We start from the raw sequence: 55,812 nt of genomic DNA, 5'->3' as shown, positions 1-55,812 counted from the left end.
TGCGGTTGATGATGAGGTGATGCGTCGTGATGGAGCCGGCGAGGTTCGCCTTTGCCGACTTGATATAGTTCACGCCGTCGGACGTGGTCACATGTTCCATCGTGACCTTCAGTTCCGGCAGTCGCTGCCGCAACGGGTCGAGCACGGTTTCGATGAACACGGCCTCGCGATCGAAAATATCCACCTCCGGCGTCGTCACCTCGCCATGGACGCAGAGCGGCAGGCCGATCTTCGCCATACGCTCCAGCACGGGCATGGCGTTGTCGAGATTGCGCACGCCGCCATGCGAGTTCGTCGTCGCACCCGCCGGATAGAGCTTCACGGCGGTGATCAGGCCGCTTTTCCTGCCTTCCTCGACATCGTCGGGGCTGGTGTGCTCGGTGAGATAGAGCGTCATCAGCGGCTGGAAGCGGTCGCCGGATGGCAGTGCCTTCAGGATACGCTCGCGATAGGCAGTCGCGTCGGCGGTGGTCACGACCGGCGGCACGAGATTGGGCATGATGATGGCGCGGGCGAAATGCCTGGAGGTGTCGCCGATCACGCCTTCCAGCATGGCTCCGTCGCGCAGATGCAGATGCCAATCGTCGGGACGGCGGATGGTGAGCTTTTGCATGGGCGCGACCTCTGGAAATATGAGCGCGATCTTGCGCGAAAGCCGGCTTAGGCCCTTCGGCATCGTGCTCTTTCGATATCGCGCGTCGATAGCACCAACCGCCCCCGCAAAACAATCCGCGACGGCGGTTAAATCATCAAGATGCTCAGTCTTGAACGATATCGATGGTGACGTCGGCGCGGCGGCGGTTTTCCAGGATCAACCGTCCGTTGGGCAGATCGTTGCCATAGACCTTGGCGCGGGAGGCTTCGTCATCCAGATCGTAGCCCTTCCAGCGTGCCCACAGCCGCTCCTCCAGCACCTCCATCGGCGGGGCGAGCATGACCGAATAATCGAACATGCCTTCCAGCTCCGCCCATTTGCCCTGGCTGAACAGCAGGTAGTTCCCCTCGACCACGATGAAGCGGTGATCGGGCGACACGATGCGGGCGGATGCAATGGCAATCTCGCGCGAGCGGTCGAAGACCGGCACCAGCACCTCCTGGTCGGCGGCACGGACGGCCCTGACGATATCGAGAAAGGCGCGAACGTCGAAACTCTCAGGCACGCCCTTCCGCTTCAGGAGCCCCTTCTCGATCAGGACGGCATTATCCATGTGGAAGCCATCCATCGGCAGGACTTCGGCGCTCTCGCCCCTGGCCTTCAACGCCTTGGCGACATTATCAGCCAGTGTCGACTTGCCGGCGCCGGGTGGCCCGGCGATCGCAACCAGAAACCGCTTCGCATCGCCGGCGCGTGCGACGATCTCGCCGGCAATTTCCTCGAGAGATACGCTCATGCGGCGACGTTCTCCACCGGCGGAGCCTTGGCGCCGGTCATGAAGGCAACGGCATCGGACATCGAATGTTCCTTGGGATTGATGACGGTCAGACGGCGTCCGAGGCGATGGATGTGGATGCGGTCCGCCACCTCGAAGACGTGCGGCATATTGTGCGAAATCAACACGATCGGCAAGCCACGGGCACGCACGTCGAGGATGAGTTCGAGGACCTTGCGGCTTTCCTTGACGCCGAGCGCCGCCGTCGGCTCGTCCATGATGACGACCTTGGAACCGAAGGCTGCCGCGCGCGCCACCGCCACGCCCTGGCGCTGACCGCCGGAGAGCGTTTCCACCGCCTGGTTGATGTTCTGGATCGTCATCAGGCCGAGCTCGGTCAGTTTGTCGCGGGCACGCTTTTCCATCGCCGGCCGGTCGAGCATACGGAACACGGAGCCGAGAATGCCCGGTTTGCGCACCTCGCGGCCGAGGAACATGTTGTCGGCGATCGACAGCGCCGGCGAGAGGGCCAGGTTCTGATAGACCGTCTCGATACCGGCTTCGCGCGCTTCCATCGGCGAGCGGAACTGGACGGTTTTTCCCTCCAGCTTGATCTCGCCCTCATCGGGAATGACTGCGCCGGAAATCGCCTTGATCAGCGAGGATTTTCCGGCGCCGTTGTCGCCGATCACGGCAAGGATCTCGCCGGGATAAAGGTCGAAATCGGCATTGTCGAGCGCGGTGACGCGTCCATAGCGCTTGACGAGGCCGCGGGCGGTGAGAATGGGTTCGCCGGTCGGGGTCATGCCGATACCTTTCTGATCCATTGATCGATCGCGACGGCGCCGATGATGAGAACGCCGGTCAGAAGCACCTTCCACTGCGGATCGGCTCCGAGCATGTTGAGGCCCATGGAGACGACGCCGACGATCATGGCGCCGAAGAGCGTGCCGAGGATCGAGCCGCGGCCGCCAAAGAGCGAGATGCCGCCGATCACCGTCGCGGTGATTGCCTGAAGATTGAAGTCAGTGACTGCGGAGGATGGCGAAACCGAGCCGTTGCGGCCGATGGAGACCCATGCTGCGAGGCCCGCGATCAGTCCCGAAACGCCGTAGACGGCAAGGAGCACTTTCTTGGTCTGGATACCGGCAAGCTTCGCCGCCTCCGGATCGTCGCCCACGGCATAGACATGGCGGCCCCAGGCGGTGTGGTTGAGCACGTACCAGAGGACGATGACCAGAAGCACCATGGCGATGACGCCAAGGGTCAGCACGGCGCCGCCGAGGCGGAAGCTGATAGCGAAGAAATGCAGCAGCGGCGCCTGTTCGTCGACATCGGTATCGCGAATGGTCTCGTTGGCCGAATAGATGAAATTCGTCGCCATGACGATGTTCCAGGTGCCGAGCGTCACGATAAACGGCGGCAGCTTCATATTGGCGACAAGGAAGCCGTTGAGCAGGCCGCAAAGGCCGCCCGCAACCATGCCGGCCAGAATGGCGATCGGCGTCGGCAGCCCGTATGTCACGGCGACATTGCCCATGACGACGGAGGAAATGACCATGATGACACCGATCGACAGATCGATGCCGGCGGTCAGGATGACCAGCGTCTGGGCCGCGCCGAGAATACCGACGATCGCGATCTGCTGCAGGATCAGCGTCAGCGTATAGGCGGAGAAGAACCGGCCGCCGATGGCGATGCCGAAGATCACAATCGCCAGCACCAGCACGATCAGCGGCACAGCCGCCGGGGTCGAATGCAGAAAGTGCTGCACGCGCTTGAGAAGAGAGACATCTTGATGCTCGAACGAGGCGACTTTCTTGTCGCTGCCGTCGAGAACACGTTCGAATTCCTGTGCTCCGGACATATTATTCCTCCGCCACCGCGCCGCATGTACGGGAACCGCCGGCTGTTGGGGGCCAGCCAGGAGATGAACCCGGCCGACGTGACTGTTGCGATTGTCTGCTCCCTATAAGAAGAGCCGCGCCAGCAGGCGCATGACGCGGCTCCTCAAGGGACTATATCACATCCGTGAGGGGCTTAGCCCCAGCACTTGTTGAGGCCTTCCTTGGTGTCGATGGACTTGACGCCGGAAACCGGCTTGTCCGTCACCAGGGAGACGCCCGTGTCGAAGAAGGACTTGCCTTCCGTCGGCTTTGGCTTTTCGCCGGAGTCGGCGAACTTCTTGATGGCCTCGACGCCGAGGGACGCCATCATCAGCGGGTACTGCTGAGCGGTCGCGCCGATCACGCCTTCGGTGACCGACTTCACGCCCGGGCAACCGCCGTCGATGGAGACGATCAGGACCTGCTTTTCGAGGCCGACGGCCTTCAGGGCCTGGTAGGCGCCGACGGCAGCCGGTTCGTTGATGGTGTGGATGACGTTGATGCTGGAGTCCTTCTGCAGAAGGTTTTCCATGGCCTTGCGGCCGCCTTCCTCGTTGCCGTTGGTGACGTCATGGCCGACGATGCGGGAATCGGTTTCGTCGCCGATCTTGTTCGGATCCTTGGTGTCGATGCCGAAGCCCATCATGAAGCCCTGGTCGCGCAGGACGTCGACGGACGGCTGCGACGGCGTCAGGTCGAGGAAGCCGATTTTGGCATCCTTTGCCTTGTCGCCCAGGGTTTCCTTCGCCCACTGGCCGACGAGCTTGCCGGCAAGCAGGTTGTCCGTCGCGAAGGTCGCGTCAGCGGAATCAGCCGGCTCCAGCGGCGTATCGAGCGCGATAACAAGCAGACCGGCATCCCGCGCCTTCTTGACCGTGGGAACGATACCCTTGGTATCGGAAGCGGCGATCAGGATACCCTTGGCGCCATCGGCGATGCAGCTTTCGATTGCGGCAACCTGGCTTTCGCTGTCGCCGTCGATCTTGCCGGCATAGGACTTCAGCGTCACACCGAGTTCCTTGGCCTTGGCGGTCGCGCCTTCCTTCATCTTGACGAAGAAGGGATTGGTATCGGTCTTGGTGATGAGGCAGGCGGATACGTCGGCAGCCTTGGCCGGCGCGGCAAAGGCGACGCCGATGGCCAGCGCGGCGAACGCGGTGGAAATAACAGATTTCTTCATTCAATCCTCCCGATGTTTGAAAGGCCGGACCTTCCGGCAACCCCCGGGCCAAAACCCGGCGTAGAGATACGCAATGCCTCTCGGATTGTTTCCGGCGGACCTCCTCCAAGGCCATATATGCATCCCCGACGGTCCATATCTGAGCCTAAAGATTTCCAGCTGTCAATAAATAAATCGGATTGAATTATTAATTGGATGTGGCATTCTGCCAAAAAATAGGGCATGGCCATGGTGGAAGGAGCAGGCTCATGTCTCTTGTGCACGACCCTGAGGACACACCCACAACGCCAGCGATTCTCGACCCCAGCGGGGGCGCAAATCAGCTCGGCGTGCGCGCCCATAACGAACGGCTCGTCCTGTCGCTCGTGCGCCGTCACAGCGCCCTGTCCAAGGCCGATATCGCCCGGCGCAGCGGCCTTTCGGCGCAAACCGTTTCCGTCATCATGCGGGAGCTGGAAAAGGACGGCCTGCTGTCGCGCGATGCGCCGGTGCGTGGCCGCGTCGGGCAGCCATCCATTCCCATGCGGCTCAACCCGGACGCGGTGCTCTCCTTCGGTGTCAAGATCGGCCGGCGCAGCGCCGATCTCGTGCTGATGGATTTCATCGGCGGCATCAGGATGCAGCTCCATCAGACCTATCCCTACCCGCTGCCGCAGGACATCATCGCCTTCGTCACGGCCGGGATCCGGGAACTGGAGGGCCGCCTCAGCGAAGAGGAGCGCCGCAAGCTCGCCGGCATCGGCGTCGCCGCGCCGTTCGAGCTATGGAACTGGGCCGAGCAGGTGGGCGCGCCGCCCGGAGCGATGGATGTCTGGCGCGGGTTCGACCTTCGCGCCGAGATCGCCTCGCGCGTGGCCTATCCCGTCTTCCTGCAGAACGACGCCACCAGTGCCTGCGGCGCGGAGCTGGTCTTCGGCGTCGGCTCGCACTATCCGGATTTCGTCTATTTCTTCATCGGCTCCTTCCTCGGCGGCGGCATCGTTCTCAATTCGTCGATCTTCGTCGGCCGGACCGGCACGGCCGGCGCTCTCGGTCCCCTGCCCGTGCGCGGCCGCAATGGCGAGAATCGCCAGCTTCTGGAAATCGCCTCGATCTTCGTGCTCGAAAATCTCTTGAGGGATCACGGCTTCGACCCGCGCCCCCTCTGGTACTCGGCCGACAACTGGATCGATTTCGGTGAGCCGCTGGAAATCTGGATCCAGGATACGGCCAAGGCCCTGGCGCAGGCGATCGTCGCCTCTGCCTCGGTCATCGATTTCAGCGCCGCGGTCATCGACGGCGGCTTCCCCGACTGGGTGCGGGAACGGGTGGTGCGCGCCACCATCAAGGCCGCCGCCGAACTGGATCTGCAGGGTGTCGTCATGCCCGAGATCGTCGAAGGCGCCGTGGGACCGCAGGCGCGGGCCATCGGTGGCGCCAGCCTGCCGATCTTCGCGCGCTACCTGATCGACCAGAATGTACTTTTCAAGGAGATAGAGCATGTTGAAGGGCATTGACCCGCTGTTGAGCCCGGAGTTGCTGGCGACGCTGCGCGCCATGGGCCACGGCGACGAAATCGCCCTTGTCGATGGAAATTATCCCGGCCTCGAACATGCACGCCGCCTCATCCGTCTCGACGGCCACGGCGTCATCCCCGTGCTCGATGCCGTGCTGAGCGTGCTGCCGATCGACGATTTCGTGCCGCAGGCGATTTTCCGGGCAACCGTCCGTCAGGACCGCGACGCCGTCGATCCCGTTCATGCCGAAATGATCGAGTGCTGCGCGCGGCACGTTCCGGACATCAGGGTCGTTCCCCTGCTGCCAGCGGAGTTCTATGAGCGGGTGAAGCAAACCCATGCGCTGGTCCAGACCAGCGAGCCGCGGCTCTACGGCAATATCATCCTGCGCAAGGGTGTGATTTATCCCAAGGGATAGGAAAGTGCCCCTCATCCGGCCTTCGGCCACCTTCTCCCCGCTTGCGGGGCGAAGGAGATGGGGGCACCCACAGCCTTCTTTCCAGCCAATTGCTCAGACGATACTGAGAGGTAGTCCCCTCTCCCCGCCTGCGGGGAGAGGGTTAGGGTGAGGGGCTGAACTCTCCGCCCGACCTAGAACAATCGAGCCTTCACCCGCCCTCAAATCTCCCCCGCCGAAGGCCCCCAGACGTCCGTCATCGCGAAGCCTTCCGCCATCGGGTCGAAAGGATCGAGCGCCACCTGACTGAGGCCGAAGGTGAAGCCTCGGCCGGTGATGGTGGGGATGATGGCCGGCTTGCCGGCAACCTCGGTCACCGCCTGCAGACCGACCTCGAACTCCGAACCGATGATCGAGCGTGACTTGAAGACATCGCCGACCTTGGCCTTGCCGCGCGCGTGCAGCGTCGCCAGGTTGGCGGAATTTCCGGTGCCGCAGGGCGAGCGGTCGGCGCGGCCGGGCCACATGGTCGTGCAGGTGCGGATGGCGCCATCGCTATCGATATCGCGGAACATGACGTAGGCGACGCCGGAGATCGCCGGGATTTCCGGGTGAACCACGGACATCGTCCGGTTGATCGCATCCTTGAGAATCATCCCGGCCTGGACGAGCGCTGCCGCATTGCCCTTTTCGATCGTCAGGCCGATCTGGCCGACATCGACGAGCCCATAGAAGATGCCGCCATAGCACAGGTCGAGCTTGATCCTGCCCCATTGCGGCGTGTCGAGCTCGACATCCAGCTCATGCACGAAGGACGGCACCATGGTCAGCCGCACCTTCTCGCAGCGGCCATCGCGGCAGGTCGCCGTGGCGCGGACGAGGCCTGCCGCCGTATCGAGGGTAACGACCGTTTCCGGCTCCTTCATCTCGACGATACCGGATTCGAGCAATGCCGTGGTCACGCAGATGGAATTGGAGCCTGAGCTTGCATGGGCCTGGTCCGGCTGCAGGATGATGAAGCCGGCATCGGCCTCGGGATGTTTGGCCGGCAGCAGCAGGTTGACAGAGCCGATCGGCGCGCCGCGCGGCTCCAGCACGAGGAAGCGGCGCAGCTCCTGGCCCTTCGGATCGGTGTTCAGCCAATGCAGCTGCTCGGCAATGCTGTTGCCGGGGATCTTCGGTACGCCGCCGATGGCGACCTTGCCGATTTCCCCTTCGCAATGAACGTCCAGCAGCTGGATCGTGCGCTTCCATCTCATCTCATGTACTCCAATCAGACGTGTCGCGTAATGCCGCCATCGACGCGGATATTCTGGCCGGTGATGTAGCCGGCGCCATCCGACAACAGGAACGCTGCAGTCTTGGCGATCTCGCTCATCAGGCCGATGCGCTTCATCGGCACCTTCTCGGCGGTTTCCGGCTTGTGGTTCAGGCTATCGATGTAGCCGGGCAGGATGCAGTTCATGCGGATGTTGTCGGCCGCATAGCGATCGGAATAGAGCTTGGTGAAGGCGCCGGCGGCAGCGCGATAGGTGCAGGAGACCGGGAAGACCAGCGACGGCTCGTAGGCGGCAAAGGTGGTGATGTTGACGAAGGCGCCCTTGCCCTGCTTCAGCATGACCGGCGTCACCAGCCGCGCCATGCGCACGAGCGACAGGATCATCATGTCGGAACCAAGCGTCCAGCTTTCGTCCGAGATATCGAGCAGATCGCCCTTCGGCGGATGGCCGGTGTGATTGACCACGGCGTCGATGCGGCCATAGCTCTTCATCGTCAGGTCGAAGATCGCCTGGATATCCTCGGCCTTCTCCGCCACGCCGCGCGAGGCAACACCGCCGAGCTCGGCGGCCAGCGTCTCGCAGCTTTCCGATGGCGACATCAGCGCCAGCCGATAGCCGTTGGCGGCCAGTTCGCGGGCGATCGCTTCGCCCATGCCACGGCCACCACCGGTAATCAGTGCAACGGGCTTTTCGGTATCGGACATGGTTTTCCTCCTGGTAGCGGTTGATGCGAACGGCGTCATGTGAACGGACGCTTCATGCCGGTCATCATATCGGCCGCCAGCCGGGCTGTCGCCGCCGATGTCCGAAGCCATCCGCAAATATGCCACGCGCCGACAGGCGCGATCCTCTGATATATCAGATTGAGCGACATGGCTATGGCGTTTTACAGCGGCGATGAGGGCCGCCGCCGCAAATCAGATCGGGAATGGCTTATTGACCCAGGGCTTCGCCGACATTGCTGCCGGTTGCCTCCACGCTATCGCCAAGCGAACCGACGGTATTGCCGGCGGAAGCACCGACACGGCGCAATTGTTCGCCGTAGTTCTGACGCGTGCGGGGATCGAAGATGGCAATCGGGGCACTGACGGCCGCTCCCGCCACGCTGCCGACCGTCTGGGCGGCGCCGAGCGCCACCGCGCCGACCGCGTCGCCGATGCCGACATCGGAATCGGTGATGGTCTGGCCTTCGATGAGCCGTGCGCCGATCAACCTCACCACTTCCGGGCTCTCGGCGAACTTGCCGTGATTGAGGCCATCGCCGGTCTTGAGCTTGGTGAGATCCAGCACGGTGATGCCCTGCTTTTCCAGCGCGCTGCGATAGGGTTCGGCTGCGGGATCGATCTGGCCAAGGCGGTCGATATTGCCGGAAATGCGCCGCGACAGGGAAAGAGCCCGGTCATCGCGCGAGACGAACAGCGTGAAGTGCGGCTTCTCCTTGCCGAGGGCGGCAAACTGCCGCGCGAAGACATCGACGTCCAGATCGGGCGAGGCCAGGATGACGTTCTTGATCTTCGGCGCGACGCGGCCGTTGCGGATCGCCATTTGCCGGAGCGATTCGACTGCGAGCCAGCTGCCCATCGAATGCGCCATGACGGTGATGTCGCCGACGGAAGGATCCGCCGCGACGCGCCGCAGCAGTTCCTCGAGCGAATCGCGGGAATAGTTGGTGCTTTCCTTGTCGTAGGCGTAGTCGAAAATGCTGGCGCGCGACGGCCAGGTGAACACGATCGGCGCGACATCGGCATGCGAATCGTGAACGATCTGCGCGAAGCGATAGACCGCATCCTCATAGCGATTGTTGAAACCGTGCACGAAGATCAGCACCCGCTTGTTCTTCGGCAATTCCGCATGCAGCCAGCCACGCCCGTCCGCTTCGGTCGGCAACGGCTTGACGGCCAGCGTAACGAAATTCTTCAACGGGTTGCCCGGCAGCCGGCTCGGCCACTGAACCTGGCCAACCTTGCGATTGGCCTCCGGCGGGATGGAGATGCTGACGGCATCTATCTTCAGCCCCGGTCCGCGCTCGCCCGAAAACAGGATCGCCGGATCCTTATCCGGCAGGCGCGTGGTGGCAACGAGGAGATCGACCTTCGACGTGCCGGGAACGTTTTCGTCCACCGGCTGCATGACGCCGACCGGGCGACCGCAGGCCGCAAGCGACAACGTCGCAACCACGGCAACAGTTCGGAAGAATACTCTGCCCCATCGGCCCGAACCCGCCATGCGCTGCATCATGCAACCTTTCCTTACCGTCGGAATGCTGCGCCACTCTACGCATGGGCGCCTGTGACGCAAGCCACTGCAGCGGTCTCCGGCCACATGATGCGCTACTAATTCGCAGCGGCATTGCAAAGGCGCAACGCCTTCGTGTGTCCGGGAAGTGATAGAGGATGGTGGAATAAAAAAGAGCCCGATGCGGGAGGAGGATGCATCGGGCTCTTGATCCGGATTGGCAACTGGGAGGAGGAGTGTTGCCAATCATTGAAGGAGCGCTGGGAGGAGGAGGTGCGCTGCCTTCGAGGGATTAGATATAACGCCGAGGGGTGCATGAACAGACCGGCTTTCGCAATGCAGCAATGCATCAGACGCAATGCTCTCATTGTCATATGCCGAGATTCCCGCATAAAGCCGCCGATCCTGGCTCTTCACCGCCTATTTTGCAGTCGATATCCGCTGAAATCCTGGGATTCACATGATCGTGATCGGCGTTTTTGCATTGGCACTGCCGTTCGCTGACATTCCCGGCCGATGAGCCACCTCACCGGCCGGGAGATTCCGGGCTCAAGCCGCCTTGAACGCCTTCTTGCCCTCGGCATCCAGCGCCGCAAACTCCTCGTCGGAAAGGACGATATCGACCGCCGCTGTGTTTTCCTCGAGATGCTTGACCTTGCTGGTGCCGGGAATCGGCAGCATAACCGGACTGCGCTTCAGCACCCAGGCGAGCGCGATCTGGCTCGGAGCGGCATTGTGCTTCTTCGCGATGCTATCGAGCAACGAGCCTTCCTTGGCGAGATCGCCGGCAGCAAGCGGGAACCAGGGAATGAAGCCGATGCCATGCTTTTCGCAATAGTCGAGCACGTCCTCGCTGGTGCGATCGACCAGATTGTAGCGGTTCTGCACCGTCGCCACCTTGAAATGCTTCGATGCGGCTTCGATGTCGGCAACCGACACCTCGCTCAGGCCGGCATGGCGGGCGATGCCGTCATCCAGCAGCGACTTCACGGCATCGAACTGTTCGGCCGCCGGCACCTTGGGATCGATGCGGTGCAGCTGCCAGAGGTCGATGCGGTCGACGCCGAGATTGCGTAGGCTCTTGTGGGCCTGCTGGATCAGGTATTCAGGGCGACCCACCGGCACCCAGACATTCGGACCGGTCCGGGTAAGCCCGCCCTTGGTTGCGATGACGAGACCGGCGCCATACGGGTGGAGCGCCTCCTTGATCAGACGTTCGGAAACATCCGGGCCATAGGAATCGGCCGTATCGATGAAATTGATGCCGAGCTCCGGCAGGCGCCTCAAGGTGCGGACGGCTTCGTCATGGTCGTCGGGCTCGCCCCATATGCCGGCACCGGTAATGCGCATGGCGCCGAAACCGAGACGATGAACGGGGAGATCGCCGCCGATCTTGAACTGACCGGACTTGGCTGCGTCGAATTCTGACATGGTTGTAGTCCCTTTTTGCTGATCTGAAATCTATCTGTCGTTTTCGGCATCCGGGGAGGAGCCGGGATTTGTCGTGCAAATCGAGCGTTTCGCGAGGAGGGAATTGAAGTCGCGACCCAATACTAGATGGGTTTGCACGACGACATATGCAATGCGCCGATGCTTGACATATCGGGTCGCAGCACTCCCGGCGAAGCTGCTACTATGGCCGCGATCCGTGACGGCTCGTGTCGGCCGAGATCACCGCCCCGGTTTGCCTTGCCCTATCAGCTCGCCAAGATCGGCAAGCGCTGCCCAAAGCTCATCGAACATGGCCCGGGCGAATTCCTCCAGCGAAATATCCCGTGGGGATTCCATCCAGCGCTCGCCGCCGATGCGCAGCATCGTGCCGACGGCGGCGGCAAGCACGCTCAGACGGAACCGTTCGGCATCTCCACCCCCGCTGCGGGCATGCAGCGCATCGGCGAGCTTCCGCTCCAGCTTGGCGTATTTCAACTGATCGCGGGCGCAGAGCGCCGGCGTATTGCGGATCAACGCCGCCAATGCGAGCCGCTGCGGATCGGCGATGGTGGCGCGAAGGGCGACATCGACCGCCGCCTCGATGACCGCGACAAGGCTGGCATCGCGCGGCTGCGCCGCGACAGCGTCGATCAGCTCGCCGGCGAAACCGTCCTGCCAGGCGGCGACCACCTCCTCCTTGCTGGGGAAGTAGTCGAAGAAGCTGCGCTTGGAGACGTCCGCCGCTTCGGTGATATCCTCGATCGTGGTGGCATCGAAGCCGCGCTCAAGGAAAAGCTTCAGGGCGGCGGATTCGATACGCTCGCGGGTCTGGCGGCGCTTGCGCTCGCGCCGGCCTTCCTTCACCGCGATATCGCCATCCGGCTTCTTCTCCATCCGCTATCCCTGCTCGGCACTCGCTTGGGCCGCCCCATATCAGCCTTGCCGCCTCCGGCGCCTATGCGCTGATTCCGGCACTGTCTCCGGTGCTACGATATTTGGCGCCGGTGATCGAGAGTTCCAACGGATTTTGTCGCGATATCCTGTAGACGCCGGCCGGCGGAATATTGCGGACGGTGCTACCGATGCGTGTTCCCTTCAGCCCGAGACTTGCGAGGATCGGCTTCTGCACCGGGCATCGCGGACCGTAGGTGAACTGATAGAAGGCGCCACCCGGTTTCATCGTTTCGAAGGCGCCGCCGACAATGGCTGCAACCTTCGAGGGCGGCATGGACAGCAGCGGCAGGCCGCTGACGACGGCGCCGAAAGGCGCGTCGTCGAAAAGGCCGCACTCGCCGAGCCGCGCCGCATCCATATGCACGACCCGCGCCTCGGGAAAGCGCAGGCGCAGGCGCGCGGCGAATTCCTCGCCGAATTCCACGAGCGTCAGCGCGTGTTCCGGGATACCGCGCGCCAGCAACGCGCGGGTGAACACGCCTGTTCCCGGACCGAGTTCGAGGATCGGTCCATCGAGCGGCTCGATCTCCTGCGTCATCAGCCTGGCCAGCCGCTCGCCCGACGGCGCGACGGCGGCAACCCGCATGGGATCGCTCACCCAGGAGCGGAAAAACTGCATAAAATCAGAGCATGAAGTCTTTGTCGTCATTCCGCGAATCCAATCTTCGGCCATGTGACGCGATGAGGACCGAGCAGCGTGGCAATTCGAAGGCATGTCGCGCCATCAGGCCGTCGAAAATCATTGATACGCAAGGCAAGTCTATCCGAAGGCGTTATTTTCATTTATTGCAAACTTGCATTTAGTGTAAAAATTACCAGATACAATGGGCAACGCCAAACCTCTTCACAGGAGCCCGCAATGCCAGACTGGACAGTGAAAGACATTCCGCCGCAGACAGGTCGCATCGCAGTCATCACCGGCGCCAACAGCGGTATCGGCTACGAAGCCGCCAAGGCTCTGGCCGGCGCAGGCGCAAAAGTCATCATTGCCTCGCGCAACGAGGCGAAAGGCAACGAGGCGCTCGCCAAGATCCGCGCCGCGACGCCCGGGGCGGACGTGACATTCGAGGCGCTCGACCTTGCAAGCCTTGCTTCCGTCGCCCGCGCCGCCGACCGCATCGCCGGTACGCTGCCGCATATCGACCTGCTCATCAACAATGCCGGCGTGATGGCCATCCCTGACCGGCACGAGACCGAAGACGGTTTCGAGATGCAGATGGGCGCCAACTATATCGGCCATTTCGCCTGGACGATGCGGTTGCTGCCGAAGGTCTCGGCGGCGGAAAATCCACGCGTGGTCACGGTCAGCAGCCTCGCGCACCGCAGCGGCAGGATCAATTTCGACGATCTGCAGTGGCGCAGGCGCTATCGGGCCTGGCCTGCCTATTGCCAGTCGAAGCTTGCAACGCTGCTGTTCAGCCTGGAGCTTGACCGGATAGCACGCGCCGAAGGCTGGACGCTGAAGAGCGTTGCCGCCCATCCCGGCTACGCCGTCACCGGATTGCAGACCACAGGCCCTCGCATGGGCCGCGACGCACCGGGCAGCTTCGAGTTTCTGATGAAATTGCTGGAGCCGTTTCTATCGCAATCGGCGGCGGCCGGCGCCCTGCCGACACTCTTTGCCGCCACCTCGCCCACGGCCGAGGGCGGCGCCATGTATGGCCCAAGCGGCTTCTACGAACTCAAAGGCCCGCCGGTGCAGGCGAAAATCGCTGCGCACGCCCGCGATCAAGCCATCTGGCGGCGGCTTTGGGATGTCTCGGAGCAGTTGACGGAATTGTAGACAGCGCTATCCGCAGCGGCTTGAAAAGCAAATCCCTCCCCGCAGACCGGAGAGGGATTTTCAATGCGCTTCACATTACGGACCGACGCACTGGCGGCGCGGACCGTTGGTCGGCTGATAGGTGTTGTCGGAGGCACGATAGGTCTTGTAGCGGCTGGCGCACCAACGAACATGGGCGCTGCCGCGCGGGGGCTGAGCGACGGCACCGCCGATGATCGCGCCGGCGCTGAAGGCCGCCAGCGGATACCACCAGCCATCGTTATAGCGGCGATAGCCGGGGCGAGCGTAGCGATAGCCGCGATGGCCATGCCAGTAGCCCGGCCGGTTATGCGGGCGGTAGTGCGGTCGATAATGCGGCCGGTTGTGGGGGCGATAGTGCCGGTTGTGATGGCGATACTGCACTTCGGTCACGCCGGCCGGCGGGCTACCCGCCTGCTGGATCGCCGGCTGAATCAAAGGCTGGATCGGCGCAGCGGCGGCCGGGTCGAAAGAAGTAACGGCAAGCAGGGCACTCAGGGCGGTCACTGTTACGGTTGTCAGGAAACGTTTCACAGCTCTTCTCCTCCTCGCGAGTCGCAATATCGGTTGATAACGCGCCATGATTGAAAATGTTTCACAATATTATCGCTTGCGCAAGTACATGCGGCACGATACCTATATAGATAGGAAGCCTACCTATCTACTTGCGAGCGAACCCCTGTGAGCAAAGCCGACCACCATCGTTTGACCGAAGATGCCTATGCGCTCGCCGAAGCGCTACGCCCCGCCCTCCACCGCCTGTACCGGCAATTGCGCCGCGAGAGCGACGATGCCGGGCTGTCGCCGCTGCACGGCCTGCTGCTCGCCGCCATCATCCGCCAACCGGGCATCGGCGTCGCTGAGCTGGCGCGGATGGAGAAGCTGCGCGGACCGACGATATCAGGGCATGTGAAGGCGATGGAGCGGGATGGGCTTATCGCCCGCTCGGAGCCAGATCCGAACGATCGCCGGCGCAACGGCCTTGTTGCCACCGAGAAAGGCCAGGAGATCATCAGCGGCCTGAAACAGCGCAGAACCGACTGGCTCGCCGCCGAACTCGTCAAACTGTCACCCCAGCAGCGCGACGCCATCCGCGCCGCGATAGAACCGCTCATGGAGATCGGACAATGAACGCCGAAGGTCCAACTGCCGCTTCTCCATCCGCTCCGGCGGCAGGCGATCCGCCCGATCGACGCGAGATCCGGGCGGTCATACTCGGCCTGATGATCGTTCTTGGCCTCGGCGCCATCGACCAGAGCATCGTCGCGACCGCGCTGCCGCGTATCGTCAGCGATCTCGGCGGCCTGACGCATCTCTCCTGGGTCGTCAGCGCCTATGTGCTCGCCTCGACCAGCACCATGCCGCTCTACGGCAAACTCAGCGACCAGTACGGCCGCAAGCCGATGATCTACGCGGCGATCCTCATCTTCCTTCTGGGCTCGGTGCTGAGCGGCATGGCGCAGACGCTGCTGCAGCTCATCATCTTCCGGGCAATCCAGGGCATCGGCGCCGGCGGATTGCTGCCGCTGGCGCAGATCATCATCGGCGACATCGTGCCGCCGGCCCGGCGCGGCCGCAACCAGGGCTCGATCGCCGCCGTCTTCGCGGTCTGCAGCGTCATCGGGCCGATTGCCGGCGGCATCATCACCGATATGCTGTCCTGGCACTGGATCTTCTACGTCAATCTGCCGATCGGCGCCGTCGCCCTCGTCATGATCGGGCGCGCGCTCAAGCGGCCACACCATGCCCACAGCCGCCGCATCGATTATCTCGGCGCGGTTCTGCTGACGAGCTGCACGACCAGCTTCCTGCTGGTGCTCGCACTCGGGGGCAACGAATGGGCCTGGAACTCGCCGCAGATCTTCGGCCTGTCCGCCGTCGCGCTCGTCCTGTTCGTGCTTTTCATCCTTCACATCCGCCGCGAACCCGAGCCCGTGCTGCCGCCCGATCTCTTCCGCAACCGGCTGTTCGTCGTCGCCTGCATCGTGCTGGCGCTGACCTTCATGGGCATGCTCGGGGCGAGCCTGTTCTTTCCGCTGTTCTTCCAGATGGTCATGGGTGTCAGCGCTTCGCATTCCGGCCTGCTGACCGGCCCTTTGATGATCGGCGTCGTCATTTCGTCCATGGTCAACGGGCGCGTGCTGCTGCACCGTTTCGGGCGCTACAAGCCGGCGCAGCTCTGCGGCCTCGGTCTTGCGACCGCTGCCTTCGCGACGCTCGCCTGGGCTGCCGCCACCAGCCAGGGCTTCTGGATCATCGAGCCGACCGTCTTCGCCCTCGGCCTCGGCCTCGGGCTGGTCATGCCCACCATGACGATCGCCGTGCAGAATGCCCTGCCGCTTGCCCATCGCGGCGTCGGAACGGCCACGCTCGCCTTCTTCCGCTCGCTCGGCGGCCTGATCGGCGTCACAGGCTCGGGCGCAATACTGGCCTATCGCGTGCAGAATGCCGGCGGTTTGCTGGATGGGGTGCATGTGTCGTCACTGACGGAGGCGGGAATGAAGCAGCTTGCCACCTCCTCTCCCGAAGCCCACGCCGCCGCGATAGCGCTCTACCGCCACGCAATCGCCATGACCTTCGCAACGGGAACGGCCATCGTGGCAGTCGCGCTGATCGCGCTGCTCTTCCTGCCGGAATTGCCGCTGGCAGCGGATCATGGGCAGGGAACGACGCGCTCGGGCTGAATGGAAAATCTCAGGTCAGTCGGATCATAGTCTATCGGCCTAGCCCGCGAATGATCAGATCGACCAAACGATCGGCGCGTGCCTCTCCTTGGGAGCCTGCGGGAACACGCCACAGGAAGCCGAGCACGAGAAGAACGTCTTCCGCGTCGGCGCCCGGCAGAAAATCTCCCGACGCTTCGCAGGCGCGCAGCAGACGATTGATCGCGCCCACCATTGGAAGATAGCCTTCCTGCATATCTCCAGCCGTCATCGCAGCGTGCAGGACATCGGCCAGGGCATGTTTCATCCGCCCATAATGGGCAAGCCGATCACACCAAAGGCGGAACGCCTGCATGGGCGGGTGAGCAGCCATCAACTCAGGTGCCAGCGCCACCAGCGCGTCGATCTCCTTGCGGTAGACCGCCGCCACCAACGCCTCCCGCGTGGGGAAATGGCGGTAAAGCGTGCCAGGGCCGACGCCCGCCCTTTTGGCAATCGAATTGAGTGACGCATCCGACGCGGCTGTGAGCGCCTCGCGCGCCACCTCCAATATCTTGTCCCGATTGGCGCGGGCGTCGGCCCGCAGATCAGCTTCTACATTACTCATTGCGACCACCTTGACTAAACGGAGACCTCTCCATATAGCTTTAACCGGAGATATCTCCGGTAAGGTAGTCGAGAGGATAAACCCATGCAATATGTCAAATTGGGCCGCACTGGCCTTGATGTCTCGCCGATCTGCATCGGGGCGATGACCTATGGCGACCCGAAGCGAGGGCACCCGGTATGGTCGCTTGACGAAGAGACCAGCCGCCCATTGATCCGCCACGCGATCGAGGCCGGCATCAATTTCTTCGATACCGCCAACATGTATTCGCAGGGATCGAGCGAAGAGATCCTGGGGCGTGCGCTCAAGGATTTCGGCGATCGCGACGATCTGGTGATCGCGACCAAGCTGCGTCACCCGATGCGCTCAGGCCCCAATGGCGCAGGCCTCTCACGCAAGGCGGTCATGACCGAGATCGACCACAGCCTGCGCCGCCTCGGCACCGATTATGTCGACCTCTACCAAATCCACCGCGCCGACCAGACGACCCCCTGGGAGGAGACGCTGGAAGCGCTCCACGACGTCGTTAAAGCGGGTAAGGCGCGCTACATCGGCGCGTCCTCGATGATGGCCTGGGAGTTCAGCAAGGCGCTGCACTTGCAGAAGGAGAATGGCTGGGCGCGCTTCATCTCGATGCAGGATCACTACAACCTCCTCGCCCGTGAGGAGGAGCGGGAAATGCTGCCGCTCTGCAAGGATGAAGGTGTCGGGACCATGGTCTGGAGCCCGCTCGCGCGGGGTCGTCTTACCCGGCCCTGGGGCGAGGCCACCACGCGCTCCGAATCCGATCCGTTCGCAGGCGTGCTCTATAACGCGACCGAGGACAGCGATCGCGCCATCGTGGAGACCCTGTGCGCGATTGCGGAGGAGCGCGGCGTCGCCCCCGCGCAGATCGCTCTGGCCTGGCTGCGGCGCAATCCGGTTGTCGTGTCCCCTATCGTCGGCGCGAGCAAGACGAGGCATATCGACGACGCCGTCGCTTCGCTGGCCATCAAATTGACTGATGAAGAGGCCGCCCGGCTGGAGGCGCCCTACACGCCCCGCGTCGATTCCCAGGGGGTGTCGGATCCCAAGGAACGGGCCCGCATCTCCGCCTTAATCGGGATGAGGCCAGCCTGAGATCGGCTTAGGGCGCGTCGTCAGTCGAGGCTTATGAAAGGCGACGAACTGAACAGCGGCAAGGAAGATGCTTGCGAGCTTGTCGTATCTGGTGGCGATAGATCTTAATTGATTTGATATTGCTTAATAAAATATCGATCAGACTGCGTTCGCAGCAGAGGGCGAAATCGGTGTGACGCGGCTGGGTGCGATTTGCTTTCAGCGGTATCATAGGTTTGATTTGGCGCTTGTCGCGATAATCAATCAGGGCGTCGCCACCATAAGCTTTGTCAGCCAGAAAGGCTTTGGCAATTACGGTGACAGTGCATTTCTTTCCCGTCGGCAAGCGCCTCGCGGGACGGCTGCATCAGCTGTGCTCGAATGTTTCTTGAGCCCACCCAAAAAACTTCAAATCCTGTTAGGAAAAATGGCGCACCCGAAGAGATTCGAACTCCTGACCCCCAGATTCGTAGTCTGGTGCTCTATCCAGCTGAGCTACGGGTGCCTCGGTCTAGGGCCTTGATTTCCCTGTTGCACATTGATTGAAAAACAGTCCACCCACTGCCAAGGCGCAGCTTGGCTGTGACAGGAGTGTGACCGACGAACGAGGAGATAATAGCTTCGCTGCGCCTGAAAGTCCAAGGAAGGGTACCACCTTATTTCCCTTCTTAAACAGGAGATACTCGCTTAATAGGGCCACGCAAACTCCGGGAGATTTTTTCTCGGAGTACTATTTCACCACTACCAACCTCGTCGCGAGAAGGTTTCATCGACGCCGCTCGCCTACTTCAAAAACTGGTCGTATGTTGGCCTTACGACATTGGGCACGGTGCCGGGATCGATAAGACCCAACGCCTTGATAAAGTGCCTCTTGCAAGAGGCTGACCCTGCCACCCGTCTACCCAAATAGTTACTGTTAGAACTCGCTAGCTGAAGCAGTGTCGCTACCTCGCGAGGCGAGAACCCTTCAATTATCTTGTCGTAGCTTGGGACCGCGGCGTTGGAGACCCCGTATCCATTTCCTATTCTGCAGCAAACCACAACACGGACGAACTCCTCCTGAATGGTGTCGGGAACAGCACCTTGACTCGAGAGTTCCTGCAATCGTTCTGCGAACGGTGGTTCGTTATAAAAATTATTCATCGCAGTATGCACCGACCAAAGACGGTCGATGGCTCTATGGAATATGTTGTGCTGCTCAGATTCATTTAGCAGTTTGATCAGCCCGAGCTTCTCAAAAAATTGAGAAGATGCGGTGTAGCGTGGCTCGTCGCCCTTCGCTGCATATTCCCCATGCTTGTGAACCAGGTCAGAGCGAAGGGACTGTGTGAACCCCCCGGCGAGGGCCTCACAAATTTCAAGCGAATTGAGACGGGCCGGTTCCGAGGTATTTGGATCACAGTAAATGCCGTGAACCATGCCGACTAAAAGTTGCCGCTGAGCAGCGTGAGTCTGCAAAAGGCGATCAACCCACGTACTCAGCTGATTTGCAGTGAATCTTCCACCCTTCAACGCGCTGATAAACGATCCAATATCAACGCCCTTGGGAGACGACGCATCCGCGAGCGCGTACCGGACACATCGATTGAGAAATGTTGTGAACTCACGATCATTGACCGCTCCCATCGTTGGATGGGCTGCGGAAAAGTTATTGCGGATATCTCTACACTGATCCAGGAAAAAGAAGCCGTCCTCGTCCACGAGATTTATCTTCAAACATAAATCCAGCAGCTTGCTATCTTGCATCTCGTTGAGATGCTTTTCTTCGAAGTCTGCCTGAAGAATTTGAGCGACGACGGGCAACCCAAACGTTCGGACTTTTGCCCGGAGATGAATTATGGCGGCATTCCAAATATAGTTCATTGCACCGTCAAACAGTCCGGCGCTTACTGCAACGCACATCCTCGCAACCAGCTCACCACGCAAGTCAACGGGAATTTCCTTCAGTTCACGAGGCAGGTCACGCCATGCGTGCTCGATATCATCGTCGCTAGCGAGGACGTCGCGAGGAACTCCTAATGCGGCAGTGAGGGCTGCAATAGCGGGAAGCACCGTGTCAGGAAGTGCCGGAAGATTCGGCGGTGCTGCTTTTGCGATAGCGAGTCCGGACAATTTCTAATCTCTCCATAGTAAGTCAGCTCGCAAGCTCACTTATTCCGTGAGGGCGGCTTCAGGAAGATAGTGCTGATTTTCAGGCAGCATTCTCTTTTTTCGCAAGCGAAGTCAAAACTGCACGGAAGCTATTCAGGCCTGCCTCCAAGTTCTCGATGATCTCCTCCGCAAGCTCGTCCGGCTCCGGCAAATTGTCGAGGTCAGTGAGGCTTTTGTCTTTCAACCAAGGCACGTCGAGGCTGGTCTTGTCGCGGGCAATAAGCTCTTCATAACTGAATTTTCGCCAGCGGCCTTCCGGATTCCGCTCCGCATCCCAGGTTTCTTTGCGTTCATGTCGGTTCGCCGGATTGTAACAAGTAATGAAGTCTGACAGATCTTCAAACCGCATCGGCTTCTTCTTCAAAGTATGATGTACGTTGGTACGGTAGTCGTAGTACCAGACTTCCTTAGTCCAGGGGCTGGGGCTGGCCTTGCGGTTATCGAAGAAGATGACATTCGCTTTTACGCCGTTTGCGTAAAAGATGCCCGTCGGCAGCCGTAAGATCGTATGGAGGTCAGTATTCTCCAGCAGTTTCTTGCGGATCGTTTCCCCAGCGCCGCCTTCGAAAAGCACGTTGTCAGGCACGACAACGGCGGCGCGACCCGTCGTCTTGAGCATGGTGCGGATATGCTGGACGAAATTGAGCTGCTTGTTCGACGTCGTCGCCCAAAAATCCTGCCTGTTGTAGGTCAGGTCGTCAGTTTCCTGCTCCCCCTCTTCGTTGGTGAAGCTCATGGAGCTCTTCTTGCCGAAGGGCGGATTTGCAAGGACGTAGTCATACACCCGAGCACTCGGCGCTATGAGGGCGTCGTTCGGCGAAACTGCGCCTTCGCCGTCGATCTCGCCGATGTTGTGCAGGAACATATTCATGAGACACATACGGCGTGTATTGGCGACGATCTCGTTTCCGTGAAACGCCTCGTGCTTCAGGAACGCCTTTTGCGCCTTGTCGAGCTGGTAGTTCTTGGGCTCGGTTATGAAGTCATAAGCTGCCAGAAAGAACCCGCCTGTGCCGCAGGCCGGATCAGCTATGGTCTTGCCCGGCTCAGGCTGCACGCATTCTATCATGGCACGAATGAGAGCACGCGGCGTGAAGTATTGCCCTGCGCCAGACTTCGTGTCTTCCGCATTCTTCTCTAGCAAGCCCTCGTAGATATCGCCTTTGACATCGGCGCCCATTGTAACCCACTGCACGTCATCGACCATGTCGATCAGCCGATATAGCTTGGCAGGGTCCTGAATCTTGTTCTGCGCCTTGGTGAATATCTGACCGAGCATCCCCTTATGGGTACCGAGTTCGCGCAAGAGCTCGATGTAGTGGCCCTCCAGCTCAGCGCCGCGCTTTGCTTTCAAGCTCTGCCAGTTGTACTTTTCCGGAATTCCCACAGACCGGCTATATGGCGGCTTTGCGTACTCATCGGCCATCTTGAGGAAGATAAGGTAGGTCAGCTGCTCCAGGTAATCGCCATAGCCAACGCCGTCATCACGAAGCGTCGTGCAAAAACTCCAAACTTTGGAAATGATGGGTGCAGGGCTCATGCGGCCTCCTTCTTGCCATTCTTATTGCTTCGCCGCTTTGTTGTCCGACCTTCCTGTCGTTCGGCACGAATGCGCTCCAACAGAATAGACGCTGGTTCGTCCACCGAGTCTTGCGCGACCAGCTGGCCGGAGAATGCACGCTTCAATATTGCTTGGCGTAGAGCTTCTGCGCGTGCGATCGCGGCCTCAATTTCGGCCTCCATCATATCGACAGATGTTAGCTTTGTTTCGAGAATGCGGACAATCTCAACCTGTTCGGCGAGCGATGGTAAACTGACCTCAACTGGATAAATCTTCGAGCCGGATATAACAGGTTGGCCGGTAGAGCTGCCGAGGATATTTAGGTTTTTGATTTCCAACAGCCATTTAAAAAAGCGCTTCTCGAAACTGTAAATCAGCGGGGTCACGATAAGCGCGTTATCTGTTACCCAACTCTTTGGGCGCGTTATGTGCGTCACCCCGCACTTTGCTCCAACACGACCAATAACAAGTTCAGGCTCTTCGACAAAATACTCGTCATGGTTCCCATTGACTCCATTCCCGCCGTACACAGCAAACGGCCCATCCCGCATTTGCTGAGCAGTTAGCCCGATGCCACTGCTAACAGAGAGAAGATCACCTAGCTCAACAATGGGCCACACGCCGTTCGTCTTCTTGGCGTCGGCAAGCTTTGAAAGCGGGCGAGGCGGCTTTGGTTTCGCTGGCTTTTCACCACCAGAACGCCATTTGTTAAGCGCCACTCGCCATTCATCGAGGGCAGCCTCGTACCGCTCGACGCGTTCAGCTTTGATCAGCTCGATTAGCGCATCGGGGGTGGCAATTTTGTCGGAATTCTTCGTCCGCCAGATTTCGGTCAGTTTGCTCTCGAAGGCGTGTTTGAGGACTGCTTGTCGGTATGCCTTAAGCTGCCGAAGCGCGACAGTCAGGCTCTCGATACTCTGATCGAGCTCGGAGAACAGCTCCTCAATCTTGGCAACGATGCGACGTTGTTCATCGGTGGGCGGCAGTTCTACAGGCCGCGCCCGTACTTGATCGTCTTTTACGGCGGGGTAGCTAACACCGTATTGCTCGCCTGTAAGTGCGGCAACGAAATCATGCGATATTGCCTTGTAGTAGAGATAGCGCGGCTCGACGCCAGCGGCAGGGCGCAGCACGGCGAATCCCGTAGACGCAATCTCATCATCGAGACGGTCGGGTACCTGCGCGATATTGCGAAGGTAGGGTCGAACGGTTGCAAACAAAACGTCACCGGATTTTACGATCTGCCTCGCGCGCGAGGGTGCGGATGAAAGGTTGACGCGCTTCGGGTCTGCGATCTTATTGCGTTGATTATCGATGCTACCGATGTCGATGTATTGGATTTCTCGATCTTGAGAGCTTGTGGCGTCCACCATGCTCACAGGCAATGTGATGTCACCCACGGTCGTAAGTGTCCAACTGTCAGGAATCAGACTCATGCCGCCAACGCCTCATTCAATTCCGCAATCACGTCGTCCATTTTCTCCCCAAACAACTGGTACATTCGCCCCATTCCACCTTTTGAATCGAACGGCGCCATTTCCAGATCGTCACGCTCGACATGGAACGAGTCGATCACATGGTCACGGATCATCCGCAACCACTCCATCTGTTCTTCCGTGAACTTTTCCCCACTGCCGCTGTGGCGCTGCATGATCCAGTTCTGGAAGTTTTTGCGCACGGTTTCCGAGAACGGCGAGACGGTCGCGTCAATGCCGCAGACGCGGCGGACAAGGGCGACCAAGGCCGCAAGCTCAGTTGAGGGATTGCTGCCCTTGTAGTCATCAAGGTGGGCATAGGCCCGCCAGACGCGCAGCGGCGCGAGCTTGGGCCGATCATTCTTCAACCGATCCATGACCTCCTTGATCATGGCGTAGGTCAGTTCCGAGCGGCGCGCAGGCTGGCTGTAGAGGATGGTCAGGGCGTCGATCTCGTCCCGGTTCTGCTCAAGGTAATCGGCAAAGTCTTTCGCCATCGTCTCGGCGTTCTCCTGAGCATCACCGCTCCAGGCCGCCTCAATTAAGGTGTCGAGGTTGTCATGATCGATGGTCTGCTCTTTATCGCGACGGATGCCGTCGATGAGCGCGATCAGCGGCCCGTTAAAGACAGATGCCGCATACCCGACCAACTCGTCTCGCGCCTTGATGCGCTGCTCGTCCGTCGGCTCGCCACCACCTGATGCCTCTCGCGCCTTCTCCTCGATGTGGTCAGCGTCCAGCGCCGCAACCAGCCCGCTTACGATGTCCGAAAGCGCCATTCCGCCAGCGGCCTCCGCGATGCGGGCCTGCTCCTTGTCATCCAGTTGCTTGTTCGGGCGCGCCAGACGCCCGGCGAGCGAACTCACGGTGTCTTCATCGCGCACGCCCATCATGACCCCGGTGGCGAGGTCCTTCAGCGGCACACTCGGTTTCGTGATGAGCGGCTGGCTCGCCGTCTTCAGAGACTTGGTAACGCCGATAGCGTCTACGATTACATAGTGGGTCTTGGCCGTGGTTGCCGACGGCGTGACCTTCTTCAGGCCGTCTGCGTCAAGCGTCCGTGTGCCGCGCCCTTTCATCTGCTCGAAGTAGTTTCTGCTCTTCACATCACGCATGAACAACAGGCATTCAAGCGGCCTCACGTCCGTGCCGGTTGCGATCATATCCACGGTCACGGCGATGCGCGGATAGTAATCATTGCGGAACTGGGCGAGGACGGATTTGGGGTCCTCTGTAGCCTGGTAGGTGATTTTCTTGCAGAACTGATTGCCTTCGCCGAACTCCTCACGAACGATCTGAATGATGTCGTCGGCATGGCTGTCGGTTTTCGCGAAGATGAGGGTCTTGGGAACCTCATTTCGGCCAGGGAATATCTCCGGCAACTTGTCGCGGAAGGTGCGGACTACGGTGCGAATCTGATCGGGGTTTACGAACTCCCGGTCGAGCTGCTTGGCGGAATAGGCCTCGTCTTCGTCCTGCCGCTCCCATCGCTTCGCTCGGGTCAAGCGCTCGCGACGCTCGATCTGCTGGTGCGCTTTGATCTGAGCCCCTTGTTTGGTGCGCTCGGTTTCGATGACAAAAATCTCGTTTCCGACATTCACGCCGTCGGCAACCGCCTGATCGTGGTCATACTCGCTGACGACGTTCTTGCGGAAAAACCCGTAGGTGCGGTTGTCCGGCGTGGCCGTAAGGCCGATGAGGTAGCCGTCAAAATACTCGATCACCTGCCGCCACAAATTATAAATGGAGCGGTGACACTCATCGATGATGATGAAATCGAAAAACTCCGGCGGAATCTTCTTATTGTAGACGACAGGCAGCGGCTGTTTGCCCCGGACCAGCGCCTCGGCAGGATTTTCCTCTTCTGCCGCCTCGTCGAGCGGCTCATCCTTCAACAGCGAATACATACGCTGGATCGTGCTGATGCAGACCTGCGCGTCCTTAGCGACGAAGGAGGATTTCAGGCGCTGGACGTTGTAAAGCTCGGTGAACTTCCTGTTGTCGTCGTTGGGCAGGAATGACATGAACTCCTGCTCTGCCTGCTCGCCTAAGTTCTTGGTATCGACAAGAAAGAGTACGCGCTTGGCGTCGGCATGTTTCAGCAAACGATAGACAGAGGTGATTGCCGTGTAGGTCTTGCCGGAACCGGTCGCCATTTGGACAAGCGCGCGCGGCTTGTCTGCCTTGAATGATTGTTCAAGGTTTTCGATGGCCCTGATCTGGCAATCGCGCAGGCCGTCGTGCGGCAGCGGCGGCATCGATTGAAGACGGGCGCGGAGCGACAAGGGCTTGTTCAGCCATTCTGCCATCGTCTCCGGGCGGTGGAAGGTGAACACCTCCCGCGATCTTGGCTTGGGGTCACGACCATCGGTGAAGCGGGTGATGACACCGGTGCTCTCGTAGACGAACGGTAGCGGCTGCTGGTTGTTGACCCATTTGAGGGTAGCGGCAGCGTAACCGCCGGATTGCTCTTCAACGGTGGTGAGCTTATGCCCCCAATCGCTTGGCTTGGCCTCGATGACGCCGACGGCCTTCTTGTCGACGAAGAGCGCATAGTCGGCCGGGCCTACGTCGGTCTGATACTCGCGAACCGCGATACCTTGGGCCGCGTTAAAATTGATGGCCTTCTTGTCCTGAACGGCCCATCCGGCCTCGATCAGCAGCGCATCGATCTGGTCGCGCGCCAGCTGCTCTGGATTCTTGTTGCTGTCGTTCACGGTGGCTGCATCCCCCTCGCACGCCTCTAGTTCCGCCACTGAGGCCTGCTCAACTTGGCCGAAAACGGTTAAGATTGCCATGCCAAGAAGGGGTCGCTATTGTTGGCGCAACATCCCTTCGAGGCTTAGGCAGACAATGCGTGTACGCGAGAACCATTAAATTGAGTCTGGCTTAACTTGCAACCTATTCGCTACCGATTTTGTTGTTTGAGTTAGAGCATGTCGTCAAGTCCCTCTATCATCCAGGCGGTAGATTCGCGATCCAAACCACCTACAACGTCGAGTTTACGATTGAGGAGCCAATCGCGAGAAAACTCCCAAGGCTCCCTGTCTTCCACGAGCCACGAAAGTACTTTGTCGGGGCGATAAAACATCTTATTACCCCTGCCCCTCCTCGTTGGCTCTGGTTCTGGTCCAGTTTCACGAACCCTCCAGTTGGCAAGCGATTGAAGGGAGACCCCGAGCACCTTGGCGAGTTCCCGACTGCTGATCGGGCGCCATATGGGCGAGCGGTGGACCACAAAGAAATCGATGATTGCAGCTTTATCGAATTCATGTTTCATTGTTTCATTGTTTCAGTGTTTCACTTTTAAATATTTGAATTTTCAGTGGTTCCTGTAGATTTCAGCCTAGACAGGTGAAGAGGAACGCCCTCTCTCCCCCGCCCAGCATGCAACGCGAAACAGTGGAACGGCACCGTCTTGCTACCAACAGAAGTTAGCGTGGTTGCAATTGCCGCATATGGCTACGGACTTCATCCGGCGTGGCATCTTGCCAGCGAGAAGTATCGGTCCATGCCCAAAGCCGCAGCGTGTTCTCTCCGATCCTGACCACATCAAGCTTCACCGCACCCAAGGCCTTAAGTGCTGACTTCACCTCGTTGAGTGATGGCATTTTGCCCAAGCGCTTCTGGAGCTCATTCCGGACGTCGCTCAGGGTGACGAGGTCACGCCAGAAAATGGGTGCGTTCTCTTCAATCAGCGCCTCGACTTCCTGGGTCACCTGCGACCGAGACGAGCCAATAATGTCGGCCTTGGCTTGGGTGAGTGGAGGCGCTTTATTGGGATTGAAGCTGGAGAGGTTGCGACCAAGGAGATAATTCAGGAACGCTCCGGCCTCCCGCTCGATAGAATGCGCCAGTGCCTCGTAATATTCCCTGCCCTGAGGCTCCATCGGGGAATCGCAGATAAGGAAGCGGCGGTCCCCAGCCTCAAGCGTTATGGGGATATCGTGGTTTGATGTTCCCATAATAAAATCAGGTGTCCTAGCTTCGAAGACCGGAATGTTCTTCTCCTCCACGCTCATGGTCCGAGCGGTAATCAAAGTTTTGATAGCGTTGTATGTTTCGCGGCGCTCAAGTGTCCAAAGCTCTTCGCAAATGAGAAGCTGGACATTCGAGATATGCGCGTTGAACCGCGTGCCGAGGCTACTACTTTCGATCGTCCGGCAATTGTGATTGCCGAAGAGCTTTTTTACCAACTCGAACAACAGCCTTTTGCCCGTCCCCTGCCTTCCGGTCAGCACGAATGCATGGGTCACCTTTTCACCAGGCCGCTGCACCATGAAGGCGAGCACATCAAGAAGATGATTCCGCACCTCATCGTCAGGCAGCATTTTCACCAGATGAAGATGAATCGCCTCACACTCACCCCCTGCCGGCTTCAGCCCAGAGGGCTTCCAGAGATTTACAGCTTCCTGCCCATTCTCCAGCGTCTGGAAAAGATCGGCAGACCCAGGCAGATAGGCAGCAACCTGGACTTTGCGGGTGAGCTCGTCCTTCGCAAGCTTGGTGTGCGGCGTCACATCCTTCGTAATGTGACTGTAGCGATCATTGAAGGCACGGGTGGATGAGAAAGCACCCGTGTTAAGATCGAGGTACCTACCTGTCTCTGTCTCGAGAACATGCCGGCTCATGAGATGAACGATTTCCGCCGGCCGGTAACCCAGCCGGATTGGAGAACTGATTTTTCCGGCGAAGACGCATTTTCCGCATCCCGCATAAGCAAGACCATCACGAATGTTTTCACAGGTCCGCGGCTTTGCATCTGCGACTGCACGCTTGAGCTTCGCTGCAGCTTCCTGTTCGTCGTAGCGCCCATCAAGAGCCGAAATGTCTTGGTAGATCTCCTCGCCGTTGCCGCAGTATCCGACAATACCAGCCAAGCCATACCAAGTTGGCTCGTCCATCTTCGAGTTTTCGGCACAACTCCTCACCCAGGAGCATCCAGCACGAACAGCTTCAAAGTCTGCCAAGTTGGCGTCATTCAAGTGGTCAGTTTTTTTCGCTTTGGTTTTCGCCCTCGCTGAAGGCTCGGGCGGCAACGCGCTAGCCATCCATGCTTCAATCTGCTGAGATGTATAGATCGACGTCGCTTCCATCACATCACCTCCACATTCTTCGGCGGATTTGTTTTATGGTTTTTGGTGCCTGGGTAGCGAAGTACCCGAGCGAGATCACCAGTGTTGTCGAAGTCCCATCCCCTACGAGCCTTCGCCAACTTGATGATCGTCTTCTGGAATGATGAAAGCGTCATCTTCGCCTTTACACGACGGTCTTGGTCGCGAAGGTCCAAAGGTTCGGGGAAGAGCCAGTAAGCATGGGCACCATTACCGGAGTTGACCATGAAGGAGGGCTGCGGAATGCTCACTTCGACCATGAAATCACGCAATTCGTCCATGCTCTTCGGCAACGCTGTTTTCGCATGCGCGTTCTGATCGCTAAACAGATCAAAGTCCGCATGTACGCAAGGAAGATAGTTCACGTCATTCGCTGAGCCGCGGCCGCTGGCAGGCGGCTTCCCAAGCAGCCCCACCGTGAAGTAAACATCGTCTTGGTTGGCGATGGCCTTCATGTAGGCGTCAGCTTCCTCCATTTCGGTCGAGTGGAAAAAGCGAATGTTGTTCCGCTTCGTCCACGTTGAAAGGTAGCCCTCCGGCGGCTCGGCCCAAAGGCACTTAAGAAAATTTGACAATATTGTATTCCTCTTCTGCACCGGCACGACGCCGGCGAAAGAGGAGATAAAGTGAGACGGCCTGACGTTGGAGATCCAAACGGCAAGAGTATAGTGTACTCTCACCGTTCAACCAAAGATGGAATTTTAGATTGGGTTAAATCCAAGGGAGAATTGCCACTGTTCTCACCTTAGAGTTTCGCAACTATCTTCTTGGGGTCAAGGTGCGTGTAACGCATCAGCATCTTCGGGTCTCGATGACCTGAGATTAACGCGACTTCTGGCAGCGTCAGACCGGCCTCAAAGAACCTAGATACGGCTTCATGACGCATATCGTGAAACCTGAGGTCGTTAAGACCAGCCTTTACCCTCAGCCTCTGCCAGGACAACCTCACCGCATTTGCCGAAATCGGGAATACTAACTCTTCGGCCTCACTTGCAGTCACACTGAGGTCGGCCACTATCTTCAATGCTCGACGTGACAGCGGAATTATACGAGGATGACCATTCTTGGTCACAGGGATCGTCAGCAAGGCCTGCTTTTGGTCAACGTGCCGCCACTCGACCCGAAGAATTTCGCCTCTACGCATGCCGGTCGCCAGGGCAAACAAGATTACTTGCCGAAGTAGCGGATTCCTGAATGTTCGTAAGGCCGTGGCAATGGCCCGAAGATCGGAAAGATGCACCCGCCTTGTTCTGGCTTTAGCCGGCGGCGGCTTACGTACATCATCGACAGGGTTGGCGGCAATCTTCAAACCCCACTCCCGTCGCGCCACATCCAGGACCTGACGCAGCAAAACAAGGTCTTGTCGCGTTGTCTCACCTGATACCCTTTCCAACCGCTCATCACGATAAGAAGCAACCTGAGCCGGCATCAACTTTGTTGCCTGGGTATTCGCAATCGCGTGGCGCAGAATCTTGTCGATCCGATAACGCTCTACAGATGCGGACTTTTTCTGAGGGGTGATCTTGTCTCGGTATACAACGAGCAGGTCGCCTAGTGTCCTTGCATCCAAGGCCTGTCGAGAAGGCAACGCCTCGCCTTGGTCGAAACGTCTCTCGACATCTCTAGCCCAAGCCTCCGCATCTTTGCGATTGATAAAGCTCTTGGAGACCGGGGAATGTCCCTGACGTCTCACTTGTACCTGCCACTTGCCGTTCCGCTTACGCAGAGTCGCCATTCATGCCTCACTGTGACCACAGCGTGACAAGGAAGCTAGGCGCTAACCGATACCGATTCTAAGTGATTGAAAAGAATGGCGCACCCGAAGAGATTCGAACTCCTGACCCCCAGATTCGTAGTCTGGTGCTCTATCCAGCTGAGCTACGGGTGCGTGCCGAAACGGAAGAAACCGTTGGCGTGGGCGGTTCTCTAAAGGGTCCATGGAGGGAATGCAAGTGGATTTGTGAAAAAGATCGCAATTTTCGTGCATGTCGATGTCAAGCCACTGAAAACAATTAGTTTTCTTGCATGCTTTTGCTGCGATAGTCATCAAGGGATACGGGCCGGTCTGGAATCTCGATGCGGAACTGCGTGCCGGCGGCCGGTTTTTCCACGAGCGCAATGGTGCCCCCATGGGCAAGCACGAGTTCGCGGGCGATCGCCAGGCCAAGGCCGGTGCCGCCGGAGCGGGCCGAACCGCGGAAGGCCATGAAGAGGTTTTCCCGCGCCTTCTGCGGCATGCCGGGCCCGGTATCGTCGACGGTGATGCTGACGACGCTGCCGATTCGATGCGCCGACACCGTGATACGCCGGATGCTGTCCGCCTCCGTCTCGCCGAATGCGATCAATGCCTGATGAGCGTTGCGGCAAAGGTTATGGATGACGCGAAACAGCTGCTCCCCGTCGGCATCGACCTCCAGGTCCGAACTGAGCTGCTCGACGAATCCGATTCCGCTCTCCGGATCGATCGCGAGAATATCGCGAACTTCCTCGATCAGCTCGACCAAGCGAATCTTGCGGCGGCGCGGCGCCGATTCGGATGTCTGTCCATAGGACAGAACCTCCGTCGTATACCCCACGGCACGGTCGATGGTGCGCAGCAGCTTCGGCGCGAAGCGCTTGACCATGGGGTCGTCGACATCGACCAGACGGTCCGACATCAGCTGCGCCGCCGAAAGGATGTTGCGCATGTCGTGGTTGATCTTCGACACGGCAAGGCCAAGAGCTGCCAGGTTCTTTTGCTGCTTCAGCGTTTTCTGCAGCTGCGACTGCATGGTGGCAAGATGCCGGCCGGCCACGGCGAGTTCGTCGCGCCCCTTTTCCGGCTCGAGAACGCGCCCGGGATCCTCCGGATCGTCCGAATAGGCCTGCATGCTGTCGGTGAGGCGGCGGATCGGGCGGATCATCATGCGGTTGATCGCAAAGAAGATCAGCGTTGCCGTAAACAGCGAGATCAGGATGGATACGAAGAAGACGCTGCGGGAATAGGCGAGCATCGCGTTGCGCAGGCGGGTATCCTTGAGCACCACCTCGATGCCGGTGCCGTCGTCGCCGCCGACAGGGCCGAAGACGCGGATGATGCGGTTGCCGCCAAACAGCAGCGTGTCGAGCGCATCCTTGATCGCCGTCAACTGCGAGACAGCGCTGAGATCGTATTTTTCATCGACGGACGCCGGCATCTCGGCCGTCGCCAACAGGCGCGAGGTGCCATCCTTGCGCAGAACGATGGCGCGCGTGCCCGTGGCCATCAAGGTTTCCTTCTGCAGGGCACGGGGCAGCTCGGCCGGCTGCAGGCCATCGATGACGATGGCGGCGGCGGCGGCCGTATTCAGCCGATCCTCCAGCCAGCGCAGCCGCATATTGGCGACGGAGGGCACGAAGATGAGCACTTCCGCCAAGGAGATGAAGACGACGGTGAGGATGAGAAGCTTGCCCGAGAGGCCGCCGAAGATGCCGGTGGGGCGGCAAAACTGGGACAGCCGGCCCTTGTCGGCCTTGCCGTCCTTTGCGGCGTCCTTGTCCTGCCCACTGTCCATTTCAATTGTCCCGATTCGCTGGAAAGCGACCTGATGCGACTTAATCGAAACTAGATAATAGGCGATTGCGGGCCTTTTTCCAATCGGCTCCGCAGTTTGACGATTGTAAAGGCCGGCCACGGCACCCATGCACCGCAGCCGGCCTTAGATCGACGGGTCAGAATTCTTCCCAGCTCTGGGCCGCCGCGGCCGGTGCAAGCGCACCGCCGCCGAATGCCGTCGCGACCCTGTCGATCATCCGGCGTGCCGGCGATGCCGTGGGGCGATGCGTCTCGGCGCGCGCTGCCACCGGCGCGGGGGCGCTGGCGGAATCGACCTTGAAGCGCGAGACGAGATGGACGAGGCCATCCGCTTCGCCGGCCAGACGATGGGTCGCAGCCGATGTCTCCTCGACCATGGCGGCATTGCGCTGCGTGACCTCATCCATCTGGTTGACGGCGTTGTTCACCTCGGACAGGCCCGTTGCCTGTTCGCGCGCCGCCGTTGCGATCGAGTGGATGTGATCGTTGATCTTGAGCACGCGCGCTTCGATGGAGGACAGCGCCTCGCCGGTCGCCTGCACGAGCTTGACGCCAACCTGCACTTCATCGCCGGATTTGCTGATCAGCGCCTTGATGTCCTTGGCCGCGGTGGCGGAGCGCTGGGCGAGCTCCCGCACCTCCTGGGCAACGACGGCGAACCCCTTGCCCGCCTCGCCCGCACGCGCGGCCTCGACGCCGGCGTTCAACGCCAGCAGGTTGGTCTGGAAGGCGATATCGTCGATCACGCCGATGATCTGGCTGATCTCGCCCGACGCCTGCTCGATGCGGCCCATGGCGTCGATCGCATTGCGAACGACGGTGCCGGAGCGGGCCGCATCGTCCTTGGCTTCGCCGACCATGACGCTCGCCTCGCGCGCCCGTTCGGTCGAGTTCTGCACGACGGAGGTGATCTCGTCGAGCGCTGCCGAGGTTTCCTCGAGCGCTGCCGCCTGCTGCTCGGTGCGCTTGGAGAGGTCGTCGCTGGCATGACGCAGTTCGTTGGTGTTGGAGTTGATCGAGCCGGTCGTCTGGCGCACTTCGCGCATGGTGCTCTTCAGCGTCGCGAATGTCGTATTGACGTTCTGCTGCAGCTCGGCGAAGGCGCCCTGGAATTCGCCCTTCATGGCCTGCGTGAGATCGCCTTCGGCCAGGCTCGCAATGACGCGGCGCACTTCGCCGATGCCGGTATCGACGCTGATCAGCAGTTCGTTGACGTTGCGCGCGAAACGATTGAGGTTGACGTCTCCATAGTCCTTGTCGATGCGGCGGCTGAAATCGCCGGCCGCCGCGGCCGAGACCGCCAGGGACATGCTCGACTGAAGCTCGTCGCTTTTGGCGCGCATGGCCGCTTCCTCGGCATTCATGCGGCGCACGGCATTGCCGTTTTCCTTGAAGACGTCCACGGCTGCCGCCATCTCGCCAATCTCGTCGCGACGGCCGGCAAACGGCACCTCGATATCGAAACGCCCTTCGGCGACGCTCTTTATGGCGGCCGTCACCTTGCGGATCGGGGTGCTGAGATGAACGGTGCCGATATAGGCGCCCAGACCGATGCCGGCGCCGATCCCCGCGATCATGATGCCGAGGACGACCCAGAAGACATTGTTGTGGAAGCTTGCAATATCCGCCTCGGCCCTTGCAAGTTCCGCCTTGTCGGTGTGCACGACCGCATCGATTTCAGCCTGGAATGCCTTGCGATTGGCGCGGTTCGCTTCGTTGTTGCCCTGCTTGCTCGCGGCGTCCGGACCATCCGTCACGCCGAGCCTGGCGGTCTCGGTCCGGAAGACCCGAAATTCCTGGGCGCGAGACTGCAATTTGGCGAAGTCAGCCTTCTGTGAATCGGGAACCAGAGGCGCCCAGCTCGCCAATACCTTGTCGATTTCGTCGAGGTCGCCCATCAGCCCATCCGCAAAGGTCTTGGAATCCTTTGCCGATGCCGCGGCATAGATGCCGCGCGCTTCCATGACCGCCGCGGTCACGTAGCGATTCAGGTGCTCACCCATGTAGGCACGGCCGGCCGTCTGCTCGTAGCTCTGCAGTTTCTGGTCGTATTGATGCAACGCATAGAGGGCAGTTGCACCGATCAACAGGGCCGCCCCGGCCATGACCGACACAAGCAGATTAATTTTACCACGAATTTTCACAATATCCCTCCGGCGCCGATCCCATCCCCCAAAAATCGATGGGTTTTCCGGCATTTACTTAGATATCGATGAAAATCATTAATGTTGCATTGAAGTATTTTCCGCCTATATGCGGGTTGATTCTAGTATATATAATAAGTTTCTTATATTGAATCCGGCGATCGCCTCCGCCAATGGCGAGGTGTCGCACGCAAAGCCTGAAGCGGTTGCCGACAGACCGAATTTGCGGCCAATCCAAGGAATCTGCAGCGGTATAATTGACTCTTCGGGCCTCGATCCGTATAAGCCCGCGCACGTCCGGTCATGGAGCCTGCATTTGCGGGACACGTCCGTTCGCCATAATCAACAACGCTCCTTGCTTTTGAAGCAAAGCTCAAGAAGGGCCGCACTCCGCGGTGTTTAAATAAATGAAGCGTACCTATCAACCATCCAAGCTTGTTCGCAAGCGTCGTCACGGCTTCCGTGCTCGCATGGCTACCAAGGGCGGCCGTGCGGTTCTTTCCGCTCGCCGTAACCGCGGCCGCAAGCGTCTTTCGGCCTAAGGGCCGAAGTGCCCGATAATCCAGGATGGCGGGCAAATTGACGAATGAACGACCAAAAAAGACTGTCGGGCGGCTGAAAAGCCGGCCGCAGTTTCTTGCAGTCCGCGAAGGTGAGAAGCGCAGAGGCGCGTTCTTCCTCATAGAGATGCTGGACCGCAAGCTTGCCGACGCCGAGCCCCGCGTTGGTTTTACCGTTACCAAAAAACATGGAAACGCGGTGGAGCGCAACCGCATGCGGCGCAGGCTGAAAGAAGCCGTGCGGCTTCACGCCGGATTTGCAATGCAGCCCGGACACGACTATGTGGTTGTCGCGCGACGCGAGGTGCTGACCGCGCCTTTCGAAAAGCTGGCAAGCGAACTCGTAAGCCGCGTCGAAACCAGGCCGAAACATCGGCGGTCGGAAACGGACCGCTCCAGGAAAGTATGATGGAAAACAACCGCAATTACTTCATAGCAATTGCACTGTCCGTGCTGATCGTTCTCGGCTGGCAGTTTTTCTACATGAACCCCCGCCTCGAAGCGCAGCGCCAGGCCGAGCAGGCCGCCAAGCTGCAGCAGCAGTCCCAGCAGGCTCAGACGACGCAGTCGCCTGCTGCGGGTACGGCGGTAAACGGTTCCTTGCCGGCAAACGGCCAGACGACGCCGACGGTGCTGACCCGTGACCAATCCGTCGCCAAGACCTCCTCTTCGCGCGTTGTCATCGACACGCCCGCGCTTGCCGGTTCCATCAACCTGGAAGGCGCTCGTTTCGACGATTTGAGGCTGAAGAGCTACCACGAGACCGTCGACAAGAGCAGCCCGATCATCACGCTGTTCAGCCCGGCCGACACCAAGGACGGCTACTTTTCCGAACTCGGCTATCTCGGCGGCGATACGACCGGCACGGTTCCCGGCCCCTCGACCTTATGGACGCTGGCAAGCGGCGACAAGCTGACCGACAAGACGCCGGTGACGCTGTCCTACACCAACGACAAGGGCATCACCTTCAGCCGCACCATCTCCGTCGACGATCGCTACATGTTTACGATCAGCGACAAGATCGTCAATGGCGGCCAGGCACCGGTCTCGCTGTCGAGCTATGGCCGGGTCACGCGCTACAACAAGCCGGAAACACCGTCCGCCTACGTTCTGCATGAAGGCTTCATCGGCGTCATCGGCGACGATGGCCTGATCGAGAGCAAGTATGCCGCCGTGGAGAAGGAAGCCGTAAACCCGGCGAAGGCAACCGGCGGATGGCTCGGCATTACCGACAAGTATTGGGCCGCAACGATCGTGCCGCCGCAATCGACGGCCTACGATGCCCATTTCTCGCACTTCACCGACGGTACGCCGCGCTATCAGGCCGACTACAAGGAAGATGCGGTCACGGTCGCTCCAGGCCAGTCGCTTGAGCTGAAGAACCTCATCTTCGCCGGCGCCAAGGAAGTTCCGGTCATCGATCGCTATGAAACGAGCTACTCGATCCCGCGCTTCGACCGCCTGATCGACTGGGGCTGGTTCTATTTCATCACCAAGCCGATGTTCAAGCTGATGGACTTCTTCTTCCGCTTCTTCGGCAATTTCGGCGTCGCCATCCTCTGCACCACCATCGTCGTCAAGGCGCTCTTCTTCCCGCTCGCCAGCCGGCAATATGCCTCGATGGCGAACATGAAGCGCATGCAGCCGAAGATGGAAGAGCTCAAGGCCAAGTTCGGCGACGATCGCATGGGCCTGCAGCAGGCGACCATGCAGCTCTACAAGGAAGAGAAGATCAATCCGATCGCGGGCTGCTGGCCGGTGCTCTTGCAGATCCCGATCTTCTTCTCGCTCTACAAGGTGATCTACATCACCATCGAGATGCGCCACGCGGCGTTCTTCGGCTGGATCCAGGATCTTTCCGCGCCGGACCCGACCTCGATCGTCAATCTCTTCGGCCTGCTGCCGTTCGCAGCCCCGACCTTCCTGCATCTCGGCGTCTGGCCGCTGATCATGGGCATTACCATGTTCTTCCAGATGCGCATGAACCCGACACCGCCGGATCCGACCCAGGCGATGATCTTCAACTGGATGCCGCTGGTATTCATGTTCATGCTGTCGAGCTTCCCGGCCGGCCTCGTGATCTACTGGGCATGGAACAACACACTCTCGGTCATCCAGCAGTCGATCATCATGAAGCGCCATGGCGTGAAGGTGGAGCTCTTCAACAATCTGAAGGGCCTCTTCAAACGAAAACCGGCGCCATCGAAATAAGCAGAAAGCCCCGCTTCGGCGGGGCTTTTCGTTTGCGGCTTATCTGTTTTACGAGATCGGATTGCCGTGCCGTTGCCGCTCAAGGCGCATGGCCTGGACCGAGATGCCGCGTGATCGCCTGCCGATCAAAACTTGACTTTCGCGGACAAAACCCCGAAGCCAGTCAGTCAATCGAACCGGAAGATCTTGGACAGCATGGCAGACCAGACGACAAAAGACGACAAGCCGCTTTTCGGGCGTCCGTGGATCTTCATCCGCGGCGTGCCGGCAATGAAGTTTCTGCCGCCGGAAGGGCCGCCGGAAATTGCTTTTGCCGGGCGCTCCAACGTCGGCAAGTCGTCGCTGATCAATGCGCTGGTCGGACATAAGGGCCTCGCGCGCACCTCTAACACGCCGGGACGCACGCAAGAACTCAATTATTTCGTCCCAGACGGCTTTTCCGGCGAGAACGGCGACCTGCCGCCGATGGCATTGGTCGACATGCCCGGCTATGGCTATGCCGAAGCACCAAAGGATCAGGTCGATGCCTGGACGAAGCTGGTGTTCGACTATCTGCGCGGGCGCACGACGCTGAAGCGCGTCTACGTGCTGATCGACAGCCGCCACGGTATCAAGAAGAACGACGCGGAGGTTCTGGATCTGCTCGACAAGGCAGCCGTTTCCTATCAGATCGTGCTCACCAAGACCGACAAGATCAAGGAAGCCGGCCTGCCGAAGCTGCTCGCCGAGACCGCCGAGAAAATCCGCAAGCGCCCCGCCGCCTATCCCGGCATCCTCGCCACCTCCTCGGAAAAAGGCGCGGGCCTTCAGGAGCTGCGCGAGGCTATTGGCCTGACGGTCGGTATCCAGGTCTGAATACTGCGCATCCGGATTGAGGCCGCCGCTCCTGACCCCGCTTCAGGGAACGGCGGCCGTGTTGCCGCGGAGGATTACATCTTCGGCAACAGCACCTTGTCGACGACGTGGATCACACCGTTCGACTGTTTGACATCGGCGATGGTGACGTGAGCCGTACCGCCGGTCTCGTCGGTCAAGGTCAGCTTGCCGCCCTTGTCCATGGCCTTGATCGTGCAACCACCGACCGTTTTCAGGTCGTATTCACCACCCTTGCTCTTCGCCCACTTGCCGATCGCGGCGGCCATGTCATCGCCGGCCACGACATGGCACGTCAGCACTTTGACCAGCTTCTCCTTGTTTTCCGGTTTCAGCAGCGTCTCCACCGTGCCGGGCGGCAGCTTCTCGAAGGCCTCGTTGGTCGGAGCAAAGACCGTGAAGGGACCCTTGCCTTCGAGCGTATCGACGAGGCCCGCAGCCTTGACGGCCGCGACAAGCGTCGTGTGATCCTTCGAATTCACGGCATTCTGGACGATGTTCTTGCTGGCATACATCGCAGCGCCACCCACCATCGGGTCCTTGGCGTAGGCGAGGCTGGTTGCGGCGGACAGCATTGCAGCGACAGCGGCAACGCGAAACGCGGTCTTGATCATAACGTCTCCTCTTCCTCTCTATTGCCCCGATCACCCGGGGTCGAAAGAAAGTACGGAGCGCGCCGACAAAGAGTTTCAGCCGCGATTGCTTTTCGCGGGACGACGTTCTTCAGGGCAGGTGGATCGTGCCGGAGGCGACCACATCGCCTGTGGGCTTGCCGGTCGGCGAGCCGCCGAAGGGCTCGACGCTGACGGCGATGATGGCGCCCTCGGTCAATTTGCCGTGAAGTTCCGGCGGAAGGACAATTTCACCGTCACCCGTCTGCGGCAGGACTCCCAGCGCCTCGGCCGGATCGCTGCCGCGAATCAGCCAGAGCTCGAGCGATTTCTCCTCGGGCTTGCCGGCAGCGACCGGCGTCACCTTCAGGCGCCCATTGGCGGCATCGTAGTTGGCGAGGAGATTGATGGGGCTGTCGTGGCCGGAAAGCGAGGCGGTCAACTGCTTGCCGGGGGAAGGAGGCAGACTGCCCTCGTTCGTAATGGCAAAGACCAGGACGCCGGCGGCCAGAAACAGCGAACCGAAGGCGACAGAGCGCCAGAGCGTGAGCGAATTCCAGAGATTCGCGCCAAGCGCGGTCTCGCCGAAAATCCGCTTCTCGATCTTCGGAAACACCGCGGCCGCTGGAGTAACCGTTTCGTATTCCTCGTTGAATTCCGAGAGGTTCTGCTCCCAGCGGCTGACGATGGCGGCGAACTGGCGATCGCTGCGCATGCGGCGCTCGACCTTCTGCCGGTCCTCCAATGAAAGCACGCCAAGCACGTATTCTCCGGCCAGGACTTCGTCGCGGGAGCGGCCTCCCTTGCTTTGATCGGGCGTACTCATCGGTCCATGCACTCTCTCAGTCTGATCAGGCTTCGACGCAGCCAGGTGCGCATAGTATTCAATGGCACCGTGTGTTGATCGGCGAGCTCCTGGTAGCTCAAGCCCTCGACATAGGCGCTGCGAACTGCCCGCGCGCGATCAGCTTCCAACTCTTCCATGCACCTGTCAATCCGCCTCCCCTCTCCCTTCACGATTGCTTGCTCTTCGGGGTCGGGTTCCAGGTCGGCAAGATCGTAGGCGGCGTCTATTTCGTCGGCTACCGGCTTGCGGGCACGGATGAAATCGATGGCCCGATTGCGCGCGATGACGACCAGCCATGGCATTGCCGGCCCCTCCGCAACGGCAAACTGCTCGGCCCGCTGCCAGATCTTGATATAGACCTCCTGCAAAATTTCTTCCGCATCCGCCTTGTTGCCAACGATACGCAAGCAAACGCCAAGGAGTTTCGGGCTGGTGCGCTTATAGAGCGCGGCAAAGGCTTTCTGATCGCGCATGGCGACACGACCGATCAGCGCTTCCATCTCCTCGCTCGCCATCCAACTCCCCGGTTGCGACGCCTGCGCCATCTTTAGAAGAAAAGCACCGGGTGACAAGCTCGCAAGTGCGATCAATTTCTGCAACGACGATAGGGCGTGCCGTCAACTAATCCCGACATCATTATTCCCTCTGTCAAAAACTTGAGATAAAAGGCCGCGAACAATTTCGAAGGGTGCACCATGTCCGAAGCCCAAAGCGAACTCCAAGCCAGCCTGCTCGCGCAGGCGCTGCCCTATATGCAGCGCTACGAAAACAAGACCATCGTCGTGAAATACGGTGGCCACGCCATGGGCAATGCCGAACTCGGCAAAGCATTCGCGGCGGATATCGCCCTGCTGAAGCAGTCGGGCGTCAACCCGATCGTCGTCCATGGCGGCGGCCCTCAGATCGGCGCCATGCTGACGAAGATGGGCATCGAATCGAAATTCGAGGGCGGCCTGCGCGTCACCGACCAAAAGACGGTCGAGATCGTCGAAATGGTGCTCGCCGGCTCGATCAACAAGGAAATCGTCGCGCTGATCAACCAGACCGGCGAATGGGCGATCGGCCTTTGCGGCAAGGACGGCAACATGGTCTTCGCCGAAAAGGCGCACAAGACCGTCAAGGATCCGGATTCGAACATCGAGCGCGTGCTCGATCTGGGCTTCGTCGGCGAGGTGGTCGAAGTCGACCGCACGCTGCTCGACCTGCTTGCCAAGTCCGAGATGATCCCGGTCATCGCACCGGTCGCTCCCGGGCGCGACGGCGCGACCTACAACATCAACGCCGACACCTTCGCCGGTGCGATCGCCGGCGCGCTCAGCGCCACGCGCCTGCTGTTTCTGACGGACGTTCCCGGCGTACTCGACAAGCAGGGCCAGCTCATCAAGGAACTTTCCGTGGCCCAGGCCCATGCGCTGATCGCCGACGGCACGATTTCCGGCGGCATGATCCCGAAAGTCGAAACCTGCATCGATGCCATCAAGGCCGGTGTTCAGGGCGTCGTCATCCTCAACGGCAAGACGGCCCATTCGGTCCTGCTCGAAATCTTCACCGAGCACGGCGCCGGCACGCTGATCGTTCCGTAGGGGCGGTGGCGTATTCAAGGCTGACTGAAAAACTGGCTGATTTCAATTGATTGTTATTCCATTGGGCTGCGAAGCCCAATGCACATGTGATGCCTTGGCGTGAAAGAGCACCTGCCGCATGATCGGCGCGGGGCGTTACGAACCCAGCGTAGCGGAGGTTAATCGCGCCTAAACCTGAGCACAGCCCTTCCTATTGGATTTCCCGATACCAACGGATTGGGCATCCAGCCCGTAAAGACCTCGAGCGTGTCTCCATCAAGCTTGTAGAAGCGTTCCTGCTCGCTACCGTTCCAGGCTTCATTCCAGGATGAGTCAATCTTTGTGATGAACCTGTCGCCCTCGATCCGATATCGTCCGGTGTAGGCCATCATGGTACGGAAAAGTCCCAGCAGTTTCTCATCCGCAGTCCCGGGCTCCCGCGCCCCTGCGGTAACCAAGACCATCATTCGCCCATCAGAGCCGAACATAAGGCGCCCATTGGGGTGGTCGCCCCACGGTTGACTGCGCTCCCTTGAATCCTGAAGCTCGGTATCAAAAGAAACCAAGCGCCAGCAACCGTGGAGCCCGGTGTCGCGCTCAGACATTTTCACTCCTGCTGTCGTTTGCCCAAAGGGATCCGCCTGCCGAAGAGGTAGAGGATGCCGGCTTCTATTATGCTCAAGTCGGCCGGTAGATCGCTTCGGCCTCGCTTTTCAACATTCCCATGACCGATCGGTAGGGAGCCGGCCCATAGCTTATGCGGCTGACGCCGAGCTTTGCCATGGTCTCGTTGTCGGGTGTTGCCGGGCGCACCATGATGTTGACCGGCAGGGGCGAGCGTTCGCACAAGGCCCCGATCAGTTCCGGTTCGACAAGGCCGGGCGCGAAGAAACCGCTGGCCCCGGCCTCGGCGAATGCGTCGGCGCGGCGGTATGCGTCATCCAGCAGGATATGATGGTGGGCCGTATCGCTTTCCTGCAGGAAAAGATCGGTGCGGGCGTTGATGAACAACGGCATTTCCCGGCGATCGGCCATTTCCCGGATGGCGCGGATGCGCGCCGCCTGTATCTCGGCAGGATGAACGCCCTCGCCGCCGATCACCTGATCCTCGAAATTGATGCCGACCGCGCCGTGATCCATGATCTTTTCGACGTTGGCGGCAACTTCCTCCGGTTCGACGGCATAGCCGCCCTCGAAATCGACGGAAAGCGGCAAGGGGCTCGTCACCGAAATCAACCTGGCGGTGACCGCCAGCAGCGATAGCGGGATCGCCTGACCGTCGCCGAAACCATTGGCGGCGGCGACCGACCAGCTTCCCGTCGCCAGCGCCTTCGCGCCGGCTTCCGTTACGGCCTTGGCAGAGCCTGCATCCCAAATATTGAAAAGGATCAGCGGCTCGCCCTTCTTGTGCAGCCGCGCGAACTCCTGCGCCTTTTCCACCTGACTCATCGCATCCCCTCCGAAAAGCCCGGCCGGGGATTCCTCTCCGCGACCCGAAAGAGCGGAAGCCCTTCCCTCCGGTTGAAAATAGAGTAAAAACCCGCAAATCAATAGTAAAATCATAGCCGGCATTGGATTATCCGCCAATGCCCGCGACACAGCGGCATGTCGCATGCATGAATATTTTCCCTCCCCTTTCGCAGGAGGGCATGCGATAAGCTCCCCATGAGCCAGACAAAATCACTCTCCGAGCCGTCAGATTTCTCCAACATCCGCGATTGGGTGTTCGACCTCGACAACACGCTCTATCCGCATCATGTCGATCTCTTCGCGCAGATCGACAAGAACATGACCGCTTATGTCTCGGCGCTGCTGCAGATGGAGCGGGACGAAGCGCGCAAGCTGCAGAAGCAATATTATCTCGACCATGGCACGACGTTGCAGGGATTGATGATCCATCACGGCATCGATCCCGACGACTTCCTGGAAAAGGCCCATGCGATCGACTATTCGGCGCTGACACCGCAGCCGGAGCTGGCTGCCGCCATCAGGGCGCTGCCGGGGCGCAAGTTCATCTTCACCAACGGCAGTGTCAAACACGCCCAGGCGACGGCCGGCGCGCTCGGCATTCTCGACAGCTTCGACGACATTTTCGACATCGTTGCGGCCGACTACGTGCCGAAACCTGCCGGCACGACCTACGACAAATTCACGAGCCTCAACCGGGTGGACACGAAGCGAGCCGCCATGTTCGAGGATCTGCCGCGCAATCTCACGGTGCCCAAGGCGCTCGGCATGAAGACCGTGCTGCTGGTGCCCCGGAACCTCGAGACGACGGTCGTCGAATGGTGGGAGCGCACCACCGGCGAGGACGATCATATCGACTATGTGACCGACGACCTCACGAGCTTTCTCAAGGCCTTAGCTTAACCATTCATTAGGGCGGGGTTACGAAAGTTTCATCCGCCTTACAGAGGTTTAATTGGCCGTTTTGGACCACCCGCCCTATCGTTTGACCATTCCTCGACACGAAAGGAAAAACGATGAACGGGAAAAAAATTCTTCTTGCGGGACTTTCCGCAGCCCTTCTGGTGGGCGCCGCCGCCCAGGCGAGCTTCGCTGCCCAGGATGAAGCAAACGGCGGTCATCATGGCGGACGCTGGCACGGACCGCGCTTTTCACCGGAAATCGTCTATGTGCGCATGCTGAAGCAATTCGGCCAGCCCGGCGACACCAAGATCACCCGTGACGAGGTGAAAGCCGGCGTCGACAAGATCTTCGACCAGATCGACACCAACCACGACGGCGAAATCACGCCCGGCGAGTTGCGCGCCTATCGTCAGGAACGCTTCAAGGAATGGAAAGCCGAGCACGCCAAGGCAAAGGACGATCAGGGCGACAATCAGGCCCAGAACGATCAGAGCAAGGGCGATCAGGCACAAGCCGACCAAAAGGGCAATCATGGCCAACGCCATCACAGGCCGCACGGCCGCTTCATGCATGAAGCAGGTTTGATGCGCGGCATGATGATCTTCCATCGCATCGACAAGGATGAAAATGGCCAGATCAGCAAGCAGGAAGCCGAAGACGCCGCCAACAAGTTCTTCGACCGCATGGACCGCAACCATGACGGCGTGATCTCGCTGGACGACATGCCGAACCGGCCGTTGCTGTAGGCCTCCTCATCAAGCGCGATCCCGCAGGCGAGCTCCCGCGCCGCATGGATCGCGTCTTGAACGGGACTCCCATGACCGAAAGCCCGCCCTCGCCTCCGCGACGGCGGGCTTTTCGTTGTCAGTGGCCGTTGTCGTGCTCGTAGAAATCGCGAACGATCTTCCAGGCATCGTCGGCGGTGTCCACGAAGCTGATCAGGTTGACGTCGTCAGGCGCGATGGTGCCGAATTCGGCGAGCGCTTCGAAATTGATGATGTTGCGCCAGAATTTTTCACCGAAGAGAATGAGCGGCAGGCGCTCCATGCGGCCGGTCTGAATGAGCGTCAGGCATTCGAACAATTCGTCGAGCGTGCCGAAGCCACCCGGAAATACCGCGATCGCCTTGGCCCGCACCATGAAGTGCATCTTGCGGATCGCGAAATAATGGAAATTGAAGCTGAGCTCCGGCGTGACATAGGCGTTCGGCGCCTGCTCGTGCGGCAAGACGATGTTGAGGCCGATCGACGGCGCCCCTTCTTCGGCCGCGCCGCGATTGCCCGCCTCCATCACGCCCGGGCCGCCGCCGGTCACCACGACATATTCGTGGAAGTCGAAGCCGGCGGAATGGCGGGAGCAAAGCCGCGCGAACTTGCGCGCCTCCTCGTAATAGACCGATGCGGCCTCGAGATTGGCGCGCTGCACGTCGTTGCGGGCAGCCCATGCATTGGCGCCCGGTGCCGGAATGCGCGCGCCGCCGAACATCACGACAGTCGACTTGATGCCGCGTTCGGTCAGCGACATTTCGGTCTTCAGCAGTTCGAGCTGCAGGCGGATCGGCCGCAGTTCCTCACGGCACAGGAAGTCCTCGTCGGCATAGGCGAGGCGGTAGGAAGGCGACATCGACTGCGGCGTGCGCGGCACGGATTCGGCCCGCTTCTTGTCCGCCGAGCTCGTCTTCAAGGGGTCCCATACCCCATCCTTGCGCCTCAGCCTGCCGTTCTTCGCCTTGCTCATCTATTCATGCCTTTCGAATCGATCATGACGGGCCGTTCCCGCCCATGGAGAGGGATGGCCAAGCTCTTGCATATGCCCCTACAACGCCTTGAATCCAAGCTCAATCGGCGCTTAAAAGACATTCCATTTTCGACATCCATGCTATAGGACCAATCGACCGCTTCCGGACCATTCCGGAAATCACGATAGGCACTGACGTTTTAAGGAATTCCCATGAGCGCTAACGATCTCGCCTCCCTCGAAAAGTCCATCGAGGCTGCTTTCGACAATCGCGACAATGTGAACACCTCGACGCGCGGCGAAGTCCGCGAGGCCGTCGAGACGGCGCTCAATCTCCTCGACAGCGGCAAAGTGCGCGTGGCCGAACGCGGTGCGGACGGCAACTGGACCGTCAACCAGTGGCTCAAGAAGGCGGTTCTGCTCTCCTTCCGCCTGAACGACATGAAGATCGTCGAAGGCGGTCCGGGCAACGCCACCTGGTGGGACAAGGTTCCCTCGAAGTTCGAAGGCTGGGGTGAGAACCGCTTCCGCGAAGCCGGCTTCCGCGCCGTGCCGAACGCCGTCGTGCGTCATTCCGCCTATATCGCGCCGAACGCCATCCTGATGCCGTCCTTCGTCAATCTCGGCGCCTATGTCGACGAAGGCACCATGGTCGATACCTGGGCCACCGTCGGCTCCTGCGCGCAGATCGGCAAGCATGTTCATCTTTCCGGCGGCGTCGGCATCGGCGGCGTGCTGGAGCCGATGCAGGCCGGCCCGACGATCATCGAGGACAATTGCTTCATCGGCGCCCGCTCGGAAGTGGTCGAAGGCTGCATCATCCGCGAAGGCTCGGTGCTTGGCATGGGCGTCTTCATCGGCAAATCGACCAAGATCGTCGACCGCGCCACCGGCGAGATCACCTATGGCGAAGTTCCGCCCTACTCGGTCGTCGTCGCCGGCGCCCTGCCGAGCGGCAATACCATGGCGAACGGCCAGCCCGCTCCCAGCCTCTATTGCGCCGTCATCGTGAAGCGCGTCGATGAAAAGACCCGCTCGAAGACCGGCATCAACGAGCTGCTGCGCGACTGATCGCGAATTTTCGGAAGCGCGGTTCCATATCGCGCTTCCCTTGTGCTTGCCGGGTTAACATGCCTGTGCGATTGCTGGAATCGCGGCAAAGATTTTCGAGCCATCGCCGATCCTTTGCCATCGCTTTGCCATTTCCCGCCGGATAAGTTGCCTCCGATGACCGTTACCGATCCCGTCACCAACCTGCAGACCCTCATTCGCTGCGCCTCGGTCACACCAGCCGAAGGCGGTGCGCTGACCGCGCTTGCCGACATGCTGCTGCCGCTGGGCTTCAAGGTCGAGCGCATGACGGCGAGCGAGCCGGGAACGCCCGATATCGAGAACCTCTATGCGCGGCTCGGCGCGGATGGACCGCATCTGATGTTTGCCGGGCACACCGACGTAGTGCCGGTCGGCGATGCCGCCTCCTGGAGCCACCCGCCCTTTGCCGCCGAGATCGCCAATGGCGAGCTTTTCGGGCGCGGCGCTGTCGATATGAAGGGTGGCATTGCCTGTTTCGTCGCCGCCGTCGCGCGCCATATCGAGAAGCACGGCAAGCCCGCCGGCTCGATCTCCTTCCTGATTACCGGCGACGAGGAAGGGCCGGCGATCAACGGCACGATCAAGCTGCTGCAATGGGCAGCCGAGCGCGGCGAGACATGGGACGCGTCGCTCGTCGGCGAACCGACCAACCCGGACAGGCTCGGCGACATGATCAAGATCGGCCGCCGCGGCTCGATTTCCGGCTTCATCACCGTCCATGGCGTCCAGGGCCATGCCGCTTATCCGCACCTCGCCGACAACCCCGTGCTCAGCATCATCAAGCTGACGGAAGCGCTGCTCGACCCGCCTTTCGATGCCGGCACGGACAGTTTCCAGCCGTCCAACCTCGAAGTGACGACCATCGATGTCGGCAATGCCGCCACCAACGTCATCCCCGCCAAGGCGACCGCGACCTTCAACATCCGCTTCAACGACACCTGGACCGCCGATACGCTGAAGGCCGAAATCATTGCCCGCCTGGATGCGGCAGCCGCAGACCAGACGCTGCGCCCCGGACGCCCGCCGGCGAAATACGACATCACCTGGTCCGAGCGCCCGAGCCAGGTCTTCCTCACGCGCAACAATGCGCTGATCGCCTCGCTCTCTTCGGCCGTCGAAAACATCACCGGCCAAAGGCCGGCGCTTTCGACCACCGGCGGCACCTCCGACGCCCGCTACATCAAGGACTATTGCCCCGTCGTCGAATTCGGCCTCGTCGGCCAGACCATGCATATGGTCGACGAGCGCGTGGCGCTGTCGGATCTTGAAACGCTGACAGGGATCTACCAGACCTTCATCCAGCGCTGGTTCGAGAATGCCGACATTTAGGGAAGTCCAATATTATCTGTCCGGCCTGTGGCTGCTGATACGCATGGATGCGCGCGGATTCCAGTATCTGGATACAACGGATCGCGGCATGCTGCGCTCCTTCTGGGCCATTGTCTGGAGCCTGCCGCCGATCGGCATTTCCTGGCTATGGCTGCAGCAGGCCTATCTTATGGCCATGCCTCCCGAAACATCGACCGGGATCGCCTTCTTCATGCGCCTCGCGCTGGTCGAGGCGGCCGGCTGGCTCATGCCGCCGATCCTTGCCGGGCTGCTGCTTCTGCTCTTCCGCTTCGGCGACAAGTTTCCGCCGATCGTCGCGACCGTAAATTGGCTCTTCGTGCCAGCCAACTATCTGAATGCATTGCTGTTTGCATTGATCATCTTTGTCCCCGGCGCGAAGGTTCTGGCGGGATTTCTATCGCTGATACTGACCATGGCGACCATCTTCTCGCTGGCACGCATTCTCAGGATGATCTGCGGCACGCATCCGCTTTTCATCGGCGCGCTGACGCTGATGCTGCTCATTCCGAACATGCTGCTGACGGATTTCCTGCAGCGCTTCCTCGGGGTCTACCCGCCGGGCTGAGCTAGCGACCGACGACTCCGCCGTCTTCCTTGGTGAAGGAACCGATATCCGGGTTCAGCTGGGCGGCGTCTTCAGATATTCGATGACGAGGGGCTCTTCTCCCGACTGCCTGATCATAGCCAGCGTGTTGCGCGAGGTGCCGCAAGCGGGATTATGATAGATCGTCACCGTCATCGGTGTTCTCTCCCTCGCCGGAAGCCAAACCGGCATCGTCGCGATAATCCACCTGCATGAAATAGAGCCCATCCGGCGGGGCGACAGGACCGCAGGCCTTGCGATCCTTGGCTTCGAGCGCTGCACGCACGTCGTCCGGCGTCCACTTGCCCTCGCCCGCCAGCTTCAGCGTGCCGGCGAAGGAACGGATCTGATTGTGCAGGAAGCTTTGCGCCGTGGCGCGGATCTCGATCAATTCGCCGCTGCGCGTCACATCCAGCCGGTCCAGCGTGCGCACCGGGCTGTTCGCCTGGCAATGCGCCGAACGGAAGGTGGTGAAATCATGCCGTCCCACAAGGGTTTGCGCTGCGGCGTGCATGACCTCGTGATCCATGTCCTTCGGCACCCACCAGGCACGCCCGGCCTCCAGCGCCAGGGGAGCGCGGCGGGCGATGATGCGATAGAGATAATGGCGGCGAATGGCCGAGAAGCGCGCATCGAAGCTTTGGTCGACCTCGACGATATCGAGAACGGCGACCCGATCTCCGGCGAGCCGCAGATGCGCATTGAGCGCATTGCGCAACGTATAGGTCTTCCATTCCTTGGAAAGGTCGGCATGCATGACCTGACCCATGGCATGCACGCCGGAATCCGTACGCCCCGCGCCGCGGATCGAAACCGTCTCACCCGTCAGCGACAGGATGGCGCTTTCGATCGCCCCCTGCACGGAGGGGCCGTTTTCCTGGCGCTGCCAGCCGACATAGGGGATGCCGTCATATTCGACGGTCATTCTGTAACGCGGCATCAGCCCTGCCCCGAAGCAAGCACGGTGCCCGGCGAGATCGGCGTGCCACGCACGAAATCGGCCGCCGCCAGCGGCTTGCCGCCGGCCTTCTGCAGCCTCGTGAGACGCACGGCGCCGGAGGCGCAGGCAATGACGAGATCGTCCGTCAGGACGTGACCGGCGGCTCCATTGCCCTCGGCCAGCGCCGAGCCGAGCACCTTGATGCGCTCGGGACGGCCGGCGATTTCGGCTTCGAACCAGGCGCCGGGAAAAGGCGACAGTCCGCGAATATGATTATGCACATCCGCCGCCGGCTTGCCGAAATCGATGCGGGTTTCGGCCTTGTCGATCTTGGCGGCATAGAGAACGCCCTCGGCCGGCTGGGCGGTCAACGGCAGCTCGTCATGCTCCAGCTTGTTCATCGCCTCGGCCATGGCCTTGGCGCCCACGAGCATCAGCCTGTCATGCAGCTCGCCCGATGTCATGGTGTCGCCGATCTCGACCTCGCGCGTCAGCGCGACCGGACCGGTATCGAGACCCTTGTCCATCTTCATCACCATCATGCCGGTCTTGGCATCGCCGGCCATGATCGCCCGCTGGATGGGGGCAGCTCCACGCCAGCGCGGCAGCAGCGACGCATGACCGTTGTAGCAGCCAAGGCGCGTACCGGTGAGGATCGCTTCCGGCAGCAGCAGGCCGTATGCCACGACGACGGCGACATCGGCATCCAGATCGCGAAAGCGCTGGCGCTCGTCGGGATCCTTGAAGTTGACCGGCGTGAACACCGGCAGGCCGAGCAATTCGGCCGCCTGATGCACCGGCGATTTCTGCAGGTCGAGCCCGCGCCGGCCGCCGGGACGCGGCGGCTGCGTGTAAACGGCGCGAACCTTGTGCCCGGCATCGATCAGGGACCGCAACGTCGGCACGGAGAATTCGGGCGTTCCCATGAAAATGATGTTGAGCGACATGCGATCCATCCGGCTGAGATTATCAAGTTTCGAATGACCCAAGCGCCACCCGGGTCAAATGTTAGCCGCCTTCAAACGGGTTTATGAGCTTGAGATCAAGCCCCTCGAAGTCTTTTGTGTTGCGCGTCGCCAATGTCGCGCCGTTCGTGAGGCAGATAGCGGCGATCATGGCGTCTTGCACGGAGATCTGATGGCCCGAACGCTCCCGACGAGCACGAATACGACCCGTTTCAATGGCAGAATTTTGATCGAAGCGAAGGATCCTGCCGTGGAGCGACGCGAGCAAAGCATTGAAGATCTTCGTGTAACGATCGGACTGCGTGCGAAGCAAGAAGCGCTCCGCGCCATAGGATTGCTCCATCACCACGACATCGCAAAGATAGAATTCCGTGCTTGACCGAGCCTTCATCCAGACAGTTACATTTTGATCCGGAACAGGTCTTTCCAACTCAGAAATAACATTCGTATCGAGGACGATCATTCAAAGTCCTCGACCGGACGGCCGAAGTCCTTCTTTCGCTCCGCCTCGATTTCTTCCATGATGCGTGCATATTCCGCTGCTGCGGTGTCATTGCCATCATAGAGGATCGGTCTCAGAAGATCCCAAGCCGATGGTCGAGGGGTCTCCATTTCGGCTTTCTCCGCGATCAAGGCCTTCTGTAAGAGTTCTTTCGCCTCCTCCGAAAGGCTGCGTCCGGTTTGCCTTGCCCGTCTTGCGATATCCTGCTTCATGGGCTCGGAAATATCGCGAATCAAAAGATCACCCATCCGCGCCTCCATTTGATATCAAAGATATCATAGGCGCCCGCAGCTGATCTTTCAATGGCGGCCGGTCACAGAGCCTTGGACTTGGCGGCCTTGGTGAACTTCTTGATCACCATCTCGCGCTTGAGACGGGAGATGTGGTCGATAAACAGCACGCCGTTCAGGTGATCGATCTCGTGCTGTACGCAGGTCGCCAACAAACCCTCAGCCTCGGTGAGCAATTCCTTGCCGTTGCGGTCCAGATGCTTAACGGTGACGCGCGCAGGGCGCTCCACTTCGGCATAGTAATCCGGAATGGAAAGACAGCCTTCCTCATAGACCGAACGCTCGTCCGACGACGCGACGATCTCCGGATTGATGAAAACCAGCGGCGTCTTCTCTTCGCCTTCGCGCGCGACGTCGATAACAAGCATGCGGCGGGGAACGCCGATCTGGATCGCCGCGAGGCCGATGCCCGGCGCGTCGTACATGGTTTCCAGCATGTCGTCGGCGAGGCGCTGAATTTCGGTATCGATCTGCTCGATGGGCTTGGAAGCCTGGCGGAGCAGCGGATCGGGCAAAATGATAAGTGGCTTGATCGTCATGACGTTTCCCATAACGCATCTTGTTGTGCGATGGAATCGCCAAGAGGCCGTGAAGCGGTGTTTTTTCAACGGCCGCCGTCAAAGCCAGAGCAAATGGTCCGGAAATTCTGTTCACGTTTTGATCTGGATATTCACAACAATTTTGCTATGGTGCCGATCTAGAACTTCACCAGCGCGCCAGGTTTCATGTCCTTCATCCTCTTCGGCCAAGCCATTTCCACGGTCCAGATCCTGACCGGCCTCGTCATCCTGCTTGTTATCGCGGTGCTCGTCCTTTTCATCCGCAGCAGGGCGCGCGCGGAGGACGACATGCTCGACGCCGAGCATACCATGGCCGCGCTTCTTCGATCGCAGGCGGAGATGCAGGGCCGGCTCGCCGCCATGGCCGAAGTGTTCGGCTCGCGGCAGGCCGAGCTCAACCAGGCGATCGGCCAGCGTCTGGACGGCATGTCGCAACGGGTGACGGCGACGATCGGCGAGCAGACGCGCTCGACGCATGAAAACCTGCGCCGGCTGCAGGAGAGGCTTGCCGTCATCGATGCGGCGCAGACCAATATCCAGTCGCTGGCGAAGGATGTCGTCGGGCTGCAGGCCATCCTTTCCAACAAGCAGACGCGCGGCGCCTTCGGCCAGGCACGCATGGAGACCATCGTCGCCGATGGACTGCCGATGGGCGCCTATGCCTTCCAGCCGACGCTTTCGAACGGCTCGCGGCCGGACTGCACCATTCGCATGCCGAACGGCTCGCCGCCGCTGGTTATCGATGCCAAGTTTCCGCTGGAAGCGTGGAACGCCATTCGCGGCGCCGCCAGCCCGGAACATGGCAAGATCGCAGCCCAACAGTTCCGCCGGGATCTGGAACTGCATATTCGCGACATCTCGGAGAAATATCTCATCCCGAGCGAAACGCAGGACACGGCCTTTCTCTTCGTGCCCTCCGAATCCATCTTCGCCGAGATTCACGAGAACTTCGAGGCGATCGTGCAGAAGGCGCAGCGCGCCCGCATCGTCATCGTCTCGCCTTCGCTGCTGATGCTGTCGATCCAGGTGATCCAGGCAGTGCTGAAGGATCAGCGCATGCGCGAGCAGGCGCATGTCATCCAAAGCGAAGTCGCGCATCTGATGGACGATCTTTCCCGGCTGGATGAGCGGGTGCGCAAGCTCCAGGGCCATTTTGCCATGGCGCAGAAGGATGTCGACATGATCGTCACCTCGGCCGACAAGCTGGCAAGGCGGGGCGAGAGGATCGAGGCGCTGGAGTTCGAGGCCGCGAAAGAGCCTGCGAAGACGCGTGCCGAAGAGAAACCAAAGCCGGTCGATAACCGCACGAGCCAACTCAAGCTGAGGGTGGTTGACGAAGACTGATCGCTTCGGCAGTGTCGCGCCCAATCGATGCATGATCCCAAAAGACATAGAGCAGCCTTCGGGCAGGATCACGCAGGATCAACGCCCAGGGCAGGATATCGCATGATCACTATTTTCGGCTCCATTAACATGGATCTCATCGCCACAACGGATCGCTTGCCGAAGCCGGGAGAAACCGTCGCCGGCAACGGCTTTTCCACCGCCGCGGGCGGCAAGGGCGCCAATCAGGCGCTGGCCGCGCGCCGCGCCGGCGCAACGGTCCGCCTCAGCGGCGCCGTCGGCAATGACGGCTTTGCCGAGCCCGCGCTTGCCCTGCTCGATGCAGCCGGCACCGATCTTTCCGCCGTCAGGCGCGTCTCCGAGCCGACCGGCACGGCCCTCATCCTGGTGGGTGGCGACGGCGAGAACATGATTGCCGTCGTTCCCGGCGCCAACGGCACGAATACGAGCGACGACGCCACCGCCGCCGTTGCCGCGCTGAACCCGGGCGATACGCTGATGCTGCAGTTCGAAATCCCGGTCGCCGCCGTCGAAACGGCACTGAATGCCGCAAAGGCGAAGGGCGTGCGCACGGTGCTCAATCTCGCGCCGCTGATCCCGGAGGCCGCTCGCCTCGGCCGGCTTGCCGAGATCGTCATCGCCAACGAGACCGAATTCGAAAGACTGGCCGGCCAGGACAACATGTCGGCATCCGAGCGAGAGGCCGCCCTCGTCCGCCTGCACGGAGAGACCGGCCAGACGCTGATCGTGACGCTCGGCGGCGACGGCGTCATCGCCATCCGCGACGGCGAGCTTTCGCGCGCCGAGGGTCTCGTCATCGAGCCGGTCGATACGGTCGGCGCCGGCGATACGTTCTGCGGCTACTTCGCCGCAAGTCTCGATCAGGGCCTGGATTTTCACGCCAGCCTGCGCCGGGCCACCGTGGCGGGTTCGCTCGCCTGCCTGAAGCCGGGTGCTCAACCGTCCATTCCGGTTGCGAGCGAAGTCGCCGAGAAGCTTTAAAGATAAAATTTCGTAAGCATTGCGAAGCGCAATTAATTAAATTTTTGCGCTTCCGTATCATTCTCCTCTGGCCTGACGTGCACGGCCTTTCGGCTCCGGCAGGAATTTTCACGGCGGCCCCATGACAGGGCCATCCTGTGCCGACTTTGCATCCGGATAATGTCTATCCGACGCATCGCATTTTCGAGGAAATGATGTTCATCTTTCGTATGAAGTCGCTTGCGGCCAAGCTGATCTTGGTCACCGGGCTGGCGATCGCGCTCGTCTTGCTGGTTTCCAACTTTTTGCTGATTTCACAGACCCGCGACCGTGTCGAAGCGCTGACAATGGATCAGGCCAATACCGAGGCCAAATCCATTTCAAACGAGATCGCCGCCAATCTCGGCGAAATGGCCAGTGCTGCCCGTTCCATGGCTGCCATCATCGGTCGCGGTCACGAAGGGCATACCTTCGATCGCAAGGGTATCATCAACATCCTCAAGGCGAACGTAGAACAGAACGCCTTTGCCTTCGGCAGCTGGTTCTGCGAGCAGCTCGGCGCGCTGGACGGCAAGACGACGGAACTTGCCAACAACAAGGATGAAGGCGTCAACGACAAGGGTGCCTTTTCACCCTACTGGTCCAAGACGAAGGACGGCGGCATCCAGTTCTCGACCTTCGACAACGACTATACGGCCGCCTGGTGGAAGCTTGCCGCCGACAGCGGCAAGGGCGCGATCACGCCGCCCTACCTGGCACAGGGCACCGACGTTCCGACGACCATGAGCTCGATCGCCTATCCGGTCATGTCCGGCGGCAAGATGATCGGTGTTGCAGGCGTCGATATCTCTCTCAACTCGCTCTACACGAAGCTCCAGAAGCTGCATCCATTCGGCTCGGGCCGCGTGCTGCTGGTCTCCCAGGACAACAAGTGGCTGGTCGCCCCGACCGCCGACCTGCTGATGAAGGATTATAACGGCGCGGGCACCGACGTCATCAAGGCGGCGCTGAGTTCCTCCTCCGCAAGCATCCTCAAGAACCTTTCCGAAAACGGCGGCGAAGAATTCGACCGCGTCGTCTACCCCTTCGCCGTTCCCGGCCTCAACGCGACCTGGGTCGTCCTCATCGACGTTCCTCACAGCGCGATCGCCGCACCGGTGCAGGATCAGACCTACACGATGATCATCGCCGGCATCCTCGTGCTGGGCGCCGTCATGCTCGCTCTTTACGTCGCCGTGCGCGGCTTCGTGCAGAAGCCGCTCGCCGGCCTTATCGCGAGCGTCAACCGCCTGAGCGCAGGCAATTATGCCGAGCCGGTCGCCGGTCAGGCGCGTGCCGACGAAGTGGGTTCGGTCGCCAAGGCGCTCGAAGGCTTCCGCTTCGCGCTCGCCGACACCAAGCGTCTGGAAGGCGAAGCCAATGATCAGCGTCTGGCTGCCGAGGGCGAACGCCGCCGCTCGGAAACCGAGCGCAACGAGAGTGTCACGCTGCAACGTCATATCGTCAGCATTCTCGGCCATAGCCTCGCCGAGCTCTCGAAGGGCAACCTCAACCACCGGATAGCCGACGACTTCCCGGGCGAGTACGCCCAGCTCAAGCAGGACTTCAATGCCGCGCTTGCCAGCCTCGAGGAGACCGTCCACACCGTCAATGTCAGCGTCGGCAACATCGGCAGCGGCACCGGCGAAATCAGCACCAGCGCGTCGGACCTCGCCCGCCGCACAGAGCAGCAGGCGGCAAGCCTCGAAGAGACTGCGGCAGCCCTCAACGAGCTTACCGCGCAGGTCAATTCCAGCGCCGAGAATGCCCGCACGGCGGCAAGCAGCGTCAATGCCGCATCCGAGGATGCCGAGCATTCCGGCGAGATCGTCCAGAGGGCCATTGCTTCCATGCATGGCATCGAGCAATCGTCGCAGGAAGTTTCGCGCATCATCAGCGTTATCGACGAGATCGCCTTCCAGACCAACCTGCTTGCATTGAACGCCGGCGTCGAAGCCGCCCGTGCCGGTGAAGCTGGCAAGGGCTTTGCGGTCGTCGC

At 60.3% G+C, this 55,812-nt stretch carries 54 protein-coding genes, 2 tRNA genes and 1 pseudogene (2 of these 57 running past the window's edge); 19 read left to right on the top strand and 38 right to left on the bottom strand.

Features of this window, described 5'->3' with window-relative positions; genetic code table 11:
- The 5 genes from pyrC to ACQZ6J_RS08335 form a co-directional block, all read right to left on the bottom strand.
- On the bottom strand, positions 1 to 613 hold the 5' portion of the coding sequence (gene pyrC / locus ACQZ6J_RS08355) for a dihydroorotase (protein WP_449083329.1). 428 nt of this gene lie to the left of the window's left edge; the window shows 613 of its 1,041 coding nt (coding positions 1–613); its start codon is at positions 611 to 613; its stop codon lies off the left edge, out of view.
- 145 nt (positions 614 to 758) lie between these two features.
- Complete coding sequence (locus tag ACQZ6J_RS08350; RefSeq protein WP_449083327.1) at positions 759 to 1,391, bottom strand: nucleoside triphosphate hydrolase; 633 nt, start codon at positions 1,389 to 1,391, stop codon at positions 759 to 761.
- Positions 1,388 to 2,197 (bottom strand): ATP-binding cassette domain-containing protein, encoded by an 810-nt coding sequence (locus tag ACQZ6J_RS08345; protein WP_204326223.1) that lies wholly within the window; start codon positions 2,195 to 2,197, stop codon positions 1,388 to 1,390. The genes ACQZ6J_RS08350 and ACQZ6J_RS08345 overlap by 4 nt, the downstream gene beginning before the upstream one ends.
- Positions 2,173 to 3,237, bottom strand: coding sequence for an ABC transporter permease (locus ACQZ6J_RS08340; RefSeq protein ID WP_163984811.1), 1,065 nt, complete (start codon positions 3,235 to 3,237; stop codon positions 2,173 to 2,175). Before ACQZ6J_RS08340 ends, ACQZ6J_RS08345 begins: the two co-directional genes overlap by 25 nt.
- A gap of 173 nt (positions 3,238 to 3,410) precedes the next feature.
- Positions 3,411 to 4,436, bottom strand: coding sequence for a sugar ABC transporter substrate-binding protein (locus tag ACQZ6J_RS08335; RefSeq protein WP_163984812.1), 1,026 nt, complete (start codon positions 4,434 to 4,436; stop codon positions 3,411 to 3,413).
- A 248-nt stretch (positions 4,437 to 4,684) separates the two neighbouring features.
- Here ACQZ6J_RS08335 and ACQZ6J_RS08330 point away from each other — a divergent pair, with 248 nt between their 5' ends.
- The gene (locus ACQZ6J_RS08330; RefSeq protein WP_163984813.1) at positions 4,685 to 5,932 is read left to right on the top strand and encodes an ROK family transcriptional regulator; all 1,248 of its coding nucleotides are present in this window, start codon (positions 4,685 to 4,687) and stop codon (positions 5,930 to 5,932) included.
- Entirely contained in the window at positions 5,916 to 6,350 is a 435-nt protein-coding gene (locus ACQZ6J_RS08325; protein ID WP_163984814.1) for an RbsD/FucU family protein, read from the top strand. The genes ACQZ6J_RS08330 and ACQZ6J_RS08325 overlap by 17 nt, the downstream gene beginning before the upstream one ends.
- A gap of 200 nt (positions 6,351 to 6,550) precedes the next feature.
- On the opposite strand, the gene ACQZ6J_RS08320 is transcribed toward ACQZ6J_RS08325, so the two are convergent.
- The 6 genes from ACQZ6J_RS08320 to ACQZ6J_RS08295 all read right to left on the bottom strand — a co-directional run bounded on the left by ACQZ6J_RS08320 (position 6,551) and on the right by ACQZ6J_RS08295 (position 12,878).
- Complete coding sequence (locus ACQZ6J_RS08320) at positions 6,551 to 7,588, bottom strand: 4-hydroxyproline epimerase (protein ID WP_163984815.1); 1,038 nt, start codon at positions 7,586 to 7,588, stop codon at positions 6,551 to 6,553.
- 14 nt (positions 7,589 to 7,602) lie between these two features.
- Positions 7,603 to 8,313: an SDR family oxidoreductase gene (locus ACQZ6J_RS08315; RefSeq protein ID WP_163984816.1), complete on the bottom strand. Its 711-nt coding sequence runs from the start codon at positions 8,311 to 8,313 to the stop codon at positions 7,603 to 7,605.
- 229 nt (positions 8,314 to 8,542) lie between these two features.
- Positions 8,543 to 9,847 (bottom strand): alpha/beta hydrolase, encoded by a 1,305-nt coding sequence (locus ACQZ6J_RS08310; RefSeq protein WP_449083323.1) that lies wholly within the window; start codon positions 9,845 to 9,847, stop codon positions 8,543 to 8,545.
- 546 nt (positions 9,848 to 10,393) lie between these two features.
- Positions 10,394 to 11,275, bottom strand: coding sequence for an aldo/keto reductase (locus tag ACQZ6J_RS08305; RefSeq protein WP_163984818.1), 882 nt, complete (start codon positions 11,273 to 11,275; stop codon positions 10,394 to 10,396).
- A 240-nt stretch (positions 11,276 to 11,515) separates the two neighbouring features.
- Positions 11,516 to 12,169, bottom strand: a complete 654-nt coding sequence (locus ACQZ6J_RS08300; protein ID WP_449083320.1) for a TetR family transcriptional regulator — start codon at positions 12,167 to 12,169, stop codon at positions 11,516 to 11,518.
- A 61-nt stretch (positions 12,170 to 12,230) separates the two neighbouring features.
- Positions 12,231 to 12,878, bottom strand: coding sequence for a class I SAM-dependent methyltransferase (locus ACQZ6J_RS08295; RefSeq protein ID WP_163984820.1), 648 nt, complete (start codon positions 12,876 to 12,878; stop codon positions 12,231 to 12,233).
- 210 nt (positions 12,879 to 13,088) lie between these two features.
- Between ACQZ6J_RS08295 and ACQZ6J_RS08290 the strand changes: the two genes are divergently transcribed.
- The gene (locus ACQZ6J_RS08290) at positions 13,089 to 14,012 is read left to right on the top strand and encodes an oxidoreductase (RefSeq protein WP_449083318.1); all 924 of its coding nucleotides are present in this window, start codon (positions 13,089 to 13,091) and stop codon (positions 14,010 to 14,012) included.
- 75 nt (positions 14,013 to 14,087) lie between these two features.
- Here ACQZ6J_RS08290 and ACQZ6J_RS08285 read toward each other — a convergent pair whose 3' ends face one another.
- Positions 14,088 to 14,564, bottom strand: coding sequence for a BA14K family protein (locus tag ACQZ6J_RS08285; protein WP_432444349.1), 477 nt, complete (start codon positions 14,562 to 14,564; stop codon positions 14,088 to 14,090).
- Between the two features lie 147 nt (positions 14,565 to 14,711).
- On the opposite strand from ACQZ6J_RS08285, the gene ACQZ6J_RS08280 reads away from it, so the two are divergent.
- Together ACQZ6J_RS08280 and ACQZ6J_RS08275 are read left to right on the top strand one after the other, a co-directional pair.
- Positions 14,712 to 15,161, top strand: coding sequence for a MarR family winged helix-turn-helix transcriptional regulator (locus ACQZ6J_RS08280; RefSeq protein ID WP_449083315.1), 450 nt, complete (start codon positions 14,712 to 14,714; stop codon positions 15,159 to 15,161).
- Complete coding sequence (locus ACQZ6J_RS08275) at positions 15,158 to 16,714, top strand: MDR family MFS transporter (protein ID WP_163984824.1); 1,557 nt, start codon at positions 15,158 to 15,160, stop codon at positions 16,712 to 16,714. Before ACQZ6J_RS08280 ends, ACQZ6J_RS08275 begins: the two co-directional genes overlap by 4 nt.
- 31 nt (positions 16,715 to 16,745) lie before the next feature.
- On the opposite strand, the gene ACQZ6J_RS08270 is transcribed toward ACQZ6J_RS08275, so the two are convergent.
- Positions 16,746 to 17,300: a TetR/AcrR family transcriptional regulator gene (locus tag ACQZ6J_RS08270; protein ID WP_449083313.1), complete on the bottom strand. Its 555-nt coding sequence runs from the start codon at positions 17,298 to 17,300 to the stop codon at positions 16,746 to 16,748.
- Between the two features lie 84 nt (positions 17,301 to 17,384).
- On the opposite strand from ACQZ6J_RS08270, the gene ACQZ6J_RS08265 reads away from it, so the two are divergent.
- Positions 17,385 to 18,419 (top strand): aldo/keto reductase, encoded by a 1,035-nt coding sequence (locus ACQZ6J_RS08265; protein ID WP_449083311.1) that lies wholly within the window; start codon positions 17,385 to 17,387, stop codon positions 18,417 to 18,419.
- Positions 18,420 to 18,450: 31 nt separating this feature from the next.
- On the opposite strand, the gene ACQZ6J_RS08260 is transcribed toward ACQZ6J_RS08265, so the two are convergent.
- The 13 genes from ACQZ6J_RS08260 to ACQZ6J_RS08200 form a co-directional block, all read right to left on the bottom strand.
- On the bottom strand, positions 18,451 to 18,744 hold the full coding sequence (locus tag ACQZ6J_RS08260; protein WP_449083309.1) for a hypothetical protein: 294 nt from the start codon (positions 18,742 to 18,744) through the stop codon (positions 18,451 to 18,453).
- Between the two features lie 82 nt (positions 18,745 to 18,826).
- Positions 18,827 to 18,903, bottom strand: a tRNA-Arg gene (locus ACQZ6J_RS08255).
- 278 nt (positions 18,904 to 19,181) lie between these two features.
- Positions 19,182 to 20,510 carry a hypothetical protein gene (locus ACQZ6J_RS08250; RefSeq protein ID WP_449083307.1) on the bottom strand — a complete coding sequence of 443 codons (1,329 nt, stop codon included), beginning with the start codon at positions 20,508 to 20,510 and terminating at the stop codon, positions 19,182 to 19,184.
- Positions 20,511 to 20,589: 79 nt separating this feature from the next.
- Complete coding sequence (locus tag ACQZ6J_RS08245; RefSeq protein ID WP_449083305.1) at positions 20,590 to 22,089, bottom strand: N-6 DNA methylase; 1,500 nt, start codon at positions 22,087 to 22,089, stop codon at positions 20,590 to 20,592.
- Positions 22,086 to 23,546, bottom strand: coding sequence for a restriction endonuclease subunit S (locus tag ACQZ6J_RS08240; RefSeq protein ID WP_449083303.1), 1,461 nt, complete (start codon positions 23,544 to 23,546; stop codon positions 22,086 to 22,088). The genes ACQZ6J_RS08245 and ACQZ6J_RS08240 overlap by 4 nt, the downstream gene beginning before the upstream one ends.
- Positions 23,543 to 26,302 carry a type I restriction endonuclease subunit R gene (locus tag ACQZ6J_RS08235; protein WP_449083301.1) on the bottom strand — a complete coding sequence of 920 codons (2,760 nt, stop codon included), beginning with the start codon at positions 26,300 to 26,302 and terminating at the stop codon, positions 23,543 to 23,545. Before ACQZ6J_RS08235 ends, ACQZ6J_RS08240 begins: the two co-directional genes overlap by 4 nt.
- 212 nt (positions 26,303 to 26,514) lie before the next feature.
- The gene (locus ACQZ6J_RS08230; protein ID WP_449083299.1) at positions 26,515 to 26,865 is read right to left on the bottom strand and encodes a hypothetical protein; all 351 of its coding nucleotides are present in this window, start codon (positions 26,863 to 26,865) and stop codon (positions 26,515 to 26,517) included.
- A 154-nt stretch (positions 26,866 to 27,019) separates the two neighbouring features.
- Positions 27,020 to 28,681: a primase-helicase family protein gene (locus ACQZ6J_RS08225; RefSeq protein WP_449083297.1), complete on the bottom strand. Its 1,662-nt coding sequence runs from the start codon at positions 28,679 to 28,681 to the stop codon at positions 27,020 to 27,022.
- Positions 28,681 to 29,274 (bottom strand): hypothetical protein, encoded by a 594-nt coding sequence (locus ACQZ6J_RS08220; protein ID WP_449083295.1) that lies wholly within the window; start codon positions 29,272 to 29,274, stop codon positions 28,681 to 28,683. Before ACQZ6J_RS08220 ends, ACQZ6J_RS08225 begins: the two co-directional genes overlap by 1 nt.
- Before the next feature lie 170 nt (positions 29,275 to 29,444).
- Positions 29,445 to 30,434 (bottom strand): site-specific integrase, encoded by a 990-nt coding sequence (locus ACQZ6J_RS08215; protein WP_449083293.1) that lies wholly within the window; start codon positions 30,432 to 30,434, stop codon positions 29,445 to 29,447.
- 76 nt (positions 30,435 to 30,510) lie between these two features.
- Positions 30,511 to 30,587: transfer RNA gene (locus tag ACQZ6J_RS08210), tRNA-Arg, on the bottom strand.
- A 124-nt stretch (positions 30,588 to 30,711) separates the two neighbouring features.
- Positions 30,712 to 32,232, bottom strand: a complete 1,521-nt coding sequence (locus ACQZ6J_RS08205; RefSeq protein WP_449083291.1) for an ATP-binding protein — start codon at positions 32,230 to 32,232, stop codon at positions 30,712 to 30,714.
- 157 nt (positions 32,233 to 32,389) lie between these two features.
- Entirely contained in the window at positions 32,390 to 34,396 is a 2,007-nt protein-coding gene (locus tag ACQZ6J_RS08200) for a methyl-accepting chemotaxis protein (protein WP_163984829.1), read from the bottom strand.
- 407 nt (positions 34,397 to 34,803) lie between these two features.
- Between ACQZ6J_RS08200 and rpmH the strand changes: the two genes are divergently transcribed.
- The 4 genes from rpmH (at position 34,804) to yihA (ending at position 38,022) form a co-directional block, all read left to right on the top strand.
- The gene (rpmH, locus tag ACQZ6J_RS08195; protein ID WP_041677194.1) at positions 34,804 to 34,938 is read left to right on the top strand and encodes a 50S ribosomal protein L34; all 135 of its coding nucleotides are present in this window, start codon (positions 34,804 to 34,806) and stop codon (positions 34,936 to 34,938) included.
- Positions 34,939 to 34,963: 25 nt separating this feature from the next.
- Positions 34,964 to 35,365: a ribonuclease P protein component gene (rnpA, locus tag ACQZ6J_RS08190; RefSeq protein WP_163984830.1), complete on the top strand. Its 402-nt coding sequence runs from the start codon at positions 34,964 to 34,966 to the stop codon at positions 35,363 to 35,365.
- Complete coding sequence (gene yidC / locus ACQZ6J_RS08185; RefSeq protein WP_449083287.1) at positions 35,365 to 37,167, top strand: membrane protein insertase YidC; 1,803 nt, start codon at positions 35,365 to 35,367, stop codon at positions 37,165 to 37,167. The genes rnpA and yidC overlap by 1 nt, the downstream gene beginning before the upstream one ends.
- A gap of 195 nt (positions 37,168 to 37,362) precedes the next feature.
- The gene (gene yihA, locus ACQZ6J_RS08180) at positions 37,363 to 38,022 is read left to right on the top strand and encodes a ribosome biogenesis GTP-binding protein YihA/YsxC (RefSeq protein WP_163984831.1); all 660 of its coding nucleotides are present in this window, start codon (positions 37,363 to 37,365) and stop codon (positions 38,020 to 38,022) included.
- A gap of 74 nt (positions 38,023 to 38,096) precedes the next feature.
- Here yihA and ACQZ6J_RS08175 read toward each other — a convergent pair whose 3' ends face one another.
- The 3 genes from ACQZ6J_RS08175 to ACQZ6J_RS08165 form a co-directional block, all read right to left on the bottom strand.
- On the bottom strand, positions 38,097 to 38,654 hold the full coding sequence (locus tag ACQZ6J_RS08175) for a fasciclin domain-containing protein (RefSeq protein WP_449083285.1): 558 nt from the start codon (positions 38,652 to 38,654) through the stop codon (positions 38,097 to 38,099).
- Positions 38,655 to 38,763: 109 nt separating this feature from the next.
- On the bottom strand, positions 38,764 to 39,477 hold the full coding sequence (locus ACQZ6J_RS08170; RefSeq protein WP_449083283.1) for an anti-sigma factor: 714 nt from the start codon (positions 39,475 to 39,477) through the stop codon (positions 38,764 to 38,766).
- Positions 39,474 to 40,013 carry a sigma-70 family RNA polymerase sigma factor gene (locus ACQZ6J_RS08165; protein ID WP_163984834.1) on the bottom strand — a complete coding sequence of 180 codons (540 nt, stop codon included), beginning with the start codon at positions 40,011 to 40,013 and terminating at the stop codon, positions 39,474 to 39,476. The genes ACQZ6J_RS08170 and ACQZ6J_RS08165 overlap by 4 nt, the downstream gene beginning before the upstream one ends.
- Positions 40,014 to 40,193: 180 nt before the next feature.
- Between ACQZ6J_RS08165 and argB the strand changes: the two genes are divergently transcribed.
- Complete coding sequence (gene argB, locus ACQZ6J_RS08160; RefSeq protein WP_163984835.1) at positions 40,194 to 41,081, top strand: acetylglutamate kinase; 888 nt, start codon at positions 40,194 to 40,196, stop codon at positions 41,079 to 41,081.
- Between the two features lie 158 nt (positions 41,082 to 41,239).
- On the opposite strand, the gene ACQZ6J_RS08155 is transcribed toward argB, so the two are convergent.
- Both ACQZ6J_RS08155 and ACQZ6J_RS08150 read right to left on the bottom strand, forming a co-directional pair.
- The gene (locus ACQZ6J_RS08155; RefSeq protein WP_449083280.1) at positions 41,240 to 41,665 is read right to left on the bottom strand and encodes a lipocalin-like domain-containing protein; all 426 of its coding nucleotides are present in this window, start codon (positions 41,663 to 41,665) and stop codon (positions 41,240 to 41,242) included.
- A 73-nt stretch (positions 41,666 to 41,738) separates the two neighbouring features.
- Positions 41,739 to 42,509, bottom strand: coding sequence for an isocitrate lyase/PEP mutase family protein (locus tag ACQZ6J_RS08150; protein WP_163984837.1), 771 nt, complete (start codon positions 42,507 to 42,509; stop codon positions 41,739 to 41,741).
- A gap of 216 nt (positions 42,510 to 42,725) precedes the next feature.
- On the opposite strand from ACQZ6J_RS08150, the gene ACQZ6J_RS08145 reads away from it, so the two are divergent.
- A complete protein-coding gene (locus tag ACQZ6J_RS08145; protein WP_163984838.1) occupies positions 42,726 to 43,430 on the top strand; it encodes a pyrimidine 5'-nucleotidase in 705 nt (234 codons plus the stop codon).
- A 113-nt stretch (positions 43,431 to 43,543) separates the two neighbouring features.
- Complete coding sequence (locus tag ACQZ6J_RS08140) at positions 43,544 to 44,176, top strand: EF-hand domain-containing protein (RefSeq protein WP_449083277.1); 633 nt, start codon at positions 43,544 to 43,546, stop codon at positions 44,174 to 44,176.
- A gap of 118 nt (positions 44,177 to 44,294) precedes the next feature.
- Here the strand turns inward: ACQZ6J_RS08140 and ACQZ6J_RS08135 are convergent, their stop codons facing one another.
- Positions 44,295 to 45,167: an LOG family protein gene (locus tag ACQZ6J_RS08135; RefSeq protein WP_163984840.1), complete on the bottom strand. Its 873-nt coding sequence runs from the start codon at positions 45,165 to 45,167 to the stop codon at positions 44,295 to 44,297.
- A gap of 213 nt (positions 45,168 to 45,380) precedes the next feature.
- Between ACQZ6J_RS08135 and dapD the strand changes: the two genes are divergently transcribed.
- The 3 genes from dapD to ACQZ6J_RS08120 all read left to right on the top strand — a co-directional run bounded on the left by dapD (position 45,381) and on the right by ACQZ6J_RS08120 (position 48,174).
- Positions 45,381 to 46,238, top strand: a complete 858-nt coding sequence (dapD, locus tag ACQZ6J_RS08130; RefSeq protein ID WP_449083275.1) for a 2,3,4,5-tetrahydropyridine-2,6-dicarboxylate N-succinyltransferase — start codon at positions 45,381 to 45,383, stop codon at positions 46,236 to 46,238.
- A 156-nt stretch (positions 46,239 to 46,394) separates the two neighbouring features.
- Complete coding sequence (dapE, locus tag ACQZ6J_RS08125; RefSeq protein WP_449083273.1) at positions 46,395 to 47,588, top strand: succinyl-diaminopimelate desuccinylase; 1,194 nt, start codon at positions 46,395 to 46,397, stop codon at positions 47,586 to 47,588.
- A complete protein-coding gene (locus tag ACQZ6J_RS08120; protein WP_163984843.1) occupies positions 47,575 to 48,174 on the top strand; it encodes a hypothetical protein in 600 nt (199 codons plus the stop codon). The genes dapE and ACQZ6J_RS08120 overlap by 14 nt, the downstream gene beginning before the upstream one ends.
- Before the next feature lie 57 nt (positions 48,175 to 48,231).
- Here the strand turns inward: ACQZ6J_RS08120 and ACQZ6J_RS08115 are convergent.
- The 6 genes and pseudogenes from ACQZ6J_RS08115 to def form a co-directional block, all read right to left on the bottom strand.
- Positions 48,232 to 48,348, bottom strand: a pseudogene (locus ACQZ6J_RS08115) (arsenate reductase (glutaredoxin)); the annotation flags it as partial.
- A complete protein-coding gene (gene truA, locus ACQZ6J_RS08110; protein ID WP_449083271.1) occupies positions 48,326 to 49,132 on the bottom strand; it encodes a tRNA pseudouridine(38-40) synthase TruA in 807 nt (268 codons plus the stop codon). The gene truA and the pseudogene ACQZ6J_RS08115, both read right to left, overlap by 23 nt.
- Entirely contained in the window at positions 49,132 to 50,079 is a 948-nt protein-coding gene (fmt, locus tag ACQZ6J_RS08105) for a methionyl-tRNA formyltransferase (protein ID WP_449083269.1), read from the bottom strand. Before fmt ends, truA begins: the two co-directional genes overlap by 1 nt.
- Before the next feature lie 61 nt (positions 50,080 to 50,140).
- Positions 50,141 to 50,560 carry a PIN domain-containing protein gene (locus ACQZ6J_RS08100; protein ID WP_449083267.1) on the bottom strand — a complete coding sequence of 140 codons (420 nt, stop codon included), beginning with the start codon at positions 50,558 to 50,560 and terminating at the stop codon, positions 50,141 to 50,143.
- A complete protein-coding gene (locus ACQZ6J_RS08095; protein ID WP_449083265.1) occupies positions 50,557 to 50,847 on the bottom strand; it encodes a FitA-like ribbon-helix-helix domain-containing protein in 291 nt (96 codons plus the stop codon). Before ACQZ6J_RS08095 ends, ACQZ6J_RS08100 begins: the two co-directional genes overlap by 4 nt.
- A 65-nt stretch (positions 50,848 to 50,912) precedes the next feature.
- Complete coding sequence (gene def, locus ACQZ6J_RS08090) at positions 50,913 to 51,428, bottom strand: peptide deformylase (RefSeq protein ID WP_163984847.1); 516 nt, start codon at positions 51,426 to 51,428, stop codon at positions 50,913 to 50,915.
- Positions 51,429 to 51,614: 186 nt separating this feature from the next.
- On the opposite strand from def, the gene ACQZ6J_RS08085 reads away from it, so the two are divergent.
- The 3 genes from ACQZ6J_RS08085 to ACQZ6J_RS08075 form a co-directional block, all read left to right on the top strand.
- Positions 51,615 to 52,793, top strand: coding sequence for a DNA recombination protein RmuC (locus tag ACQZ6J_RS08085; RefSeq protein ID WP_449083263.1), 1,179 nt, complete (start codon positions 51,615 to 51,617; stop codon positions 52,791 to 52,793).
- 102 nt (positions 52,794 to 52,895) lie between these two features.
- Positions 52,896 to 53,795, top strand: coding sequence for a ribokinase (locus ACQZ6J_RS08080; protein ID WP_449083261.1), 900 nt, complete (start codon positions 52,896 to 52,898; stop codon positions 53,793 to 53,795).
- 194 nt (positions 53,796 to 53,989) lie between these two features.
- Positions 53,990 to 55,812 carry the 5' portion of a methyl-accepting chemotaxis protein gene (locus ACQZ6J_RS08075; protein ID WP_449083259.1) on the top strand. Its footprint extends 523 nt past the window's final position, so the window shows 1,823 of its 2,346 coding nt (coding positions 1–1,823); its start codon is at positions 53,990 to 53,992; its stop codon lies beyond the right edge, outside the window.

The sequence above is a fragment of the Rhizobium sp. A37_96 genome, from assembly GCF_053521765.1.
Note: the sequence above shows the minus strand (reverse complement) of the source record. Positions and strands in the feature narration are given on the sequence as shown.

Excerpts from the sequence above, each read along its gene's own strand:
- ACQZ6J_RS08350 (WP_449083327.1), bottom strand. The coding sequence starts at position 1,391 with ATGAGCGTATCTCTCGAGGAAATTGCCGGCGAGATCGTCGCACGCGCC.
- ACQZ6J_RS08345 (WP_204326223.1), bottom strand. The coding sequence starts at position 2,197 with ATGGATCAGAAAGGTATCGGCATGACCCCGACCGGCGAACCCATTCTC.
- ACQZ6J_RS08340 (WP_163984811.1), bottom strand. The coding sequence starts at position 3,237 with ATGTCCGGAGCACAGGAATTCGAACGTGTTCTCGACGGCAGCGACAAG.
- ACQZ6J_RS08335 (WP_163984812.1), bottom strand. The coding sequence starts at position 4,436 with ATGAAGAAATCTGTTATTTCCACCGCGTTCGCCGCGCTGGCCATCGGC.
- ACQZ6J_RS08330 (WP_163984813.1), top strand. The coding sequence starts at position 4,685 with ATGTCTCTTGTGCACGACCCTGAGGACACACCCACAACGCCAGCGATT.
- ACQZ6J_RS08325 (WP_163984814.1), top strand. The coding sequence starts at position 5,916 with ATGTTGAAGGGCATTGACCCGCTGTTGAGCCCGGAGTTGCTGGCGACG.
- ACQZ6J_RS08320 (WP_163984815.1), bottom strand. The coding sequence starts at position 7,588 with ATGAGATGGAAGCGCACGATCCAGCTGCTGGACGTTCATTGCGAAGGG.
- ACQZ6J_RS08315 (WP_163984816.1), bottom strand. The coding sequence starts at position 8,313 with ATGTCCGATACCGAAAAGCCCGTTGCACTGATTACCGGTGGTGGCCGT.
- ACQZ6J_RS08310 (WP_449083323.1), bottom strand. The coding sequence starts at position 9,847 with ATGATGCAGCGCATGGCGGGTTCGGGCCGATGGGGCAGAGTATTCTTC.
- ACQZ6J_RS08305 (WP_163984818.1), bottom strand. The coding sequence starts at position 11,275 with ATGTCAGAATTCGACGCAGCCAAGTCCGGTCAGTTCAAGATCGGCGGC.
- ACQZ6J_RS08300 (WP_449083320.1), bottom strand. The coding sequence starts at position 12,169 with ATGGAGAAGAAGCCGGATGGCGATATCGCGGTGAAGGAAGGCCGGCGC.
- ACQZ6J_RS08295 (WP_163984820.1), bottom strand. The coding sequence starts at position 12,878 with ATGACGACAAAGACTTCATGCTCTGATTTTATGCAGTTTTTCCGCTCC.
- ACQZ6J_RS08290 (WP_449083318.1), top strand. The coding sequence starts at position 13,089 with ATGCCAGACTGGACAGTGAAAGACATTCCGCCGCAGACAGGTCGCATC.
- ACQZ6J_RS08275 (WP_163984824.1), top strand. The coding sequence starts at position 15,158 with ATGAACGCCGAAGGTCCAACTGCCGCTTCTCCATCCGCTCCGGCGGCA.
- ACQZ6J_RS08270 (WP_449083313.1), bottom strand. The coding sequence starts at position 17,300 with ATGAGTAATGTAGAAGCTGATCTGCGGGCCGACGCCCGCGCCAATCGG.
- ACQZ6J_RS08265 (WP_449083311.1), top strand. The coding sequence starts at position 17,385 with ATGCAATATGTCAAATTGGGCCGCACTGGCCTTGATGTCTCGCCGATC.
- ACQZ6J_RS08245 (WP_449083305.1), bottom strand. The coding sequence starts at position 22,089 with ATGAGCCCTGCACCCATCATTTCCAAAGTTTGGAGTTTTTGCACGACG.
- ACQZ6J_RS08240 (WP_449083303.1), bottom strand. The coding sequence starts at position 23,546 with ATGAGTCTGATTCCTGACAGTTGGACACTTACGACCGTGGGTGACATC.
- ACQZ6J_RS08230 (WP_449083299.1), bottom strand. The coding sequence starts at position 26,865 with ATGAAACATGAATTCGATAAAGCTGCAATCATCGATTTCTTTGTGGTC.
- ACQZ6J_RS08225 (WP_449083297.1), bottom strand. The coding sequence starts at position 28,681 with ATGGAAGCGACGTCGATCTATACATCTCAGCAGATTGAAGCATGGATG.
- ACQZ6J_RS08215 (WP_449083293.1), bottom strand. The coding sequence starts at position 30,434 with ATGGCGACTCTGCGTAAGCGGAACGGCAAGTGGCAGGTACAAGTGAGA.
- ACQZ6J_RS08205 (WP_449083291.1), bottom strand. The coding sequence starts at position 32,232 with ATGGACAGTGGGCAGGACAAGGACGCCGCAAAGGACGGCAAGGCCGAC.
- rpmH (WP_041677194.1), top strand. The coding sequence starts at position 34,804 with ATGAAGCGTACCTATCAACCATCCAAGCTTGTTCGCAAGCGTCGTCAC.
- rnpA (WP_163984830.1), top strand. The coding sequence starts at position 34,964 with ATGGCGGGCAAATTGACGAATGAACGACCAAAAAAGACTGTCGGGCGG.
- yidC (WP_449083287.1), top strand. The coding sequence starts at position 35,365 with ATGGAAAACAACCGCAATTACTTCATAGCAATTGCACTGTCCGTGCTG.
- yihA (WP_163984831.1), top strand. The coding sequence starts at position 37,363 with ATGGCAGACCAGACGACAAAAGACGACAAGCCGCTTTTCGGGCGTCCG.
- ACQZ6J_RS08175 (WP_449083285.1), bottom strand. The coding sequence starts at position 38,654 with ATGATCAAGACCGCGTTTCGCGTTGCCGCTGTCGCTGCAATGCTGTCC.
- ACQZ6J_RS08170 (WP_449083283.1), bottom strand. The coding sequence starts at position 39,477 with ATGAGTACGCCCGATCAAAGCAAGGGAGGCCGCTCCCGCGACGAAGTC.
- ACQZ6J_RS08165 (WP_163984834.1), bottom strand. The coding sequence starts at position 40,013 with ATGGCGAGCGAGGAGATGGAAGCGCTGATCGGTCGTGTCGCCATGCGC.
- argB (WP_163984835.1), top strand. The coding sequence starts at position 40,194 with ATGTCCGAAGCCCAAAGCGAACTCCAAGCCAGCCTGCTCGCGCAGGCG.
- ACQZ6J_RS08155 (WP_449083280.1), bottom strand. The coding sequence starts at position 41,665 with ATGTCTGAGCGCGACACCGGGCTCCACGGTTGCTGGCGCTTGGTTTCT.
- ACQZ6J_RS08150 (WP_163984837.1), bottom strand. The coding sequence starts at position 42,509 with ATGAGTCAGGTGGAAAAGGCGCAGGAGTTCGCGCGGCTGCACAAGAAG.
- ACQZ6J_RS08145 (WP_163984838.1), top strand. The coding sequence starts at position 42,726 with ATGAGCCAGACAAAATCACTCTCCGAGCCGTCAGATTTCTCCAACATC.
- ACQZ6J_RS08140 (WP_449083277.1), top strand. The coding sequence starts at position 43,544 with ATGAACGGGAAAAAAATTCTTCTTGCGGGACTTTCCGCAGCCCTTCTG.
- ACQZ6J_RS08135 (WP_163984840.1), bottom strand. The coding sequence starts at position 45,167 with ATGAGCAAGGCGAAGAACGGCAGGCTGAGGCGCAAGGATGGGGTATGG.
- dapD (WP_449083275.1), top strand. The coding sequence starts at position 45,381 with ATGAGCGCTAACGATCTCGCCTCCCTCGAAAAGTCCATCGAGGCTGCT.
- dapE (WP_449083273.1), top strand. The coding sequence starts at position 46,395 with ATGACCGTTACCGATCCCGTCACCAACCTGCAGACCCTCATTCGCTGC.
- ACQZ6J_RS08120 (WP_163984843.1), top strand. The coding sequence starts at position 47,575 with ATGCCGACATTTAGGGAAGTCCAATATTATCTGTCCGGCCTGTGGCTG.
- truA (WP_449083271.1), bottom strand. The coding sequence starts at position 49,132 with ATGCCGCGTTACAGAATGACCGTCGAATATGACGGCATCCCCTATGTC.
- fmt (WP_449083269.1), bottom strand. The coding sequence starts at position 50,079 with ATGTCGCTCAACATCATTTTCATGGGAACGCCCGAATTCTCCGTGCCG.
- ACQZ6J_RS08100 (WP_449083267.1), bottom strand. The coding sequence starts at position 50,560 with ATGATCGTCCTCGATACGAATGTTATTTCTGAGTTGGAAAGACCTGTT.
- ACQZ6J_RS08095 (WP_449083265.1), bottom strand. The coding sequence starts at position 50,847 with ATGGGTGATCTTTTGATTCGCGATATTTCCGAGCCCATGAAGCAGGAT.
- def (WP_163984847.1), bottom strand. The coding sequence starts at position 51,428 with ATGACGATCAAGCCACTTATCATTTTGCCCGATCCGCTGCTCCGCCAG.
- ACQZ6J_RS08085 (WP_449083263.1), top strand. The coding sequence starts at position 51,615 with ATGTCCTTCATCCTCTTCGGCCAAGCCATTTCCACGGTCCAGATCCTG.
- ACQZ6J_RS08080 (WP_449083261.1), top strand. The coding sequence starts at position 52,896 with ATGATCACTATTTTCGGCTCCATTAACATGGATCTCATCGCCACAACG.